Source organism: Flavobacterium sp. UBA7663 (genome assembly GCF_002483315.1).
GTDB lineage: Bacteria > Bacteroidota > Bacteroidia > Flavobacteriales > Flavobacteriaceae > Flavobacterium.
Genome location: NZ_DLHR01000019.1, coordinates 288,358 through 346,028, shown reverse-complemented (window position 1 = coordinate 346,028; position 57,671 = coordinate 288,358). Strand labels below are relative to the sequence as shown.

46 protein-coding genes (2 of these 46 only partly in view) are annotated in these 57,671 nt (G+C 33.6%); 14 read left to right on the top strand and 32 right to left on the bottom strand.

Annotation, left to right across the window (positions count from 1 at the left end; all coding sequences use genetic code 11):
* Positions 1 to 2,121: the 5' portion of a reprolysin-like metallopeptidase gene (locus tag B2741_RS08890; RefSeq protein WP_291137775.1), read on the bottom strand. It extends 1,944 nt beyond the left edge of the window; 2,121 of the gene's 4,065 nt are visible here — the first part of the coding sequence; it begins with the start codon at positions 2,119 to 2,121; the stop codon falls past the left edge of the window.
* Positions 2,122 to 2,234: 113 nt separating this feature from the next.
* Positions 2,235 to 6,593 (bottom strand): choice-of-anchor D domain-containing protein, encoded by a 4,359-nt coding sequence (locus tag B2741_RS08885; RefSeq protein ID WP_291137772.1) that lies wholly within the window; start codon positions 6,591 to 6,593, stop codon positions 2,235 to 2,237.
* Between the two features lie 171 nt (positions 6,594 to 6,764).
* Here B2741_RS08885 and B2741_RS08880 point away from each other — a divergent pair, with 171 nt between their 5' ends.
* Both B2741_RS08880 and thiL read left to right on the top strand, forming a co-directional pair.
* Positions 6,765 to 7,199 carry a regulatory protein RecX gene (locus tag B2741_RS08880; protein ID WP_291137769.1) on the top strand — a complete coding sequence of 145 codons (435 nt, stop codon included), beginning with the start codon at positions 6,765 to 6,767 and terminating at the stop codon, positions 7,197 to 7,199.
* Between the two features lie 210 nt (positions 7,200 to 7,409).
* Entirely contained in the window at positions 7,410 to 8,456 is a 1,047-nt protein-coding gene (thiL, locus tag B2741_RS08875; protein ID WP_291137766.1) for a thiamine-phosphate kinase, read from the top strand.
* Positions 8,457 to 8,534: 78 nt separating this feature from the next.
* Here the strand turns inward: thiL and B2741_RS08870 are convergent, their stop codons facing one another.
* Both B2741_RS08870 and B2741_RS08865 read right to left on the bottom strand, forming a co-directional pair.
* On the bottom strand, positions 8,535 to 10,076 hold the full coding sequence (locus B2741_RS08870; RefSeq protein WP_264367982.1) for a glycine--tRNA ligase: 1,542 nt from the start codon (positions 10,074 to 10,076) through the stop codon (positions 8,535 to 8,537).
* Between the two features lie 63 nt (positions 10,077 to 10,139).
* Positions 10,140 to 10,907: a hypothetical protein gene (locus B2741_RS08865; RefSeq protein WP_291137761.1), complete on the bottom strand. Its 768-nt coding sequence runs from the start codon at positions 10,905 to 10,907 to the stop codon at positions 10,140 to 10,142.
* 301 nt (positions 10,908 to 11,208) lie between these two features.
* On the opposite strand from B2741_RS08865, the gene B2741_RS13065 reads away from it, so the two are divergent.
* Together B2741_RS13065 and B2741_RS08855 are read left to right on the top strand one after the other, a co-directional pair.
* Positions 11,209 to 11,652: a ComF family protein gene (locus B2741_RS13065; protein WP_349680406.1), complete on the top strand. Its 444-nt coding sequence runs from the start codon at positions 11,209 to 11,211 to the stop codon at positions 11,650 to 11,652.
* Between the two features lie 67 nt (positions 11,653 to 11,719).
* Positions 11,720 to 13,321: an Ig-like domain-containing protein gene (locus B2741_RS08855; protein WP_291137759.1), complete on the top strand. Its 1,602-nt coding sequence runs from the start codon at positions 11,720 to 11,722 to the stop codon at positions 13,319 to 13,321.
* Here B2741_RS08855 and B2741_RS08850 read toward each other — a convergent pair.
* From B2741_RS08850 to B2741_RS08815, 8 genes are all read right to left on the bottom strand, one after another.
* On the bottom strand, positions 13,318 to 14,082 hold the full coding sequence (locus tag B2741_RS08850) for a nitrilase family protein (RefSeq protein ID WP_291137756.1): 765 nt from the start codon (positions 14,080 to 14,082) through the stop codon (positions 13,318 to 13,320). The two genes, B2741_RS08855 and B2741_RS08850, sit on opposite strands and share 4 nt — an antisense overlap.
* On the bottom strand, positions 14,083 to 14,535 hold the full coding sequence (locus B2741_RS08845) for a hypothetical protein (RefSeq protein WP_291137753.1): 453 nt from the start codon (positions 14,533 to 14,535) through the stop codon (positions 14,083 to 14,085). It lies immediately after the preceding gene.
* A 129-nt stretch (positions 14,536 to 14,664) separates the two neighbouring features.
* Positions 14,665 to 15,426 carry a succinate dehydrogenase/fumarate reductase iron-sulfur subunit gene (locus B2741_RS08840; RefSeq protein ID WP_291137750.1) on the bottom strand — a complete coding sequence of 254 codons (762 nt, stop codon included), beginning with the start codon at positions 15,424 to 15,426 and terminating at the stop codon, positions 14,665 to 14,667.
* 6 nt (positions 15,427 to 15,432) lie between these two features.
* Complete coding sequence (locus B2741_RS08835) at positions 15,433 to 17,442, bottom strand: fumarate reductase/succinate dehydrogenase flavoprotein subunit (RefSeq protein WP_291137748.1); 2,010 nt, start codon at positions 17,440 to 17,442, stop codon at positions 15,433 to 15,435.
* 18 nt (positions 17,443 to 17,460) lie between these two features.
* On the bottom strand, positions 17,461 to 18,345 hold the full coding sequence (locus tag B2741_RS08830) for a succinate dehydrogenase cytochrome b subunit (protein WP_291137746.1): 885 nt from the start codon (positions 18,343 to 18,345) through the stop codon (positions 17,461 to 17,463).
* A gap of 179 nt (positions 18,346 to 18,524) precedes the next feature.
* A complete protein-coding gene (locus B2741_RS08825) occupies positions 18,525 to 19,397 on the bottom strand; it encodes a hypothetical protein (protein ID WP_291137743.1) in 873 nt (290 codons plus the stop codon).
* Between the two features lie 122 nt (positions 19,398 to 19,519).
* Entirely contained in the window at positions 19,520 to 20,371 is an 852-nt protein-coding gene (locus B2741_RS08820; RefSeq protein ID WP_291137740.1) for a ChaN family lipoprotein, read from the bottom strand.
* Between the two features lie 3 nt (positions 20,372 to 20,374).
* Positions 20,375 to 23,152 carry a VPS10 domain-containing protein gene (locus tag B2741_RS08815; RefSeq protein ID WP_291137737.1) on the bottom strand — a complete coding sequence of 926 codons (2,778 nt, stop codon included), beginning with the start codon at positions 23,150 to 23,152 and terminating at the stop codon, positions 20,375 to 20,377.
* A gap of 118 nt (positions 23,153 to 23,270) precedes the next feature.
* On the opposite strand from B2741_RS08815, the gene B2741_RS08810 reads away from it, so the two are divergent.
* Entirely contained in the window at positions 23,271 to 24,563 is a 1,293-nt protein-coding gene (locus tag B2741_RS08810) for an aminopeptidase P family protein (RefSeq protein WP_291137734.1), read from the top strand.
* A gap of 148 nt (positions 24,564 to 24,711) precedes the next feature.
* On the opposite strand, the gene B2741_RS08805 is transcribed toward B2741_RS08810, so the two are convergent.
* Positions 24,712 to 25,104 carry a DUF1398 domain-containing protein gene (locus B2741_RS08805; RefSeq protein ID WP_291137731.1) on the bottom strand — a complete coding sequence of 131 codons (393 nt, stop codon included), beginning with the start codon at positions 25,102 to 25,104 and terminating at the stop codon, positions 24,712 to 24,714.
* 72 nt (positions 25,105 to 25,176) lie between these two features.
* Positions 25,177 to 26,388 (bottom strand): AbiH family protein, encoded by a 1,212-nt coding sequence (locus tag B2741_RS08800; protein WP_291137729.1) that lies wholly within the window; start codon positions 26,386 to 26,388, stop codon positions 25,177 to 25,179.
* A 111-nt stretch (positions 26,389 to 26,499) separates the two neighbouring features.
* Here B2741_RS08800 and B2741_RS08795 point away from each other — a divergent pair, with 111 nt between their 5' ends.
* On the top strand, positions 26,500 to 27,282 hold the full coding sequence (locus tag B2741_RS08795; RefSeq protein ID WP_291137727.1) for an alpha/beta fold hydrolase: 783 nt from the start codon (positions 26,500 to 26,502) through the stop codon (positions 27,280 to 27,282).
* A 34-nt stretch (positions 27,283 to 27,316) separates the two neighbouring features.
* Here the strand turns inward: B2741_RS08795 and B2741_RS08790 are convergent, their stop codons facing one another.
* The 4 genes from B2741_RS08790 to B2741_RS08775 form a co-directional block, all read right to left on the bottom strand.
* Positions 27,317 to 30,094 carry a PD-(D/E)XK nuclease family protein gene (locus B2741_RS08790; protein WP_291137725.1) on the bottom strand — a complete coding sequence of 926 codons (2,778 nt, stop codon included), beginning with the start codon at positions 30,092 to 30,094 and terminating at the stop codon, positions 27,317 to 27,319.
* Positions 30,095 to 30,157: 63 nt separating this feature from the next.
* Complete coding sequence (locus tag B2741_RS08785) at positions 30,158 to 31,561, bottom strand: OmpA family protein (RefSeq protein ID WP_291137722.1); 1,404 nt, start codon at positions 31,559 to 31,561, stop codon at positions 30,158 to 30,160.
* Positions 31,562 to 31,664: 103 nt separating this feature from the next.
* Complete coding sequence (kbl, locus tag B2741_RS08780; RefSeq protein ID WP_291137719.1) at positions 31,665 to 32,861, bottom strand: glycine C-acetyltransferase; 1,197 nt, start codon at positions 32,859 to 32,861, stop codon at positions 31,665 to 31,667.
* Positions 32,862 to 32,892: 31 nt separating this feature from the next.
* Entirely contained in the window at positions 32,893 to 36,066 is a 3,174-nt protein-coding gene (locus B2741_RS08775) for a UvrD-helicase domain-containing protein (RefSeq protein WP_291137716.1), read from the bottom strand.
* 107 nt (positions 36,067 to 36,173) lie between these two features.
* Between B2741_RS08775 and B2741_RS08770 the strand changes: the two genes are divergently transcribed.
* A complete protein-coding gene (locus B2741_RS08770; protein ID WP_291137714.1) occupies positions 36,174 to 36,782 on the top strand; it encodes a superoxide dismutase in 609 nt (202 codons plus the stop codon).
* Positions 36,783 to 37,415: 633 nt separating this feature from the next.
* On the opposite strand, the gene B2741_RS08765 is transcribed toward B2741_RS08770, so the two are convergent.
* The 4 genes from B2741_RS08765 to B2741_RS08750 form a co-directional block, all read right to left on the bottom strand.
* Complete coding sequence (locus tag B2741_RS08765; protein ID WP_291137711.1) at positions 37,416 to 39,314, bottom strand: amidophosphoribosyltransferase; 1,899 nt, start codon at positions 39,312 to 39,314, stop codon at positions 37,416 to 37,418.
* Between the two features lie 220 nt (positions 39,315 to 39,534).
* On the bottom strand, positions 39,535 to 40,464 hold the full coding sequence (locus B2741_RS08760) for a PfkB family carbohydrate kinase (RefSeq protein ID WP_133609279.1): 930 nt from the start codon (positions 40,462 to 40,464) through the stop codon (positions 39,535 to 39,537).
* Positions 40,465 to 40,547: 83 nt separating this feature from the next.
* Positions 40,548 to 41,027: a ribonuclease HI gene (gene rnhA / locus B2741_RS08755; protein ID WP_291137708.1), complete on the bottom strand. Its 480-nt coding sequence runs from the start codon at positions 41,025 to 41,027 to the stop codon at positions 40,548 to 40,550.
* 127 nt (positions 41,028 to 41,154) lie between these two features.
* Positions 41,155 to 41,721, bottom strand: a complete 567-nt coding sequence (locus B2741_RS08750) for a phosphoribosylglycinamide formyltransferase (RefSeq protein WP_291137706.1) — start codon at positions 41,719 to 41,721, stop codon at positions 41,155 to 41,157.
* Between the two features lie 173 nt (positions 41,722 to 41,894).
* Between B2741_RS08750 and B2741_RS08745 the strand changes: the two genes are divergently transcribed.
* The 5 genes from B2741_RS08745 to pyk all read left to right on the top strand — a co-directional run bounded on the left by B2741_RS08745 (position 41,895) and on the right by pyk (position 46,321).
* On the top strand, positions 41,895 to 42,131 hold the full coding sequence (locus B2741_RS08745) for an acyl carrier protein (RefSeq protein ID WP_007137004.1): 237 nt from the start codon (positions 41,895 to 41,897) through the stop codon (positions 42,129 to 42,131).
* 176 nt (positions 42,132 to 42,307) lie between these two features.
* Positions 42,308 to 43,561 (top strand): beta-ketoacyl-ACP synthase II, encoded by a 1,254-nt coding sequence (gene fabF / locus B2741_RS08740; protein ID WP_291137703.1) that lies wholly within the window; start codon positions 42,308 to 42,310, stop codon positions 43,559 to 43,561.
* Between the two features lie 4 nt (positions 43,562 to 43,565).
* Positions 43,566 to 44,309 carry a ribonuclease III gene (gene rnc / locus B2741_RS08735; protein ID WP_291137700.1) on the top strand — a complete coding sequence of 248 codons (744 nt, stop codon included), beginning with the start codon at positions 43,566 to 43,568 and terminating at the stop codon, positions 44,307 to 44,309.
* A 102-nt stretch (positions 44,310 to 44,411) separates the two neighbouring features.
* Positions 44,412 to 44,885, top strand: a complete 474-nt coding sequence (locus B2741_RS08730; RefSeq protein WP_291137697.1) for an IPExxxVDY family protein — start codon at positions 44,412 to 44,414, stop codon at positions 44,883 to 44,885.
* 5 nt (positions 44,886 to 44,890) lie between these two features.
* The gene (gene pyk / locus B2741_RS08725; RefSeq protein WP_290820299.1) at positions 44,891 to 46,321 is read left to right on the top strand and encodes a pyruvate kinase; all 1,431 of its coding nucleotides are present in this window, start codon (positions 44,891 to 44,893) and stop codon (positions 46,319 to 46,321) included.
* Positions 46,322 to 46,393: 72 nt separating this feature from the next.
* Here the strand turns inward: pyk and B2741_RS08720 are convergent, their stop codons facing one another.
* The 4 genes from B2741_RS08720 to B2741_RS08705 all read right to left on the bottom strand — a co-directional run bounded on the left by B2741_RS08720 (position 46,394) and on the right by B2741_RS08705 (position 51,708).
* Complete coding sequence (locus tag B2741_RS08720) at positions 46,394 to 46,909, bottom strand: PAS domain-containing protein (RefSeq protein WP_291137694.1); 516 nt, start codon at positions 46,907 to 46,909, stop codon at positions 46,394 to 46,396.
* A 472-nt stretch (positions 46,910 to 47,381) separates the two neighbouring features.
* Positions 47,382 to 48,059 carry a hypothetical protein gene (locus B2741_RS08715; RefSeq protein WP_291137692.1) on the bottom strand — a complete coding sequence of 226 codons (678 nt, stop codon included), beginning with the start codon at positions 48,057 to 48,059 and terminating at the stop codon, positions 47,382 to 47,384.
* 523 nt (positions 48,060 to 48,582) lie between these two features.
* Complete coding sequence (gene dinB, locus B2741_RS08710; protein ID WP_291137689.1) at positions 48,583 to 49,680, bottom strand: DNA polymerase IV; 1,098 nt, start codon at positions 49,678 to 49,680, stop codon at positions 48,583 to 48,585.
* Positions 49,681 to 49,683: 3 nt separating this feature from the next.
* Entirely contained in the window at positions 49,684 to 51,708 is a 2,025-nt protein-coding gene (locus B2741_RS08705) for a recombinase (protein ID WP_291137686.1), read from the bottom strand.
* 84 nt (positions 51,709 to 51,792) lie between these two features.
* Between B2741_RS08705 and B2741_RS08700 the strand changes: the two genes are divergently transcribed.
* Both B2741_RS08700 and B2741_RS08695 read left to right on the top strand, forming a co-directional pair.
* Positions 51,793 to 52,260, top strand: coding sequence for a CYTH domain-containing protein (locus B2741_RS08700; protein WP_291137683.1), 468 nt, complete (start codon positions 51,793 to 51,795; stop codon positions 52,258 to 52,260).
* A gap of 1 nt (position 52,261) precedes the next feature.
* Positions 52,262 to 52,693: a YciI family protein gene (locus B2741_RS08695; protein WP_291137680.1), complete on the top strand. Its 432-nt coding sequence runs from the start codon at positions 52,262 to 52,264 to the stop codon at positions 52,691 to 52,693.
* Here B2741_RS08695 and B2741_RS08690 read toward each other — a convergent pair whose 3' ends face one another.
* From B2741_RS08690 to B2741_RS08665, 6 genes are all read right to left on the bottom strand, one after another.
* Positions 52,694 to 53,194, bottom strand: a complete 501-nt coding sequence (locus B2741_RS08690) for a septal ring lytic transglycosylase RlpA family protein (protein WP_291137677.1) — start codon at positions 53,192 to 53,194, stop codon at positions 52,694 to 52,696.
* 45 nt (positions 53,195 to 53,239) lie between these two features.
* Positions 53,240 to 53,665 carry a hypothetical protein gene (locus tag B2741_RS08685; RefSeq protein WP_291137674.1) on the bottom strand — a complete coding sequence of 142 codons (426 nt, stop codon included), beginning with the start codon at positions 53,663 to 53,665 and terminating at the stop codon, positions 53,240 to 53,242.
* A 98-nt stretch (positions 53,666 to 53,763) separates the two neighbouring features.
* Positions 53,764 to 55,401, bottom strand: a complete 1,638-nt coding sequence (gene pgi, locus B2741_RS08680; protein ID WP_291137671.1) for a glucose-6-phosphate isomerase — start codon at positions 55,399 to 55,401, stop codon at positions 53,764 to 53,766.
* A complete protein-coding gene (locus B2741_RS08675; protein ID WP_291137668.1) occupies positions 55,401 to 56,639 on the bottom strand; it encodes a M23 family metallopeptidase in 1,239 nt (412 codons plus the stop codon). Before B2741_RS08675 ends, pgi begins: the two co-directional genes overlap by 1 nt.
* Before the next feature lie 26 nt (positions 56,640 to 56,665).
* Entirely contained in the window at positions 56,666 to 57,592 is a 927-nt protein-coding gene (locus tag B2741_RS08670) for a tryptophan 2,3-dioxygenase family protein (RefSeq protein WP_291137665.1), read from the bottom strand.
* A protein-coding gene (locus B2741_RS08665; RefSeq protein WP_291137663.1) for a DUF3108 domain-containing protein crosses the window boundary here: on the bottom strand, positions 57,592 to 57,671 show its final stretch. The gene runs 697 nt beyond the window's last position; the window shows 80 of its 777 coding nt (coding positions 698-777); its start codon lies off the right edge, out of view — the gene reads right to left on this strand; the stop codon is at positions 57,592 to 57,594. The genes B2741_RS08670 and B2741_RS08665 overlap by 1 nt, the downstream gene beginning before the upstream one ends.

The following is a 57,671-nucleotide window of genomic DNA, read 5'->3' as shown; positions in this document are numbered from 1 at the left end:
TAAGATATTTACGTCAGAAATAATTCCTGCATTTGGCACATTTACAGTAAAACCAACAACGGATTGATCATCAGGTATAGCTAAATTTGGAGTTAAAGAATACTGATTACAAGAAGTTGTAGTTGTAACCGTATAGCCTATTGCAAAATCTGATGTATTAATTGCGTAATAGTCATTTGCTGTTGGCTCTATTAATATTCTACAGTAAGGAGCAGAAACATTAGGGATTGTAACTGTTTGCGTTCCATCGTTTGGTGTATTTGCAACTAATGTTACTGGAAATGTTTGACCTCCATCAGTTGATAGTTTTATATTTACATTTGTTGAGCCAGCTAAAGCTGTTGTGTTATTTACTGACCAAGTAACTGTTTGTGTTGAACCTTGCGTATAACTTAAACCTGCTGTGTTTTGAGATGTAATTAAAAAGGGTCCGTAGGCTGTGTTAAAAGTGACAGCTGTATTTGTACTTTCGTTAGTTCCTCCTCCAGGTCTGTTATCTCTAACCGTCATTCTAAAATTTAATGTTCTATTAACCGTTGGAACAATCTCCCATTGATTACCAGCTACACCATTTGCCACATGATCTTCTAATCTTGGGAAAAATCTTGTTCCATTATTCTTAGGCATAAACGAACGGAAATTAGCACCATTTGTTTTTGTCCCTGAAGGGTATGATGCAGCGGCTCCAACAGCTGTTGCATCATCTACTTGTTCCCAACAATAAGATAAAATATCACCACTATTAGCATCTGTTGCTGTTCCAACTAACTTGAATGCAGTACCTATTGGCAGTGTTTTGGTTGCAGGCGCTGATGGAACTGGAACTGCATTACCAGTAGGTATATTTGTTTGACAAGTTTTTGATTTTATATTTGTTGTAATTTGTTGTATTGATCCTGCGTGAAATATTGCAATCGAATGTGCAGCAACATCTGTAGCGCCAGTAATTCCTGCATAACCCATAATGGCTACTCCTGAACCAGGTTCCATATTTACATCATTATTTTCTGCACTAAATGAAAAAGTATGATTACCTCCAAATTGATGACCAATTTCGTGTGCTACAAAATCAATATCGAAGAAATCACCTATAGGATTAGTACTCGTTGTATATCCACTTCCTTTTCCATTTCCTAAATAAGTCCAAGCTTGAGTAGCCGTACCGCAAATACATCCTATACATCCTGCATTACCATTGTTACCAATTGCTGACATAAGATGTCCTATATCATAGTTTGTTGATCCAATTTGTGCTGTAATTGCAGCTTGAACTTCGGTATTGTAATTGGCGTCTGTTGCCCCATATGGGTCTGTTCCTGCATTCAAATAAACAACGTTGTTATTATTAGCAACGATTACCATTGTAGCATTAAAATCCATCTCAAAGATACCATTAACACGAGTCATTGTAGCGTTTATAGCTGCGTTAACAGTAGCTAATGTTCCACCGTGATATGCTGCATATTCTCCAGTAGTGGACATTGCTAATCTAAATCTTCTTAATACACTGTCATCCGCGTTGTTTAAAATAACATTTCCATCAGATGGACGATTTAAAACTTGGCCAAATTGTTGTACGGCATCTTGTGTAGTACATGTAAAATCTGCATTCTTTTCAGAATGAATTCTGTCAAAAACAATCACAGTCTTATAATCTATTGAAATTGGATCAATAACATAAGTTGTCCCTTGTGAACCTGAACGAATTAAAGCACTTAATCCGTTGTATGGAGAAACGCTAAAACGAATTACATTAGAAGGGTCTTTTACACCTTGACCTGCAAATGATCTAATTTCAGGAAACTGTCTTTGCAGACTTTCTTCAAAAGTAGATGCCTCTATAATTCTAAAGTCTTCAATTGTTCCATTTGGCATTGGAAAAGAAACAATAACATCGGAAACTTCAGCAAACTCTCCTCTTAGAGGCACATTTACTAATTTTGAGGTGAATTTTTCATAATCAAAACTGAAGAGTTTGTATTGCAAAGGCAAAACTTCTTTTCTAAGTTTACTTTCAGTAAGGTTGAAAGAATTATTAACTTCTTTCCAAGCTTCTTTGTTTTGTGCGCTAACGAAAAAAGCGCAAAAAAGTAATGAAAAAATAAGTATTCTTTTTTTCATGATATCATAAATTGGGGTTATAGAACAAACTTAAAAAAAAATATCAAAACATCTTAATAAAAACAAAAAAACCAGCTATTAAATAGCTGGTTTCAAAATAAATATCTTAATGATTAATATAAAACTTTTCTAATCACTTGTTTTCCGCTCTCTAAAGTAACATAAATGATTAACGCACTATTTGTTTTAATTATGTTATTCAACGACAAGTTTAAAGAATTTACATTTTGCTTGTTAACAATTAATCTACCTAAAACGTCATAAACTTTAACCTCTTTTATTGTTTCTTTTAAAGATGTTACAGATAAGTCATTTCCGCTTGTTACAAGAACAGAATTATTAAGCGTTTCAAAATCTTCATTACCAAGAGTTTCATTAGTGTATCGTAATACAAATCTATCATTTAGGATTCCAGAAGTTGCGGTAAACGAATACGGATTTTGTCTTAAATTATGAATAAGACCTAGAGATTTATCTTCTAAATAAATAGTTTGACCACTTTCAAATAAACCGTCTACGGCTGCAATTGCTATTTTATAAATTCCATTTGAAGGTATTTTAACACCTAATGGAACTCTATCTTCTTGCTCAAATGGCAATCCTTTACCTTGAATAGCCATGACTTGATCATCTATTAAAGAATAGAAGTTTTGAGCTAATTTATAATCTGTAAAAGCATCAAACATTCTGTCTTTTCCTGCTGTTGCTCCTTCTACATAAGCCACTAACGTTCTAGTCACTTCATTTGTTGGACTTACTAAGTCTAACCAAATTCTATGACGTTCTACATCACCACTAGGGCCTGCATTGGTAGTATTTGCATTTCTATAAAAATGACTATTGGAATAATTTTTGCTTCGCATTGCATTGTTAAACAAAGCGGTTGATGTACTTGCTGCTCCTGGATTCATTAAAACAAAGAAACCTTGTCCAGCTCCAATAACACCCGGTGCTCCTGGTCCGCTTGTAGCTCCTGAACCATTAAGTGCAATATAATCTGCAGCGGTGTAATTTGAAACGAAGTTGTTATAAAAAGGATCTAGTATCGTTGTACTAGGTAAAGTGCTATGCGTCCAAAGTCTAATAAAACCATCAAGTTCTGTGTTCGCAGTTAAGAATGAATTAATGCTAATTGATGATGGATATGGATTTCCTAATAAATTCCAATTATCGTCAGTAGCCAATCGCATTACTCCATTTGGACCAGCAGTTCCAGCATTTAAATTAGTACCTCTTTCAATAGTTGGAGTATATACTCCATTATTCGGAACACCATTATTAAAAGTAGCTATCCAGTTTTGATTTGCAGTATTACTAAAACCGTTTGGTGCTCTTACAATATATCCTTTCCCACCTAACATAGTTGTTGAAGCATTTACCCAATTTCCTTCTCCTCCATTTGGATTTAAAATGGTTGGATTCCATTGCCAATGATAGTAGGCTGGCGTTGATGGCGAAATGCTATTCACATCAAAACCACTAACTGGTGACGACCAATACACATAATCTTGAAGTTTTACCGAAGCTATTCTTTGGTAAGAAATATTTCCAGTATTAACACCTAAATCGTTTACTTGAATTAATGAGCCGTTATTGAAAACATTTAATGTACCGTTATTTGTTAAATCATTTTGAATTAAAACGAAATCATCGGCTTGAATATTCAATGTAAAACCAAGGTTTACCAATAAACTACAACATTCAAAATCACCATGAGATATTGTATCATAGTTGCCGTTAATGATTGCTAATTTGGTTACATCTGGAGTTCCATTCGACCAAGTTGTACCATTCCAAATTGTTGTACTTGTATCTGTAATTTTTATAGCATTACTTGCCGTATAACAAGTAGCTGTATTCTCTCTAATTTGACAGTAATATTGGTAATTAATAACTCCTGTAATTGAAGAAATTGATAAAGAAGCAGTTGTTGCACCACTATAAATTCCTCCATTTGTAACAGCTGTCCACGTTGCGCTACCTGGTGCAACAAAAAACCATTGATAAGCTAAAGTATTTCCTCCTGCAAAACCTTCAGCTCCTGCTGTAGTTAATATAGCTGCTGTTGAAGTACAAGATGGTGTATATGTTGGATGTGTAGTTACACTTGGAGATGCTCCTCCTGTTGGAAGCGTTAATCCAGCACTTGGATAACATTCTCCAGCTACCAATGGTATAGTAATCCAGTCAGCAGCTACATAAGATGATCTTGCGCTTAATGCCCCAGTATTTCTCACCATATAATAACCTGGCACTGTTGGATAAGTATCAACATCATCAATAACCACACTTCCTACTGCATTTCTAAGTTGAATACCATCGTCTTCATTAAAACCTCCATCAATTGTACCATTTGTTGATGCTGGGCCGCAACTACCAACAGAAACTTTAAGTATTCCTAAAGCTCCAGGAGCAATTGTTCCTGTTAAATTAGCATAATCAACTTCGTTTCCATCATCATGGTTGGATGTTCTCCATATGCTGTAATTTGTTAAATCAATTGTTGCAGCTGTTCCATTGTATAGTGTTATAAATCCGCCTGAACCTGTTTTTTCGTCATGAATATCATAAATAATTAAATCAGAAGTAGCAGAAGCTCCTTCACATGAAGAATTATCAGAATCAATTAAAGTAAAAGTAGCTGTTGCATCACAAGGTTGACTATCTGTAATTGTTATTGTTCCATTTGGCGCTCCACTAGGAACTACTACTATCATCTCAGCACCATCGTTTGAAATAATGGTAGCGCTTGTTCCTCCAAAAAATACCGAAGACCCCGTTAAATCTCCAGATGAAGCGGTAATTGTTACCTCTGTACCCACTGGACCAGATGTTGGCGTAACCGTTACAACTGCTGGAGTACATGCTGTACCACAAAAAACCTCAATATTGTCTAATCTCCATGGAGATGTTGTAGATGAAGATTTTCTAAATCTGATATAAACTGTAGGAAATGAAGTATACGCTGATAAATCTACAGTACAGTTTGTAACTCCTCCTGAAATAGTATTTCCATGATTATAGGTTGTAACAGTTGTGAAACCCGCTACCTGACTTGTTGTTGAAACTTCTACAATCAAATCTTTTGCTGTAGTGTTTGTGGTTCTAGCCAAAGTAAAAGTCAATGAAGCTGGATTTGAAACCGAAAGAGTAGTTAATTCACTGTTATTTCCTCCAAATTCAGCATAACTAGAAGTAAATGTAATTGTGTTTTGAATCCATCCAGAAGGCAATGCATTAACTGCAAATAGTTCGCTCAAGCAAGGCCCTGTTCCTAAAGTCAAAACTAGCGTTTGATTATCAGAACCTATACCATTTGTTGCAGTAATTGTAATATTAAAACTTCCAGTAACCGTTGGTGTTCCTGAAATAATACCTGTTACCGTATCTATTGCTAAACCCGCTGGTAAACCTGTTGCATTATAACTTGTTGGCGAATTTGTTGCCGTAATTGTATAAGTAAAAGGCGAACCTTGATTACCTGAAGCCGTTAAACTACTTGTAATTACAGGTGCACTTATACCATTTCCTTGAATAGCGAAAGTATACGGATTTTCATTGCTATCATTATTTGCGATACTAATAGTTGCTGTTCTCAAACCATCTGCAGATGGGTTAAAAGTTACTTGAAAAGTTGTATTACCTGAAGCCACAATACTATTAGATGGAATTGCTGTAACTGTAAAATCAGCCGCATTAGCTCCTGAAATAGTAACATACGGACTCGCTCCTGTTAAACTTAAAGCTCCTGTTCCTGTATTTTGAATAGTAAACGTTCTTACAATTGTTCCTGAAGCAGTTGAAACAGTACCAAAATCCGTATGGTCAGCTGTATCAGGTGTTACGTCTCCTGAAACTATTGAAACACCATTTCCTTGAAGGTTGATTTCTGGAGTGGCTACTGTTGGTGTTACGGTTCCATTAACTATAATATCATTACCAGCTCCATCACCAGGACCTCCAGTACCACCCGTACTTTCAGCATACGAATACAACCTATAAGTAACCGCTGTAGAACTATTTGACTGAGCAAAAGTATAAGTAAAAGTTTGTGTAGAAGTATTATCAACTACATTCTTAACTGCATCTAAATTTGTTGCATACCCATCAACAGAACTTCGTAATGCAATTTGTGTATTTCCTGTTCCAGATCTCTGCCATTGAACAACAATAGAACTTACATCAAATTGATACCCAGCATTGGGAGTGATAGTAAACTCCATATAGTCATTTCCAGAAACTGCATTTGCAATAGAAGTAATTGCCCAGTTATCTGCATTAAATCTTCCACCATTAGCAGGAGCAGCTAATCCTGCTCCTCTCGAAATAGTTGATCCAGATAAATTTACATTATTAAAGTTTGATGCTGCAGTTGCTTCACTACCAGCCAATGCTGAAAACTCAAATGTTAATATCTGTCCCCAACTCGCAACCGAGCAAAATAACGCAACAATAAATAATTTTAATTTCATAACTTTGAATGAAAATATTAGACTTGGTTAAGTTTTACTTCTTTGGCTAAAAAAAAGCCTACAAAGATAAATCATAATTTTTTGATTGTGAAATATTTATTGCATTATTAAATTGTTAACGAATTGAAAACTAATAAATCAACTTTTTCCTTGAAAGAAATCTATTCTAAAATGGAGTATTATTGTGCCTATCAAGAACGCTGTTACAAGGAAGTGGAAGAAAAATTATATTCGTTTTCCGTTAATCAATCTGAAAAAGAAGAAATTATAACTTATCTCATTGAAAATAATTTTATTAACGAGGAACGTTTTGCACAAAGTTTTGTTCGTGGCAAACACAATTATAAATTTTGGGGTAGAAATCGCATAGTAAACGAGCTAAAATTTCGAAATATCTCATCTCGAAACATTCAAACCGCATTAAAGGAAATTCCAGAAGCTACTTATTTTCATAATTTTCACACATTAGCGGAAAAGAATTGGGAAACCATTAAAGAACCAAAAGGACAAAAAAGAAATAAAAAATTTGTCGATTTCTTACTTCGTAAGGGCTATGAAACTGGGTTAATATATGAGAAGTTGAATGAGTTGGAAGCTGGGAGTTAGAAGTTATTACACAAAGATTTACAGAGCAATTTAGAGACACGCTGAGCTTTAAAAAAAACTTTACAAGGTTCTTTGTAAAACTTAGCGAAACTTAGCGCCCCTTTAAACCGCAGATTCGCAGATGTAAAAATTTACTTTGTGCTACTTTGTGTAAAACTTTGCGCTACTTTGTGTAACAATAAAACCGTACTTTTGCAAAAAAAATAATTCATGTTAGAAAATAAAGACCAATCAAGAACCAGTTTATCGCAATTAGGCGAATTTGGCTTAATTGAACACTTAACTAAAAACTTTACCATTACTCACGAGTCTACTCTTAAAAGTATTGGAGATGATGCTGCCGTGTTGGATTTTGGCGATAAAAAAGCGGTAATTTCAACCGATTTATTAGTGGAAGGTGTTCATTTTGATTTGGCTTACATGCCGTTAAAACACTTAGGATACAAAGCGGTTGTAGCAAATGTATCTGACATTTGTGCGATGAATGCTACTCCAAAACATATTACAGTTTCGATAGCAGTTTCGAATCGTTTTCCTTTGGAAGCTTTGGAAGAGTTATTTGAAGGAATTACACTAGCCTCAAAAATCTACAATGTAGATGTTATTGGTGGAGACACAACTTCATCGCAAAAAGGATTAATTATAAGCATTACTGCTATTGGTGAAGCAAACTTAGAAGATATCGTTTACCGAAGTGGAGCAAAAGTAACCGATTTGTTAGTAGTTTCGGGTGATATTGGTGCGGCTTATATGGGACTACAAGTATTGGAACGCGAAAAACAAGTGTTTCAAGTGAATCCAAATAACCAACCGGTTTTAGATGATTACACCTATTTAATCGAGCGTCAGTTAAAACCAGAAGCTCGTAACGACATCAAAGAATTATTAGAGAAATTGGAAATCAAACCAACAGCTATGATTGATATTTCGGATGGTTTGTCTTCGGAGATTTTACATTTGTGCAAACAAAGTAATGTAGGTTGTAATTTATACGAAGAAAAAATTCCAGTTGACCCACAATTGATTAATGTTTGTGAGGAATTTAATTTGGATATCACAACGATAGCTTTAAGCGGCGGCGAAGATTACGAATTACTTTTCACAATTAAAATGGAAGATTTTGATAAAATTAAAGGAAATCCAAATTTTACCATTATTGGCCACATGGTAGATGCACAAGAAGGCACACATTTAATTACCAGAGCTAACACAAAAATTGAACTAAAAGCAAGAGGTTGGAATGCACTTGAAAGTTAGAAATTAGAATTCAGAAAAATAAAAAATCCCAAATTTCAATTAAGAAGTTTGGGATTTTTCTATTATTTAAACTTTCAATTACATTTTCATCAACCAGTTTCTCATGGAAACTTCGTTATTGATGATATCTCGTAATTCCGAAATCTTCACTCTGTCTTGTTGCATCGAATCTCTGTGACGAATGGTTACCGTTTCATCTTCTAACGTTTGATGATCCACGGTAATACAGAATGGAGTTCCAAGAGCATCTTGTCTTCTATAACGTCTTCCTACAGCGTCTTTTTCATCATAAGCAACATTGAAATCCCATTTTAAATCTTCGATTATTTTATTGGCAACTTCTGGCAAACCGTCTTTTTTAACTAATGGTAAAACAGCCGCTTTTGTTGGTGCTAAAACTGAAGGTAAACGTAAAACTGTTCTTGTTGAACCATCTTCTAACGTTTCTTCTTGTAAAGCTTTTGAAAAAACAGCTAAGAACATTCTATCTAGACCAACTGAAGTTTCCACAACATAAGGCGTGTAGTTTGAATTGGTATCGTTGTCAAAATATTGTAATTTTTTTCCTGAAAACTGTTCGTGCGCTTTCAAATCGAAATCCGTTCTTGAGTGAATTCCTTCTAATTCTTTAAATCCGAATGGGAAATTGAATTCGATATCAGCAGCTGCATTTGCATAATGCGCTAATTTTTCGTGGTCGTGGAAACGGTAATTTTCTTTACCTAAACCAAGCGATAAATGCCAATTTAAACGAGTGGTCTTCCAGTATTCGTACCATTTCATTTCTTCACCTGGTTTTACGAAAAACTGCATTTCCATTTGTTCAAACTCACGCATACGGAAAATAAATTGTCTTGCTACGATTTCGTTTCTAAATGCTTTACCGGTTTGAGCAATTCCGAAAGGAATTTTCATACGACCTGTTTTTTGAACGTTTAAGAAATTCACGAAAATACCTTGAGCCGTTTCAGGACGAAGGTATAAATCCATTGCATTTTCAGCAGAAGCTCCTAATTTTGTTCCGAACATTAAATTGAATTGCTTCACATCAGTCCAGTTTTTTGAACCACTATCTGGACAAGCAATTTCTAATTCTTCAATTAAGGCTTTCACATCAGCAAGGTTTTCTGTCTCTAAAGAACGTGCCATTCTTTCTAGAATTTCCTTCTTTTTAGACAAATATTCCATCACACGTGGATTAGTTGTTTTGTATTGCTCTTCATCAAAGGAAGCGCCAAAACGTTCACGTGCTTTGTCGATTTCTTTTTGTGCTTTCTGATTTAATTTTTCGGCATAATCCTCAATTAAAACATCGGCACGATATCTTTTTTTAGAATCTTTGTTATCAATTAATGGATCGTTAAAAGCATCAACGTGGCCTGAAGCTTTCCATGTGGTTGGATGCATTAAAATTGCAGCGTCTAAACCTACAATATTTTCATGCATTTGCACCATTGCTTTCCACCAATATTCACGGATGTTCTTTTTTAACTCCACACCATTTTGAGCGTAGTCGTATACTGCGCTTAAACCATCGTAAATTTCGCTTGACGGAAAAATAAATCCGTATTCTTTTGCGTGCGAAACTACATTTTTGAAAATATCATCTTGTTTTGCCATACTGCAAAAGTAAAAATAGGAATGAAATAAAGAAAAGAAATTGAAGAATAAAAATGAGAATTATTAATATTCAAAAATTGTGGTGCCAATTTTAACAAAATCGTGGTAAATATTGATTTTATATTTACCTTTTATCGTTTTCTTTTGTTCCAAATTAACATAAGTACAAACATCTGTGTCTAATTTCTTATAATTTGCGTTTACAGAAGCGCTATATTGTAGCTTAACATTAGTATCCGATTCAACAGAAGTATCTCCTAAAGAAATAATTTGATTTTTTGGGTTTACCACTTGCACATAAATAGTCTTGCTACCCGAATGCACCAATTGATTTTCTTCTAAAGTAAAACAAACCCTTAATTGTTGAATTTTAGCTTCACTCATTTTGTAAGCATCAGAATAAATTTTAACCCCTTTTGCATTAACATTCAAAGCTGTAAGTTGGGCTGTTTTACTTGCTCCTTTTGAATTTACAACAGTATTGATTTTTGAAACAATTTCTTTAGAATCTTGTTGTTGTTTAGCAAAAAACACTATAGAATCTTCTATTGAATTAAATCTCGAGGCTTGTTTTGATGATTTTCCTGACTGAACTAACTTGATTTCTTCATTAAATCTTAAACTGTCAATTTTATTTTTAACACTTAAAGAATCGTATTTGTGAAGAATTTCTGTAAGTTGACTTTCTAAAACTTTATTTTCTAATTCAGAGTTTTTTGTATAAGCTTCAAAATCATCTGATATTTTATAATATTTGACACTTAAAAACAATGCCAATAGCAGCAATACTAAGATGCTTATTTTGGTTATTTTGTTTTTTCTACGTGTCATTCTATAAACTTTTTTATAAATTTATTCAAAAATGTTAATGTTTGTACAATTAATCGATAAAATGCTAAAATATCTGATAAACTTACTTTTTCCAAAACTTTGCTTGGGTTGCAATGCTTTACTACTAAACAATGAAAAAATTATTTGTAGCGAATGCAATCACAAGTTACCGTTTACAAATCATCATTTTTTGGAGCACAATGATACAACAAAAAAATTTTATGGCATAATTCCTATAGAATTTAGTGCGTCAATGTTGTATTTTCATCACAAAGGTATTGTTCAAAATTTAATACATAACTTGAAATATAAAAACCATCAAGAAGTGGGTTCCTTACTTGGTAAATGGTATGCAAAAAATTTAGAAACTGTTCGCCAAATACAAACTATCACTGAAATTATTCCAGTTCCATTACATAAAAAAAGATTGGAAGAACGAGGTTATAATCAAGTTACTACTTTTTGCGAAGCTTTGTCAAAGGAACTTAAAATAACTTATAATCCGAACCTGTTATACAGAAGTCGCTATTCAAAAACACAAACCAAAAAAGACAAAGAAAACAGGAAAGATATCTCCAATGCTTTATTTGATGTAAATTTCAACGAAAATGATTACAACAAACATTTTTTACTTGTAGACGACGTAATGACATCAGGCGCTACTCTTGAAGCTTGTGCAAAAGCTTTATTAAAAATTCCAAACAGCAAAGTTAGTATCGTAACTATTGCCTACACGCTATCATAAAAATTACTAAAAATTGTATGTTTGTACTAATTATAGTCGTTATTTTGTAACCACATTATTTAAGAAAATGACAAAATTTAAATACATAGCTTTTTTATTAGCAAGTCTTTTACTATTAACCAATTGTGCTAAACGTGGAACCATTACTGGTGGTGACAAAGATACTATTGCACCCAAAATTGTCAGTAGTAATCCAGAAAATTTTAGTGCCAATTTCAAAGGAAACGAAATCAAAATTAGCTTTGACGAATTAATTAAGGTGAAAGACATTAACAAACAATTGATTATTTCGCCTCCAATGAAAAAACAACCTATTATTGTACCACAAGGAAGTGCGAGTAAATATATTTCAATAAAAATTTTAGATACTTTGGCGGCTAATACAACTTATAGTTTCAATTTTGGTCAAAGTATTACCGATAATAATGAAGGGAATCCTTATTCACAATTCAAATATGTTTTTTCTACAGGGAATTATGTGGATTCTTTAACTGTGGTTGGAAAAGTAAAAGATGCTTACGAACAAAAACCAGATAGTTTTGTTTCTATTATGCTTTACGATGCAAAAACATTTACAGATTCTACAGTTTATAAGGAAACACCTCTTTACATCACCAATACACTAGACAGTTTAAAAGTCTTTTCATTAGAAAACCTAAAGGAAGGCTCCTATAAAATTGTAGCCATGAAAGATAAAGCTGGTAATAACAAATACAATCCAGCAACTGATAAAATTGGATTTATTGACTATCCAATTACAGTTCCTACCTCAGATATGTTTGAATTAGAATTGTTTCAAGAAAAAAAACCATTTAAAGCAGAGAAACCAACACAGGAGAGCAACAACAAACTTTTTTTAGGTTATGAAGGTGATTTTAAAAACACTAAAATTACCGCTTCTTATAACAATACTGAAATACCAATCAAAATAGTAAAATTCCCTGAAAAAAACAAAGATTCTGTTCAAATTTTTTATCCAAATGTAAAAATGGATTCTTTACAAATTTCTGTTTCTAACAAAGACTATTCTAAAACTTTTAATGCAAAGCTAAAGGATTTAAAAGAATCAGATTCGTTAGATATTGAAAACAAAACAGGTGGTATTTTAGCATTTAGAGACGCATTCGTTCTTAAATCAAAAACACCAATAACTACTATTGACGAATCTAAAATTATATTACGAAGTAAAGATTCTACAACTGTAAAATTTACATCAAAATATATTGATTTTGAACAGGAAATTGTTTTTGATTTTGAGAAGAAAGAAGACGAAAAGTACACCATTGAATTACTTCCGGGCGCTATCAAAGACTTTTACGAAACCACAAACGATTCACTAAAGTATAATTTTAGCACTAAGCAACTTTCCGATTATGGAAATTTAAAAATCAACATCTCAAATATCAAACGCTTTCCATTTATTGTTGAATTGATGGATAAAAATGAGGTTTTGTATAAAATGAATTCAACAAAAGAAACAAGTGTTTATTTTGAAACCATTGAGCCAAAATTATATACGATAAGAATCATCTACGACGATAATTCCGACAATGAGTGGACAACAGGAAATTACCTGGCTAAAAAACAAGCCGAAGAAATTATCTATTTCCCAAAATTAATTGATGTTAGGGCAAACTGGGATGTAGAGCAAGATTTTATTTTGGATTAAATAATTGTAAAATCATCTTTGTCATTAAGAAAATTCAATTTTTGACGAGTTTCTTGTTGGGCATTTTTGTCTAATTCGAAGATAAAAACCCCTAATTCATCCTCACAATCCACAATTGTATTTCCTAAAAAGTCAGCAGCCTTAGAATGTCCAGGATATTCTAATTTATTGGCGTCTTCGCCTATTCTATTGACGCCAATTGTGTAACACATATTTTCTATGGCACGCGCTTTTAAAAGAGCGTCCCAAGCGTTAATTCGTGGTTTTGGCCAATTGGCAACGTACAACAACAAGTCGTAATTTTCAACATTTCGAACAAAAACAGGAAAACGCAAATCGTAGCAAATTTGTAGGCAAATATTCCAGTTATTATAGTTTACTATTACTTTTTCAGTTCCTTTTGTGTAGACTTTCTCTTCGCCAGCTAAGGTGAATAAATGTCTTTTGTTATAAAACTGCACTTCGCCAGATGGAAAAACAAACACCATTCGGTTATAGAAATTTCTGTTTTCTTTGATTACTAAACTTCCTGTTATGGCACATGTTTTCTTTTTAGCTAAATCTTTTAACCAAGCGATTGTTTCGCCTTCCATGGTTTCAGCAACAGTAGATGGATTCATGGTAAAACCTGAAGTGAACATTTCGGGCAAGACAAATAAATCAAATGATTCGTCTTCATTTAAGAAATATTCCTCAATAAATGTTCGATTGATTTCTGGATTTTCCCAAGCTAGTTTGGTTTGAAAAAGGGCTACTTTCATTTATCTTATTTTTATTGAATACTCCCATTTATCTGATGGGTGATTATTAGAAATTGACGGTATTAAAACCAATGGCACTCCTCCAATAATGAAGCTTCCTCCAATAATTGCACCCCAACCTCCGGTACCAACTGTTACCACACCAGCAATTATCGCAAAAGAACCATAAACAATGAAAATAGGATTTGCTATGGTTCCAAAAAGTGACTTTTTCTTCATTTTTATGATGTCTTCTAACAGTATAACTTTTTCTTCAATTATAATACTTATGGAATCCTTTATTGTGAATCTTCCATAAAGTTTTTGACCATCTTTTGTCCATACCTTAATACGCTTGTTCTCCTTAATTTCTTTGGTGAAATTAGAATTTAACTTTTGAATAACTAAAGTGTTACTTTGCGATATAACAGCAATTGAAAAAAGAAAGAAAAACAAAAGAAATAGCTGTTTCATATTGACTAATTTATCAGGTTAAAAATACCATTTTATTCTTTCATTTAAGAATGTTTAAGAAATATTTAAAAAACAAAAAACGCATCCAAATGAATGAATGCGTTTTTATTATTTTTAAGATTCTATGAATTACTTCACAGATGCTTTTAAAAATTCTCTGTTCATACGAGCAATGTTTTCTAATGAAATGCCTTTTGGACATTCAATTTCACATGCTCCAGTATTCGTACAATTTCCGAAACCTTCTTCGTCCATTTGACGTACCATGTTTAAAACACGTTGTGTAGCTTCAACTTTACCTTGTGGTAATAAAGCGTATTGAGATACTTTTGCTCCAACGAATAACATCGCAGAACCATTTTTACAAGTAGCCACACAAGCTCCACAACCAATACAAGCTGCTGCTTCAAACGCTTTGTCTGCATCAACTTTAGGAACTGGAATTGAGTTAGCGTCAATTGTATTTCCAGAAGTGTTTACTGATACGAAACCACCTGCTTGCTGAATTCTATCAAAAGCGGTTCTGTCAACAACTAAATCTTTAATTACTGGGAATGCTTTACTTCTCCAAGGTTCGATATAAATTGTATCTCCATCGTTGAACATTCTCATGTGTAACTGACAGGTTGTAATTCCAGTATCAGGTCCGTGAGCACGTCCGTTAATGTATAATGAACAAGAACCACAAATTCCTTCACGACAATCGTGATCAAAGGCAACTGGTTCTTTCTTTTCGTTAATTAATTGCTCGTTTAATTGGTCTAACATTTCCAAAAACGAACTTGCAGTAGAAACATTATCTAATTTATAAGTTTCTATGCTACCTTTAGAACTAGCATTCTTTTGACGCCAAATTTTAAGGTTTATATTGATATTTTTTGCTGCACTCATAATATTTTATTTGTAATTTCTAGCTGCAATTTTAATTTCTTCGTATTTCAATTCTTCTTTGTGAAGTTCTTCTTTGCTGATGTCATCACCTTTATATTCCCAAGCTCCAACAAATTTGAAGTTTTCGTCATCACGTAATGTTTCACCTTCAGCATCTTGATATTCTTCACGGAAGTGACCTCCACAAGATTCTTTACGTTGTAAAGCATCCATTGCCATCAACTGACCTAATTCGATGAAATCGGCAACTCTTAATACTTTTTCTAACTCAGGATTTAATTCGTCTGCGCTTCCAGGAACATAAACTTCTTTGTAGAAATCTTCTTTTAATTGAGCGATTTCAGCAATAGCTTCAGTTAATCCTTTTTCGTTACGACCCATTCCTACTTTATTCCACATAATCAAACCTAATTTTTTATGGAAATAATCAACCGATTTAGTACCGTTGTTGTTTAAGAATTTGCTAATTGAATCTTTAACTCTAGCTTCAGCTTCTAAGAATTCTGGAGAATCTGTTGAGATTTTTCCAGTTCTAATTTCGTCAGCTAAATAGTTAGAAATTGTGTAAGGTAAAACGAAATATCCATCTGCTAAACCTTGCATTAAAGCTGAAGCTCCTAAACGATTTGCTCCGTGGTCAGAGAAGTTAGCCTCACCTGCTACGAAACAACCTGGAATAGTAGATTGTAAGTTATAATCAACCCAAACGCCACCCATTGTATAGTGAACTGCTGGGTAAATTTTCATCGGAGTTTCATAAGGATTCTCATCCGTGATTTTTTGATACATCGTAAACAAGTTACCATATTTCTCTTCTAACCACTGTTTTCCTAAAGCTGTAATTTCTTCTGGAGTTGGATTGTGATTTCCTTTAGCGTAAGCCGATTGTTTTCCTTTAGTTTGAATTTCAGTTGAGAAATCTAAGTAAACTCCTTCGTTAGTGTCATTTGCTTCGATACCGTGTCCAGCATCACAAACTTCTTTTGCAGCTCTTGAAGCCACATCACGAGGAACTAAATTTCCAAAAGCTGGATATTTTCTCTCTAAATAATAATCTCTATCTTCTTCAGCAATTTGTGTTGGTTTTAATTTCCCAGCTCTAATTGCTTCCGCATCTTCTTTTTTCTTAGGAACCCAAATACGACCCGAGTTACGTAACGATTCAGACATCAAGGTTAATTTTGACTGATTGGTTCCGTGAACTGGAATACATGTTGGGTGAATTTGTACATAACATGGGTTTGCAAATAACGCTCCTTGTTTGTGGATTTTCCATCCAGCTGTTACGTTACTTCCCATTGCGTTTGTAGAAAGGAAATATACGTTTCCGTAACCTCCAGAAGCAATAACAACAGCATGTGCTGAATGTCTTTCGATTTCCCCTGTAATTAAGTTACGAGCGATAATTCCACGAGCTTTTCCATCTACTTTAACTAAATCTAACATTTCGTGACGATTGTACATTTTTACACGTCCTAATCCGATTTGTCTTGATAAAGCAGAATATGCTCCTAATAATAATTGTTGTCCTGTTTGTCCAGCAGCGTAGAAAGTACGTTGTACTTGTGTTCCACCAAACGAACGGTTGTCTAACATTCCACCATATTCGCGAGCGAAAGGAACTCCTTGCGCCACACATTGATCAATAATATTTCCCGAAACTTCTGCTAAACGGTGAACATTTGCTTCACGCGCACGGTAGTCACCACCTTTAATAGTATCATAGAAAAGACGGTAAATACTATCTCCATCATTTTGATAATTTTTTGCTGCATTGATACCTCCTTGAGCCGCAATTGAGTGCGCACGACGAGGAGAATCTTGAAAACAGAATGCTTTTACGTTGTAACCCATCTCTCCAAGAGAAGCGGCAGCAGAAGCACCTGCTAAACCAGTTCCTACCACAATAATATCGATTTTTGGTCTATTATTTGGAGCAACTAATTTCAAGTGATTTTTATGATCGGTCCATTTGTCTTTTAACGGACCTGCTGGTATTTTAGAATCTAACTTCATAATATATACTGATGTTGATTATTTTTTAAAGTGTAAGATAACTGGAATAATTGCAAATAATAGCGGAACTATAATTGCGAATGCTTTTCCGAAAAACTTAATAACAGGTGTTAATTTAGAACTATTAACCCCTAAAGATTGAAAAGCACTTTGAAAACCATGCCATAAGTGAAATGCCAAAGCTAACATTGCTAAAACATAACCGATTGTAAAAAACAATCCGTATTTAGCATCTTTAAAAAAGTCTACAGTTAATTTATACAAATCTTTGTAACCTTCAAAAACTACTTCACCTGTTTTTTTGTTTACGATTTTAGTCATGTCTTGTACTTCTAAATCGTATTGCCCTTGTGTTTGCATTTTGATTGTCTCAAAAAATTCTTTAGATAATTTTCCGCTTTGATCCAATTGCATGTAAGGCATTTGAGAATCTTTAGTTCCCACTAACTGAATTTGTTTTTGTCCCATACCATTGTCCATTTCTTTTTGAACTAACGGCATGTTTTTGTCAAAATGCATTTTAGCCCAAAAATTCACCATGTGTGTAGCGATAAAAACCATAATAACTGTTCCTAAAACCGCCATATTTCTTGAAGCTAAACTGCTTGAAGAACCATCTGTTTTAGCATAACCAACTGGTCTTGCCTTTTTGTTTTGGATTGTTAACATGATTCCATCAATAGCATGGAATAAAATTGAAATGTAAGTAAGATAAGAAAGTAACTTAACTGCTGGATTGGTGGTCATGAATAATGCATATTCATTAAATTGCTTACTGGTTCCAAAAATCAATTGAAGATTTCCTGCCAAATGCCCCGCCAAAAACAAGCATAAAAATAAACCTGTAAGAGCCATCCAGTATTTTTTAACAATAGATGACTTTAATAGTGCCGATTTTGCCATAATTTTTATTTGATTGTACTAGTTTAATAAAAAATCAAACAAAAATAAGGCTATTTGAAATTAACTACAACCTTTTCGAGCTAATTTATAATGATTTTAAAATGAATTTAACTATCGTTGAATATCAAGTGTTTAGGTACTTAAAATCATGGTAGTGTATAATATTTTAGCAAATATATTTATTTAACATAAGTAGGTATCAATCCTCTTAAGCCCATATCAACCACATTTTCACCTATTGAAGGCTCATATTTACCATCTGAAGTAACTTCTTGCCATTCAAAACTATTGTTAGAAGAAAGGGATAAAGTAATCACTACATCGCGCGTTTCATTACCATTAATAATAAGATTTTGAGCAAATTTTCCTGTTACTACACAAGAGCCCGCAGGTATTGGAGAAGTTGCTGCAATTGGGTTTGGAACTGTTGTGGCTCCGGCTGGTGTTTGACCTGAAGTAGCATAAGGAAAATCATTCAAAGCAAAAGCCCAGTAACCTTGTAGTCGATTTGCATTAACAGGAAAAGAGTTATTACCTATAGAATGTGTTGTGATGTACGAATTGTATCCAACAAAACTTGCTAATTTTCCTAGATAATCAGTTCCTGCATTTCTAACGGAAATAGTATATTCTTGGTAAGCCAAAGAAACGCGAACATATTCATAATTACCTTGTGCTACTTGACTTAATGGAATTCTCAAAAACGCTTCGCCTTCGCCAACCACGACAGCTTTGCTAAAATCGATAGCTACAGCTCCGCCTGCAGTTGTTTCATCTGCGTGATACAAAATAGCTCCATCTCCAAGTTGGGTATAAGCTGTGGGTGCCAACTCAAAATAATGAGCACTAATTTTACTAAAGTCAGGTGATTGTGCTGCGTGACCAGATGGAATAGTAGCAGGTTGACCTAAATTATTCAATCGCACTTGATTAGGATCAAATTGGAATTTGACTATTAAATGAGGCTCTTCTGATACACCATCTGAATCCTCACAAGAGAAAAAAGCAAATGCACCAACTAGTAAAATGAATAAAACTACTAATTTTTTCATACTATCGATTGTTTTCTAACCCTGATTGGAGTGATAGCTCCCGATAAAATCGGGACTATAACGGAAAGCAGGAATCCAACATTAAACAAAACCCTACGTTTGGTTTCAAAAATAAGACGATTTTAATACGTTTTTGTTACGTCTTCATCTATAACGAGAATAAAGTCGGCTTTATTGTAATGTTCGGCTTCTAATTTTGAAATATCTTTTTGTTCAACTGTGGCTATGGTAATGATTTTTATTTCTGAATCTAATTTTCTTAAATACCAATTAATCCCTTCGTAATTATCGGAATGATATGTTCCGTTGTAATGCACAAAAATGCTGTTCTCTTTTCTATTTTTATTGATAAAATAAGCCATTGTAGCGTCTTTAATGGCTTGGGCTTTCGGCATTTTTTCGCCTGCATGACCTCCTTGCATTCCCATCATGCTTTTATAACCTGGTAAATTAATATCAAATTCTATTGGCAACGGAGCAATCCACGATTTCTCTAGAGCAGAAAGCGAATCCAAAGCCACTAAATCTTTTTTAAATACTAACGAAGCGTATCTTCGAGGCACATTTGTAGCAATAAAATTAATTTTTTTCTCTTTTGCAAAATCGACTAAAGGTTTATAATCGGTTTTATAATTTTTCCAAAGACGAGCCGAAGAATCCAATTGTTTTTGATTGATTTCGTCTTTTAAATATTGGTCGAGTTGCTTTTGATTGTCTGCTTCGAGCATTTCAGCACCTAAAACCAATAGCTTCTTTTGATCCAAATCTTTAGTAAACTCCAATTGCAACCAATGTACAATTGAATTATCATGATATTCACCAAACAAAACCACTTCAGCCTTTTCTCCAGCTTTTAAGAGTTTTTCATAGGAAGTTCTTTTACCGTTCTTATCAAAAATTTGATAGGCTTTTTTGTCTTGTGCCACAGAAGACAAAGACCAAACAATCGCCATATACAGAATTAGATTTTTCATATTTTATTTTTTTGGAGCTGAAACTTCAAACGATTTGGTTTCTGTTACTTTATCTTTTGAAACTGCCATTTTATATTTCCCAACAGGCAAATAAAACTTCTTGTTTTCAGCTTCTTTAATTTTGATATTTTTGTCTTTCTTATTCCACTTTTCAGCAACTTCTTTTGAAAGCGAATAATCGTAGGTAAACGAATTCAAGCCTTTTTTTGCATCCACTTTTTGAAAATGAACTACCATTCCTGCTTCATTTGTAACAGAAACATTTACCATTTCATCACCGTTTGAATAAAACCAAATGTCTTGAGACGGCTCACTCGGTTTTCCCCATGCGTAATTTTGACTTCCCCAACGTTCTGATTTTGTTCTATCGTTTATTTTAAATAAATGAATGTTTTTAGCCAAAACGTCTTTAGTCAATTCCTGAACTTTAGAAATATCCATTTTATAAATCGAACGACCATGAGTTCCTACGATTAATTCTTTAGCTTTGGTTTGAATTACCGCATCATGAACCGCCACTTTTGGCATTCCGTTGGAGAAATCTTGCCAAGTTGTACCTTTGTCTAACGAAATAAACAAGCCATTATCGGTTCCAACATATAAAATATTCTCATTTGCTGAATCTTCCACAATTACGTTAACTGCTTCTGTTAATCCGTTTGAAATTGATGTCCAAGTCGCACCAAAATCTTCCGAAACATAAGCATAGCTTTCAAAAATATCGTTTCTATAACCGTTTAAAGTGGCATAAACTCTTTCTTTTTTGTAAGTTGAAGCGGCAACTCTTGAAACCCATAAATTTTGTGGTAAATTACCCGAAATCAATTGCCAAGAAACGCCTCCATCTTTTGAAACATGAATTTTTCCATCATCAGAACCTGCATAAAGCAATCCGAATTGGAATTTACTTTCTGAAATAGTTGTCAAAGTTCCAAAAGCTACATTTCCTTCTTTAGCTCCGTTTGTTAAATCACCTGAAATTCTTTCCCAAGTTTCACCTTGATTCATAGAACGATGTAAAAACTCCGAACCCATGTACAAAATATCTTGATTGTGTGATGATAACAAAATCGGTGTTTGCCAATTGAAACGATAAGGTTTTTCTCCTTTTGGAGCTTTTGGTGTAATGTAATCAAACTTTCCTTCTTTCTGATTGATTTTATAGTAATTTCCAAATTGATAACCTGTAAAAACTACATTTGGATTACGACTATCAATTTGTGTTTGCATACCATCGCCACCCATTAATTCTTGATACGGATATTTCCCTTCTTGATGCCAAGCAACATTATGCGAGTAATTATTCGGACCAAACCAAACGCCGTTATCTTGCATTCCTCCATAGACATTATAATTTTCTTGATAATCCACATTCACGGCATAAAACTGACTTACCGCTTCATTATTACACTTAATCCAATGTTCGCCATTATCATACGAAATATTCACACCACCATCGTTTCCGTTAATAATGTGATTTGGATTTTCAGGATTTACCCAAGTTACGTGATGATCGGCATGAACGTTTTCTTTAGAAATGGCAGTAAAAGTTTTTCCTCCATCTTCTGAAAACAATAACGGAACACCACCAATATAAACACGATTTTGATTTTTCTCATCAACCGAAATGTTCGCAAAGTAATAGCCGTAGGTATAAAACATATCGTCAATGTAATTCTGATTGGTTTTTTTCCAAGATTTTCCGCCATCTTCCGATTTGTAGACTTCACAACCAATTACTTCGGTTTCAAATAACGCTTTATTTGCATCAGACAAAACAGCCAAAACTTCTTTTGGTTCCATGTTGTTGTCAGTAACCCAATTTTTAATGTTTTCCGCACGATATTTATCTCTAAAACCGCTTTCTTTTAAAGCGATATTCAGTTCTTTGTTCGAAATTTCCATGAAATCAGCTCCAGGAGTTGACAACATCGTAGTCAATTTATTTTTTGAAGCTGTTTTTGGTCGTTTGTTCTGATTATCAACAACGGCATAAATCAAGTTTTCATTAAATAGTGCCAAACCAATTCTTCCCACACCTTCATTAGCAGGAAATCCGCTTTCTTTTGTGGTAACTAATTTCCAAGAAGTTCCGCCATCTTCACTTTTATAAATTCCTGATTTTTCTCCATCACCATCAAAATGCCACGCTTTTCTATCTTTTTGCCAAGACGCAGCAAACATGATTTTTGGATTATTTTTCGAAACCGCTAAATCAATAATTCCAGCATCTTCAGCAACGAACAATGTTTGTTTCCAAGATTTCCCACCATCAATTGATTTGTAAATACCACGTTCTTTGTTGGTCGTATACAAATGTCCGACAGCAGCTACTACAATTTCATTCAAATTGCTTGGGTTAACCCAAATTCTGCTGATATGATGCGAATCTTTTAATCCTAAATTTTCCCAAGTTTTACCTTTATCCGAAGATTTTAAAACCCCAACTCCAGCATAAGACGAACGCGAAGCATTCACTTCACCCGTTCCTACCCAAATAGTTCCCGAATTCCAATCTACCGTAACCGAACCACAATTAACAGTTTCTGCCGAATCCATCATTGGACTGAAAGAAGTTCCGTTATTATTAGTGTACCAAAGTCCGCCAGTAGCATAAGCGACATAAAATTCGGTTGGATTTTTTGGATTAACAGCTAAATCTACCACACGACCGCTCATGATGGTTGGTCCGATATTTTTAGCTTCTACTTGATTAAACAACGAATTTTGAGCGATTGTTGATTGCACAATCAATAAAAACAGTAGCGTAATTTGCTTCATCTTGAAAAATTTTGTTGAAAATTAGCCAAAACATTGCACTTCTACAAAATTTCTAAAGTATTTAACAACTTTTCATTTTTATCTTTTTATTTTTGGAAATCGAAAAAAATCATAAACCATGAAATACCATCAAATAGACCGCGATTTATACGTTAAAAACAGAGCGAAATTTACAGCTCAAATGAAACCTAACAGTGTTGCGGTATTCAATTCAAACGATATTTATCCAGTTTCTGCCGATTCTACTTTGCCTTTCGCACAACATAGAGATATTTTATATTTATCGGGAGTGGATCAAGAAGAAAGTGTTTTATTGCTTTTCCCTGATGCACCTTACGAACATTTGAAAGAAATTTTATTCTTAAAAGAAACCAACGAGCATATTGCGATTTGGGAAGGTGAAAAACTTACCAAAGAAAGAGCTTTTGAAGTTTCTGGAATTAAATCGGTGATTTGGTTACAGGATTTTCACAAAACGTTGAAAGAAATCATGGCATATGCTGATACGATTTACATCAACACAAACGAACATTATCGTGCCGTTATTGAAACAGAAACTCGTGAAGCCCGTTTTATCAAATGGTGGAAAGAAAATTATCCAGCACACAAAGTAGAAAAATCAAATCCTATTTTACAAAGATTGCGTTCGGTAAAGGAAAGCGAAGAATTGGATTTAATCCAAAAAGCATGTGATATTACTGAAAAAGGTTTTAGACGCGTGTTGCAATTCGTAAAACCAAACGTAATGGAATACGAAATTGAGGCTGAATTTGCGCATGAATTCTTAAGAAATCGTTCGAAAGGTTTTGCTTACACGCCAATTATCGCTTCGGGTAATAACGCGAATGTATTGCACTACATTGAAAACAACCAACAATGCAAAGCAGGCGATTTAATTTTATTAGACGTTGGTGCAGAATATGCGAATTATTCAAGTGATATGACGCGTATGGTTCCAGTTTCAGGTCGTTTTACAGATAGACAAAAAGCGGTTTACAATGCTGTTTTAAATGTGAAAAATGAAGCTACAAAAATGTTGGTTCCAGGAACGTTATGGAAACAATATCATGTAGAAGTGGGCAAAATCATGACTTCTGAATTGTTAGGTTTAGGATTAATCGACAAAGCCGATGTTCAAAACGAAAATCCAGATTGGCCAGCATACAAAAAATATTTCATGCACGGAACTTCGCACCACATGGGATTAGATACTCACGATTACGGTTTACTACACGAACCAATGCAAGCTAACATGGTCTTCACAGTTGAACCTGGAATTTACATTCCGAAAGAAGGTTTTGGTATTCGTTTAGAGGACGATATGGTGATTCAATCAACAGGAGCTGCGTTCAATTTAATGCGAAACATTCCAATTGAAATTGAGGAAATTGAGTCGATAATGAATGCTTAATTAGAGAAAAGATACAAGAAGAAAGAAAAAAGACGGTTTACGAAAGTGAGCCGTTTTTTTATGCTCAAAACTTGACTCAACGCAAACTTGTCATGCTGTAAAGCATCTCTTTATGAGATTCCTACGGAATGACAAGTTTGTGGTGAAACTAAACCGACGGAATTACTTCCACTACCATTTCATTCCCGGCTTTGTCGTAATAACTGCACGTCATTTTATCCATCACTACAATCCATTTTTCAACACCTGATTTGGCGCAATCATTTAAAAACGTCATGTAATCAGTGTTGCCTTGTTGGTGCGATTTTAAGTCTGATTTGAATTGCTCAACGTTACTTTCATCAGCAATAGTTAAGGTTTCTGAAAAACCTTCTGAAGCTATTCGAAAATCATTGGCACCATAATAATTAGTATGATTGTCAAATACAAACGTTTCAAAGGAAGTAACACCAAGCGCAATAATGTCTTGCATGTATTTTGGAAAATCGGCACCACTTTTTACTTTGGCGTGCGCTTCGTGAATTTGTTGGATGGTGAACATGAGAGAATAATTTTATAAGGCTAAAATAAGTTTTTTACGCGAATTTGTTATTTCGACAGAGAAAAAATCGCATTATTCCTTTGTTTCTTGAAACTTAATTAATGGTTTACAATGTCTTTTTTCAACCACTTTTTTTCTCAACATTTTTTTATCTTTAAAATGTCTTGAAATATTTTGAGTAATTTCCGTATAATTATCTTTTATTTTGTCTGTTTGTTTATCTAAATATTGATAATAAAAGACTTTCACAGAAAGACAATTTTCATTCTCAAAAATTGTGCTTAGTAATGTTCTATCAGACAATCCACACGAATGGCCCATAATAAAAACTTGAAATGGTCCAGATTCTATAAAATTATAAAGATTCTTATAATTTGAGTGTTCTAAATATTGAATTGATTTAAAATTTTTCAAGTATTCATTATCGTCAATATCTTCAATCAATTGATATTCTTTATCCATCTCATCTCCAAACCCAAATATAATTGGCAAATCTTTAGAATCAATTGCACCATGAATATAATTGTTGTAAATATCAAATTTTGATTTCAAGATTTCTTCAGAATAATCAAAAACGGTTTTTGTGTAATTAAAACTTAATAAGTTTGTTTCTTCTATACTAAAATTATCCAAATTATTGAAATACTCTTCTTGAGCTTTATCAAATAAAAAATCGTTATAACAAGGCACTTCAATTAAATGCTCAATAATTTCATTATTTTTAATTTTTTCCCAATTATAACTTTGTTCAAAAACACTATTTAAATAACTTTCAAACAAATTTTTAATTTCTTCAAAATCTTCATTTAGTTGTTTAATTCCCCATATATAATTTTGATTTTGTACTTCTCCTTTAGCTCTTTCTTTTAAGGTTTTATAATATAAATTTTCAATATCAACCCAATTCTCTATTGATTCAGAACTCATTAATTTAAAAAATTTATTTTTATAATTGATAAGTTGAATCCTATTATTTGCTAAAGCTATAGGATTATCTTTTATTTTATAAACTTCTATACCATCTCTTTTGTATATGTTTTTGATTTTGGCGATTTCATCTATCAATTCATCTAATTTTTCATGGTTTTTGAATTCAACAAAATTATCAAGATTAAAAGACACTAATCCATTATGATTACTGTCTTTTACATTTTTCCAATAATCATCTATAAAATCCCTATAACTCGTTGGCAAACCATGTGCTAAATCAAAACCGTTTCCAATAATCACTAATCTGTTCATAAATCTAAAAATGCTTTTCTCAAAAATACGTTTTTTATTCATAAAATGTGATTTCTCCTTAGGTCGAAATGACAAAGTGGTTAAAAATATTTTCCTAGCGCACTTCTCGAAAAAACTTTGCGCTCTTTGCGTTTAAACCCTAACTTTGCCCTCATGAAAACCACTAACTTCAAAAACACTAAAATCAGTTATACCGACCAAGGAAAAGGAACGGCTGTGGTTTTATTACATGGTTTTTTGGAAAATCAATCGATGTGGAAGGCGTTTGTTCCTGAATTGGTTAAAAAACACCGCATCATTACTATCGATTTATTAGGTCATGGTGAAACCGAATGTCTGGGTTATGTCCACACGATGGAAGACCAAGCCGATATGGTACATCATGTATTGCACGAATTAAAAATCAGGAAAGCGGTTTTGATTGGGCATTCGATGGGTGGTTATGTAGCGTTGGCTTTCGCTGAATTGTATCCCGATAATATCAAAGGAATTGTGTTACAAAACTCTACTTCAAGAGCTGATAGCGACGAACGAAAAGCAAATCGTGACCGTGCTATTGTGGCGGTGAAGCAAAATTATTCGGCATTCATTCGTATGAGTATTGCCAATTTATTTAGTGAAGACAATCGTGAACGTTTAGCAGATATTATCGAAGAAGTAAAATTAGAAGCTTTAAAAACGCCACTTCAAGGTATTGTTGCCGCATTGGAAGGCATGAAAATTAGAAAAGACCGCGAAGTTATTTTGCATTTTGCGCCATATCCAATTCAACTTATTTTAGGCAAAAAAGATCCCGTTTTAAATTACGATGAAAATATAGAACAAATCGAAGGTACACAAGTGCAACTTACCACTTTCGAAGACGGCCACATGAGTCATTTTGAGAATCAGGCGGAATTGTTGATAGTTTTGAGTGGATTTTTGAAAAGGGTTTAGTTTTTAACCGCAAAGTTCGCAAGGCTTTATTTAATTATACTTTCTCTTTAAAAGGAATTTCTGGGTTGAAAATTTCTACAATCAATTTTTCTAATTCCGATTTGAAATCCTCTAAAATATCATTTGAAATAACAAGTTCAGCATCTTTTCCTTTTCCCAATCCGAAAGGCAAAAAACCACTTTTCATGTTTTTAAACGAAATAATTCCCGCTGAAACTTCTCGGTTTTGTTTCAATTCGTGATTTTCAAACATCAACGCATAACACAACAACTGAATGATTTTTTCATTTTTTATATCAGTAGTTAAATCGGTAAAATCGTTAATTTTTAAACTATTGCCCAATACTTTTCCTGTTTTGTAATCGATGATTCTAATAGTTCCATCTCGCTCTTCGATTCGGTCGACTTTACCTGCAATTTTTAGTGGAAAGGGTAAAGATTTCACTTCGATTTCACAAGACAAACTTGCTTCTAACAACAATACTTTTATAGCTTGACCTTCTTCGATATCTTTCTTTTCTAATTGTAGAAAATTGTAGACATTTCGTTTCGCTACTTCAAACGCTAATAGATTTTTCCCTTTGGTAATTTCGCCTTCTTTGTAAATTTCTTTGAAATGTTTCAGAATAACCTCGTCAATTTTTGTTTCCATTACTTCAATATGATGCAATGCTAAAAACTGATTCAAATAGGGTGTATACAATTCTTCCAAAGCATTATGAATGATAGTTCCCAATGTATTTACCGCAATGTTTTCTTCCACTTCATCGGCTTCGTTGATTCGCAAAATACGTTGCATATAAAACTGTAACGGATTTCGAATATAATTGGTCAACGACGATGGCGAAAATCCTTTATCGGTTGCGATTTCGTGCAAACGCGTTAGAATTTTATCGGTTTTTGGAATGGTAACGGGTTCGTATGCCTTTTCGGGTAAAACGGCGTTATAAATCGTGCTTGAAATACTATGTTTTGGTTGTTTCTCGATTTCTAATTGGGTAATAAAACGACTTTTTTCACCAGCATCGATTCCTTCGTTATCGGTATTGTAAAGCAACCAAACGTTTTTCGCTCGCAACAACAAATGATAAAAGTGATAGCAATAAATCGCATCTTTTTCTTTGTACGTTGGTAAGCCTAATTCTTTCTTTACATCATATGGAATGAATGAATTCTGTGATTTTCCAGCGGGAAACTTACCTTCATTTACGGATGTGATAATCACATTTTCAAAATCCAATACACGGCTTTCTAAAACACCCATTACTTGAAGACCTGACAAAGGCTCACCTTCGAAAGAAACTTCCGCTAAATCGATGATTTGCTTATAAATCGCTTGTAACGACTGCAAACTTTCGATTTGATTATAGGTTTCGTGATAATTGGTTAATTTATTAATGGTTTTAAACACTGAATACACGAAAGCTTTCGTAACTTTTTCTTCGGCATTGTCGTTACTTAAATAGGATTTTATGGTTAGTAAAATCGAATTCAAGTTTGTTAAAATATCGGAAATAGAATCGTCCCAACGAGTGAATAATAATTCAAAGAATTTATTTTCTGTGTTTGGATATTTTTCTTCGAATAAACTGAATAATTTTTGATTGGAAAAGAAAGTGAAATTGTTGTTGTTAATCACTTTTACAACTTCTTCCACTTTGCAATACGGTTCCACCAAAGGATGATTTAAAATATCCAGAACTTCTTTATAGTAAAAAGTGTAGCTTTTCTCGTTTCGTTGTTTGGCATTGGTATGCAACTTGAACAACTTACTAATCAACAGTTGCGCCGGATTATTTTTACTTGGATAACCCATCGTAATATTCAACGCCTCAACTGATTCAGGTAAGCCGTATAAAACAGGAAGCAACAGATTTTCATCCCCTAGAACAACAGCTGTTTTCTCTAAATTTGGGTTTTCAGATTGAATTTTTTCAATAATGGTTCCCACAATTTTGGCTTGACCAATGCTTTTAGGCGTCCCAATAATTTCAATGTTTTTAGCTTCGCTGAAATGATTTACAACCCATTCAAAATCTTGATTTACAAAAGGTTTCCATTCTTTTTTAAACTTTCTAATGAACAAACCAGCATCGTGATAGGAATCATTTAGAAAAACTTCATCTATATCCCAATAAATTTTAGCTTTATTCTCGTTTGCTAAATGTTTAAATATTTTTTCTTCCGCTTGATTTAAGGCGTTAAACCCTGCAAAATAGATTTGATTGGTAATTGTTTCGGTAAAGGCAGCTAAATTTTTAACTGCTTCTCTATACAATAATCCTTGATAACCGATTCCTTTTTTTAATAAATGATTATAAAAAGATTCGTAATACAAAGGTAATTTAGCCCAAAATTCTAAATGTGTATCTATTAATTTGGTTGTATTTGACGGTTCTAAATTCCACCTTTTCAAAGCTTCAATATCTTTTAGATACGAAAACACGTGATTTGGATCTAACAAATAGCGGTCGATTTCATTAAAATCTTGAATAGCTGTTTTTGCCCAAGTTGCAAATTCTTCAAACGATTGCTGTTTTGCTTTTTCAGTAACGGAGAGATAGACTTCGTAGAATTCAAATAACAATTCAATAGGATCAATCGTGCGCAAAGCTGAAATTTCCTGAATAAAATCTTCAATACTAATTATATTAGGCGCAAAAGAAGTGGTTTCTAATTGATTTTTTAAACTCTCTAAAAGAAACACTTTGGCTCTTTTATTAGGTAAAACAATTAAACAATTTGATAATTGAATATCAGATTGTGATAAAATAGTTGCGCTTAACTTGTCTAAAAAAGTAGTTGGATTCATTTTATAAAAATAAAAAAACGCCCCGATAAATCGAGGCGTTTCTTAATATATTTTAGAAAGAAATTATTTAACTAATTTCACTTCTACTCTTCTGTTGTTAGCTTTACCTTTAGCAGTTTTGTTAGAATCTACTGGCATAGTTTCACCAAAACCTTTAGAAGATAATCTAGAAGCATCGATACCTTGCTCAATTAAGAAGTTCTTAACTGCTGCTGCTCTGTCTTCAGATAATTTTTGGTTCATTGCATCTTTACCATCAGAATCAGTGTGACCTTCTAATGAGAATTTAGCTGTTGGATACTCTTTTAAGATAGCAGCCATTGCTTGTAAAACTGGCATTGTTTGTTTTTGGAAAGAAGCTTTACCAGAGTTAAACAAGATAGTTTTACCGTAATCATTTAATTTTTTCATTGTTTCGTCTGAAACTTCTGGACAACCATTGTTAGCAACAGTACCAGCTACAGTAGGACATTTGTCATCTTTATCAGCAACACCGTCACCATCAGTATCAGGCCATGGACAACCAGCGTTATCTTTAGCACCAGCTACAGTAGGACATTTGTCATCTTTATCAGCAACACCGTCACCGTCAGCATCTGGACATCCGTTCATCATTTTAGTTCCTTTGTCATCTGGACAAGCATCTTCTGAATTGATGATTCCGTCACCGTCGTTATCAGGACAACCGTTTAATTCTTTAGTTCCAGCTTCTTCTGGACAAGCGTCTTCTGAATCTTGGATACCATCTTTATCTGTATCAGGACATCCTTTGAATTCTGGTAAACCAGCAACTTCAGGACATGCATCATCTTTGTCATAAATTCCATCACCGTCTGTATCTTTACCTCCAAATTTGAAAGTTATACCAGCGAAATGTTGGATATGTGTTGGGACATCAAGATCAGCAAATCTGTCGTCATCAAATGAGTGTTTGTAAACAGATTGCAACTGCAAACCAACATTTTCAGAAAACCAAAAAGTTAAACCCAAACCTCCATTAACAGTACCTGCAGAAGCGTCTCCAAAAAAGTTGTAACCTCCTCCAATGTTAAGAGATGGATCTAACCATTTAGATTTTAACATTTCCATAAAACTATACTTGATAGTAGCATCAATAGCATAGTAAGATAAATCGCCAGGGTTTACAACTACATCAGTCGACTCAGTCCCAGTAACTCTGTAAACCATTTTGTCAATTCTGTTCACAGAACCTGTTAAACCAAAAGAAAAACCATCACCTACGTATCTAGACACGTTTAAGTAGGATACTGAAGGTAAAATGTTCCAGTTTTCTTTAGCATTCAATAATTGGATGAATTTTGGACTGTCATTTCCAACAGCACTAACTTTAGTGTCAACTCCATTTACCCCAAAAGACACTGCCCATGGGTTGTTGCTATCTTGTGCTTGTGATGTTAAACCAGCAAACAACAAAGCTGCAGCAAATAATTTGTTAAGATGTTTCATACTTGTTTTATTTAATTACAATGCGTTATAATTAGAACAAAAGTAATACGTTTTTTTTAACTACAAAAAGTTTTGTTAAAAAAAATTACTTTTTTATAGGATTTTACTTGATTATAGCTAAATTTTTGGCAACTTCAGTAAAAGCTTCTATAGCTTTATCCAAATGTGCTTGTGTATGCGCAGCTGATAATTGCACTCTAATACGAGCTTTATCCTTTGGAACAACTGGAAAGAAAAACCCTATAACATAGATTCCTTTTTTTAACAGTTCTTCTGCCATTATTTGCGATAATTTAGCATCATATAGCATAACAGGCACAATTGCAGAGTCTCCATCGATGAAATCTATGCCTGCTTTTCTTAATCCAGCTTTGAAATAATTCGTATTCCACTCTAATTTATCTCTAAGTGTAGTGTCTTTTTCTAATAATTCAAAAACTTTTAAAGAAGCTCCTACAATAGAAGGTGCTAACGAGTTAGAAAATAAATATGGACGCGAACGTTGGCGTAAAATTTCAATCACTTCTTTTTTAGCGGTTGTATAACCACCCATTGCACCACCTAAAGCTTTCCCTAAAGTCCCTGTGATGATATCCACTCTTCCCATTACACCTTTAGCTTCTAATGTCCCTTTTCCTGTTGCTCCAATGAAACCCGCTGCGTGGCATTCATCAACCATTACTAAAGCATCATACTTATCGGCTAAATCGCAAATTTTGTCTAATGGCGCCACTAATCCGTCCATTGAAAAAACTCCATCAGTTACAATAAGCTTAAAACGATGACCAGCTTCAGTAGCTTTAATCAATTGTTGCTCTAAATCTTCCATATTGGAATTTTCATAACGATAACGTGCTGCTTTACATAAACGAACCCCGTCGATAATGGAAGCATGATTCAAAGAATCGGAAATAATACAATCTTCTTCTCCTAGTAAAGGTTCAAAAACTCCTCCGTTAGCATCAAAAGCGGCTGCATATAAAATAGTATCTTCTGTTCCGTAGAAATTAGCGATTTTTTGTTCTAATTCTTTGTGGATATCTTGAGTTCCACAAATAAAACGTACTGACGACATTCCGAAACCATGAGAATCCAAAGCATCTTTCGCTGCTTGAACCACTTCTGGATGGGAAGACAATCCTAAATAATTGTTCGCACAAAAATTTAAGACCGTTTCGCCAGTTGAAATTGTAATTTCTGCTCCTTGAGGTGAAGTAATAATGCGTTCTTTTTTAAATAATCCGTTTTCTTGAATCGTATTTAATTCGTTTTGTAGGTGTTGTTGGATTTTTCCGTACATATTATTGTTGTTTGTTGTTATTAGTTTATGGTTACAAAGTTACTATTTCTATACTTTCACCTATATATATTAATACTTTTTTTGCAACCGTATACTTCATTTCTTGCAAAGCAAACTCATATTCTTCTAATTGCGCTTTGTGTTTGTTGTTTTTTTCTCCAGTTTTATAATCTAATAAATACGCAATATTATCTTTAATTACAACTCTATCAGGTTTACTGTTTTTTGTGGCTTTTTTTATAATGTTTTGCTCATTGAATACTTTGGCATCCGCTTCAAAAAACGGAATCAATTCTTCATGAAGTACAATTTTCGTTATCGTTTCCTTGAAAATTTGATATTGAGAAAACGTGATCAATCCCAATTCAGTTGCTTTTTGAATCGCTAAATCCACCTCATCTTTAGTATGAATAAACGCCATTATTTCATGCAAAATATTTCCAAAATTAATCGCATCTTGTTGCACAGTTCCCCACATTAAAGCTTCGCGTTGTGCAATTTTGATGTTTTTTGGATTTAATTTATGCGTTACAATACCAATTTGATTGTTTTTACCTTCGTGCGCTTTGTTGGTTGAAATTCGGGATGGATTTCCGAATTCGTATTCCAATTTTGTGTCTTCAAATTTCCCAGAATTATGCAAAAATTCAATAAAATAGTACGATAAATTATTAGTAACCAAATCATCTTTTTTGGTCAATAATTTATTTGAAATTACATACAATTGCTCTTCAGCACGAGTTAATGCTACATACAAAACGTTTATGGTATCTAAAACTTCTTCTTGATTTTTGGTTTGAAAAATGGTTTTGGCTTCGTTTCCGTAACTTTCTACTTCTTTTTTGTTATTGATTAACGCTTTTGGTAAATCAATGTTCGAATCTTCAAGCGGAATCCATAATTTGTCTTTAATTTTTCTCGAAAAATCTTCTTCGGCAAACGGAAAAATGACCACAGGAAATTCCAATCCTTTTGATTTATGAATCGTCATGATACGAACCGCATTGGTGCCTTCTGGTGATGGAATACTTTTTTGGTAGCCAATTTTATCCCAATACTCCAAGAAATCAGCAATGCTCGATTGCACTTTTACATCTTTTTCCAATACCAAATCCAAGAAATATTGCAAATACGAAGTATTCACTTTGTCATTCAAAAAAGTTGCAATTAAAATTTCGACTGCTTCATACAGCGATTTTTTCTTGCAATTTTTGAACGAAATTTCAATTCCGATGGTTTTCAAAAACGTTTCTAATTCATCGGAGTTTTTATCTTTCGTGGCCAAAATGAAATCGTGAATTGCTACTTCCGATTGTAAATATTTCGCAATAAAATACAAGAAATAGACTTTCGATTCGTCGTCTTTTGGATTTTTCAAATAACGAAGCAACGCAATCAACAACTTTACTTCCGTAGCATTTTGAATCAATAAAGTTTCCGAAGACAAAATCGGAACGCTGTTTTCGGTTAAGAAATTCGCTAATTTAATTCCGGGTGCTTTGGTCCGCGTAAGTAAGACTATGTCTTTGTATTCAAATCCGTTGGCAATACATTTTTCAATGGTTCGCAACGTTTGATTCAAGTAAAATTTATCTTTTATTGTAATCGAATCGTTGTCCGAATCAAAACCTTCGACTTCGGTTTCATCTTCTGGCACTTCGATGAACGATAAATTCACATAACCGCCAATTTTGGAATTGATTTCTTGATGCGAAAGGTTTTCGTATAAATTTTTATAATCTGGATTTTCAAATTTATCAGATAATTGCTTGAAAAACGCATTATTAAACTGAATAACTTCACTAAAACTACGGTAATTAGTTCCTAAACGAAGCGTTTCTTTATCCTTATTGGAAAACGGATTGTGCTTTTTATCTTCTTTTGCTAAATCAATAAATTGTTCGGCTTTTCCACCACGCCAACGGTAAATGGCTTGTTTTGGATCACCTACCAACATCAACGTCCCTTGTTGGCCAAAATCGTCTTGACCTGATAAAGCGTTATCAATTAACGGAATTAAATTTTGCCATTGCATCACCGAAGTATCCTGAAATTCATCGATAAAATAATGACGGTATTTTTCACCCAAACGCTCGTAAATAAAAGGCGCTGGCTGATTTTGAATCTCATTGTGAATGATTTTATTAAAATCGGAAATCGAAACTAAATTTTGCTCCTCCTGAATTTGTTTGAACTCCTGATAAATGGTATTTAATAACGAAAGTGGATTTAAGTTTTGTAGAAAAGCTTCATACATTGAAATTTTTCCTAGTTTATCATAAATTGATTTTAATTGCGATACAATTTCATCAATAATCGACTCAATAATAGCAACATCTTTAGCCGATTTTAAAACCTTAATATCATCAGGAGAAAAATATTTTTTTTGTGAGTCTTTCAACTGATTGGACTCAATGTTATTCAAATGATCATTGAAATACTTTGGAAAAGAACTTAAACTCGCGCCATTTGATTCAATAAAATGCTTGATTTTTTTTCCATCTTCGCTAGTTTCGGCTTTTAATTGCTTGATTTCTTCCTGCAATTTCTTTTTGATTACCCCAAAATCATCCAAACTTTTATCGGACATTTCTTTGATTTCTTCCGAATTGTTTTCGTTGGTAATCAGTTGGGCAACCTTTAATAATTCAGCCGAAATGTCCCAGTTTTTATCGTCGTCTGTTTTCTCTTTAGAAAATTCGATTAATAATTTGGTCAAATTTACATCATCACCAGCTTTAGAAATCACCAAATCAATGGCTTCCTGCAAAAGCGAATCGGTTTCCAATGAAACTTCAAAATTGGGTGGTAAATTCAAATCTTGCGCAAATGTTCGAATAACTTTGTGTGTGAATTTATCAATCGTAGAAATATCAAAAGCAGCATAATTGTGAATGATATTTTTGATAATTGCTTTCGATTTATCTTTTAAAGTGGCGATGCTTAATTTGGTTTCCGAGGCTACATCTTTTAGCAATTCCATCGCTTTATCAGAAGTAGTATCAATGGAAAACTCGTACAAACTTGATACAATTCGGCTTTTCATTTCTTCTACCGCTTTGTTGGTAAACGTAATTGCGAGAATTTTTCGGTAGGCATCATCATTAGTGGCTAAGAAAAGAATTTTTAAATATTCTTTCGTTAGCGTGTATGTTTTTCCAGAGCCAGCCGAAGCGTCGTATATGGTAAAAGCAATTGTGTTCAAATGTTATATTTATCTTAATAATAGTGGTATAGAAACTATCTATTTTTGATTCCGAAGTTTAATTTGTAAATTTGGTGAAAATATTACTAATCTAAAAATAAAATATTATGGCTTTTGAATTACCACAATTACCTTATGCATACGATGCATTAGAACCACATATTGATGCAAGAACAATGGAAATTCACCATTCTAAGCACCACAATGCTTATACTACAAATTTGAACGCTGCTATCGCAGGAACTGATTTAGAAGGCATGACCATTGAGAACCTTTTAATTAACTTAGATCCAAACAATGCTGCGGTTAGAAATAATGGTGGTGGTTTTTACAATCACAATTTGTTTTGGACTGTTATGTCGCCAAACGGTGGTGGACTACCAACAGGTGATTTAGCTGAAGCAATTGAAAGAGATTTTAAATCGTTTGAAGAATTTAAAGCACAATTTGCTAAAGCTGCTGCAACGCGTTTTGGTTCAGGATGGGCTTGGTTGTGTGTACACAAAGGTGGAAAACTAGAAATTTGCAGTTCGGCTAATCAAGATAATCCATTAATGCCAGGAATTGGTTGTGGAGGAACACCTGTTTTAGCACTTGACGTTTGGGAACATGCTTATTATTTAAACTATCAAAATCGTCGTCCTGATTATGTTGAAGCATTTTTTAATGTAATTAACTGGACAGAAGTTGCAAGAAGATACGCAACTGAAAAATAAAATGTTTTTATATAAAAAAAGCCGAAGCGTTATGGCAACACTTCGGCTTTTTTATTTTACCAAGTTTATTAAAAATAAAAAAGGTGAAATTTCTTTCACCCTTTTTGCCCCAAATCTACCATAAAACTTAACCTACTAATTTTCTGGTAGAGCTAAAGTAGAACAGTAAATTGTATGTGACCAAAAAAATTGTTGAATAACACAAAAACTCGATGAAATGCAATTTTAAAAAACAAAACACTTGTTTTTTTAATTTTCTCTAACAAATGTCTAAGTTTTTGGGCAAAAAAAAGGTACGCATTGCGTACCCTTTTTGCCCCAAATCTACCATAAAACTTAACCTACTAATTTTTTGGTAGGACTAAAGTAATACAAGATACTATGCTTGCATAAAAAAATTGTTAAACGAATTAAAAAGCCGATGAAATGCATTTTTTATATAAAACAACACCTCAATTTTAGTTAAAACTCAATTTTTGGGCAAAAAAAAGGCACGCATTGCGTACCCTTTTTGCCCCAAATCTACCATAAAACTTAACCTACTAATTTTCTGGTAGAGCTAAAGTATAGCGAGATTTTGTATTACTATAAAAAAATTGTTAAACGAAATAAAAAGTCGATGAAACGCACTTTTTAATATGCACGAGCATCTTTTCCTTCATAAAAATTCATGAATGCTCGGTTTACTACACGATTTCCTCCATCAGTTGGATAATCTCCTGTAAAATACCAATCGCCTAAATTCTTTGGACAAGCAATATGTAAATCTTCTACCGTTTGATAAATAATTTTTACTTCTGCTTTTGTATCTTCTGGCGTAAGCATTTCGGCAATTTTATCTGAAATTTCTTGATCAGTGAATGGTGCATAAATTTCTTTTACATAATTCACCACATCAGCATCACTAAAATCTTCTTGTGCTTTCGATTTTTGGTACACTTCTTCTACTATATGATATAAATTACGTTCTTTCAATAAATCTAAAGCTGCTCTAAAAGCCACTAAACCTTCTAATTTTGCCATGTCAATTCCGTAACAATCTGGGTAACGAATTTGAGGTGCCGATGAAACTACTACAATTTTCTTTGGATGCAAACGATCCATCATTTTAATGATACTTTGCTTTAAAGTAGTTCCTCGCACAATACTATCATCAATAATTACCAAATTATCGGTTGGTTTTACCACGCCATACGTTACATCATATACGTGTGCTACTAAATCGTCACGACTGCTATCTTCAGTAATAAACGTTCTTAATTTGGCATCTTTAATTGCAATTTTTTCCGTTCTGATTTTAACTGAAAGTAATTCTTTCAAGGTCTCTTCTGTCAACGTATCTTTTTGCTCGATAATCATTTTGGCTTTTCGCTGATTTAAGAAATCTTGAGCCGCTTCAGACATTCCGTAAAAAGAAGTTTCTGCCGTATTTGGAATAAAAGAGAAAACGGTGTTGTCGGTATCGTTATCGATGGCTTTTAAAACACTTGGGAAAATTAATTTTCCTAATTCTTTACGTTCTCTGTAGATTTCGGCATCGCTTCCGCGAGAAAAATAAATGCGTTCAAATGAACAAGCTTTTTTAATCAACGGCGTTCTAACTTCTTGAATTGAAACATTTCCGTTTTTCTTGATGATGATAGCACTTCCTGGCGTTAATTCTTGTACTTTTTCGAAAGGCACATTGAAAACCGTTTGAATAACAGGACGTTCTGAAGCGACTACTACAATTTCATCATCTTCGTAGAAATACGCAGGACGAATTCCAGCTGGATCACGCAAAACAAACGAATCTCCATGACCAAAAAGTCCAGCCATTGCATAACCTCCGTCAAAATTACGGGAAGCACGTTCTAAAATGCGTTGCACATTTAATCGTTCTCCGATAATTGGTGAAGCTTCTTGTTTAGAAAAACCTTCTAATTTGCATTGTTTGTATAATTCGGTAACTTCATCATCTAAGAAATGCCCGATTTTTTCCATTACGGTAACAGTATCGGCCATTTGTTTTGGGTGTTGTCCTAAGTCAATTAAGTTTTGAAACAACTCCTTTACATTAGTCATATTGAAATTTCCCGCAACAATTAAATTACGATGCATCCAATTGTTTTGACGTAAAAAAGGGTGAACACTTTCGATGCTATTTTTACCGAAAGTTCCATAACGAACGTGACCTAAAAACACTTCTCCCAAATATGGAATATTCTGTTTTTGAAGTGCCACATTGTTTTGATATTCTGGATGTTCTTCTAACTCGCGACTGATTCTGTCGTTAATTTGAGCGAAGATATCCTTAATAGGTTGCGGGTCGTTTGAACGAATACGGCTGATGTATCTTTCACCTGGATTTACATCCAATTTAATACTTGCTAATCCCGCTCCGTCTTGACCGCGGTTGTGTTGCTTTTCCATAAGTAAGTACATTTTTTGTACCCCATAGAAAGCGGTTCCGTATTTTTCTTTATAGAATTCTAACGGTTTTTTTAATCGTAGTAATGCAATTCCACATTCGTGTTGTATAGCGTCACTCATAAGTTGTTGTGTTGTTGTAGGTTGTTGTATTTTCTTTTTTTAACACATAGATTCATAGTTAAACTTAATGTAAAAAGTCGCTTCGCTCAAAATAGATAACATAACTATGTGTGAAATTTATTTCTTGTAACCAACTAATTAATAAAACTTAAACTATGTGTCTATGTGTTTTATATTTATTTTTCAAACAAAAAATGCCCCGAAATTTCGAGGCACGTTTTTATTCTTCTAATTCTATTTCAAATTGTGTTAAGGCTTTGAATTGTTTCAAACGCGCATTCACTTCATTTTTATCTAAATTCTCCATTCGTTCTGTTCCAAATTTCTCCACACAGAAAGAAGCTAAATTTGAACCGTAAATAATAGCGTTTTTCAAATTGCTAAACGAAATGTTTTCTGATTGTGCAATGTAACCTGCAAAACCTCCTGCGAAAGTATCACCAGCTCCCGTTGGATCAAACACTTCTTCTAATGGTAATGCTGGAGCAAAGAATACGTCCTTGTTGTGGAACAATAACGCTCCGTGTTCTCCTTTTTTGATAACCACATATTTTGGTCCCATGGTATGAATTTTAGCAGCCGCTTTTACCAAAGAATATTCTCCTGATAACTGACGCGCTTCTTCATCGTTGATGGTGATTACATCTACACGCTTGATAACGTCTAATAATTCTGGTAAAGCACAATCCATCCAAAAGTTCATTGTATCTAAAACAACTAATTTTGGTCTTTCAGACATTTGGTTTAAAACGCCTGATTGTACAATTGGGTGTAAGTTTCCTAATAAAACTACATCCGAATTTTTATACGCTTGTGGCACAACTGGATTAAAATCGGCCAAAACGTTTAATTCGGTAACTAAAGTATCGCGAGAATTTAAGTCGTTGTGGTATTTTCCACTCCAAAAGAAGGTTTTCCCTCCTTTTACGATTTCGATTCCTTCGATATTTACTCCTTTATTTTCTAATAAATCTAAATATTCCTTTGGAAAATCTTCACCAACCACAGAAACTACTGCTGCATCTACATTAAAAAAGTTAGACGCTAAACCAATGTAAGTCGCGGCTCCACCTAAAATTTTGTCTGTTTTTCCGAAAGGTGTTTCAATAGCATCAAAAGCTACTGTTCCTACTATTAATAGTTTGTTCATTAAATTGAATTTGAAATAAGGTGCAAAGATAATCTTTTAGTTGCAGAGTTGCAAAAGGTTATATGCGGAAAGTTTCGGAAAACCTACAACAACTTCCCTTCTTCCCTCTCATAAAACTCATCAATCGATAAGTTGCCTTGTTGCGATGCCATAACCGCTAATTCATCGCAGCGTTCGTTTTGTGGATGACTGTTGTGGCCTTTTACCCATTGAAAATCAACTTGGTGTCGGCGGTAAATTTTTAAGAAACGCAACCATAAATCTGGATTTTTCTTGGCTTTGAAGTTTATTTTTTCCCACTGAAATACCCAACGCTTTTCTACCGAATCCACCACATATTTGGAATCTGAAACGACTAAGACTTTAGTTTTTGGGTTTTTTAATTTTTCTAAACCTACAATTACCGCTAATAATTCCATTCTATTATTGGTCGACAATCTAAAACCTTCGTAAAATTCTTTTTTATAAGGCGTTCCTACCATTTCCATCACCACGCCATAGCCAGCTGGACCAGGATTTCCCTTGGCAGCACCGTCTGTATATATGTGGACTTCGTGTGACAAAATTTAACTTTAAAATTTATTATCTTTTAAACATATAAGTCATATAAGCTTTTAAAGCAAAGCAATTTGAGAATATAAGTTCATAAAAGATTTTAATTAATTATTACGATTTCTTCAATCTGTGTTCCTAAAAATTTGAATTTAGAACTTCGGAAATTATTTCAGGAAAATATTGATGTTCCAATTCGTGAATTTTGTGTGCAATTTCTTCAGCCGATTTACAATCTTCAATATTTACAGCTTTTTGAAAAATAAATTCGCCTTCATCGTAATGTTCGTTTACATAATGAATGGTAATTCCGGTTTCTTTTTCATTATTTTCCAAAACGGCTTGATGCACATTCATACCATACATTCCTTTTCCGCCATATTTTGGCAATAACGCAGGATGAATATTAATCACTTTTGGATATTCTTTTAATATGGACTCAGGAAATTTTAATAGAAATCCAGCTAAAACAATTAAATCGGGTTGAAACTGATGTAATTTTTCGAGTACAAAACCTTCATTTAATTGTGCTTTGTTAAAAACCACTGAAAGAATGTTATGATTTTTTGCTCTATCTAACACTTTGGCATCTGGTTTGTTAGAGAAGATGGCGACTACAGTTCCTTGGTTATTTTTTTTAAAATACCTGATTATTTCTTCGGCATTTGAGCCATTTCCGGAAGCAAAAAGCACAATATTCTTCATTTCGTATTGATTTCTTCCCACAAAAAAAAGAATAAAAATTGGTAAAAAATAAAAAAAAGAGGCCTTTGTGAATTATTTTTTTTAAATTCGTGGTCACATTTAGTAACAAAAAGGTTGTTTTAAAATAAAGTTTTTTATTTTTGCCAACAAATTAAATTAAAAATTAAAAGATTATGTCAGACATTGCATCAAGAGTAAAAGCGATTATCGTAGACAAATTAGGTGTTGACGAAAACGAAGTTGTAACAGAAGCTAGCTTCACAAACGATTTAGGAGCTGATTCATTAGACACTGTTGAGCTTATTATGGAGTTCGAAAAAGAATTTGATATTCAAATTCCAGACGACCAAGCTGAAAACATTGCTACTGTAGGTCAAGCTATTTCTTACATCGAAGAAGCTAAAAAATAATAAATAAAACGCCCGTGTGCATTTTTTTGCATGCGGGTTTTTATTATTTTAAGAAATTAGACTATTTTTGATTGAATTTCAATCACATTATATTGAAATACCCTTGTCTCTTTACTATTATAAACTAAAGAAAACACGGGTATTATTTGTTTAAACGATATTTTAAAAATAAGGATATGCAATTAAAGCGTGTTGTTGTAACTGGCCTTGGAGCATTAACCCCAATTGGAAATTCCATTCAAGAATACTGGGATGGTTTAGTAAATGGGAAAAGTGGTGCTGCACCTATAACGTATTACGATACTGAAAAACATAAAACCAAATTTGCGTGTGAAGTAAAAAACTTCAACATCGAAGATTATATGGATCGTAAGGAATCGCGCCGATTGGATAAATTTGCTCAATATGCCATTGCTGCAAGTGACGAAGCTATTAAAGACGCTGGAATTACTTCAGACAATGTAAACAAACATAGAGTAGGTGTAATTTGGGGTGCTGGTATTGGAGGTTTAGAAACTTTCCAAGAAGAAGTAATGTATTATGCCAAAGGTGATGGAACTCCAAAGTTCAATCCTTTCTTTATTCCTAAAATGATTGCCGATATTGCTCCAGCTCATATTTCTATGAGAAATGGCTATATGGGTCCAAACTATACTACAGTTTCTGCTTGTGCTTCTTCGGCTAATGCCTTGATTGATGCCTTCAACTACATTCGTTTAGGAATGTGTGATGTTATCATTTCAGGTGGTTCTGAAGCAGCTGTAACCATTGCAGGAATGGGTGGATTTAATTCTATGCACGCCTTATCTACAAGAAACGAAAGTCCAGAAACAGCTTCAAGACCTTTTGATGCTACACGTGACGGTTTTGTTCTTGGCGAAGGTGCTGGTGCATTAGTATTAGAAGAATACGAACATGCAAAAGCGCGTGGTGCTAGAATTTACTGTGAAGTTGGTGGTGGAGGAATGTCTTCTGACGCTTACCATTTAACAGCTCCACATCCGGAAGGAATTGGAGTTATTGCAGTAATGGAAAACACTTTACGTGATGCTGGAATGACACCAGAAATGGTTGACCATATCAACACACACGGAACTTCAACTCCTTTAGGTGATGTTGCCGAATTAAAAGCAATTAGTCATGTTTTTGGCGCTCATGCAAAAAATATTAATATCAACTCTACCAAATCAATGACAGGACATTTACTTGGTGCTGCTGGTGCTATCGAAGCAATTGCTTCTATCTTAGCCATGCAACACAGTATCGTTCCTCCAACGATTAACCACACAGTTGTAGATGAAAACATTAACCCAGAATTGAATTTAACTTTAAATAAAGCGCAAAAACGCGAAATTAAAGTGGCGATGAGCAATACATTTGGTTTTGGTGGACACAATGCTTGTGTATTATTTAAAAAATTGGAAGACTAAACACATGCGTCGTTTATTAAATAAAATACGAAAAAACTCCCGTTCTCAAGAAGACGGGATTTTTTTTGAAAAAATTACCAAAATACTAGGTTTCGAACCTAAAGAGCTTAGATATTACAAAAAAGCATTCACGCACCGCTCTACCAATAAAGTAGACGAAAAAGGAAATCCGTTCAATTATGAGCGTTTAGAATTTTTGGGTGATGCTATGTTAGGTAGCGTAATTGCGGCTCATTTATACAACGAAGTACCGTCAGGAGATGAAGGGTATTTGACAAAAATGCGTTCGAAAATTGTGAGTAGAGAACATTTAAACGAACTTGGTCGTGATTTTAACTTGCTTCAATTTGTAGAAAGTAAAATAAATTCAAATCAGTTTGGTGAAAACATTCATGGTAATTTATTTGAAGCATTTATTGGTGCTATTTATTTGGATAGAGGTTTTACATATTGCGAAAAATTCATTCAAAATAAAATCATCAAACAATATGTAGATATTGCCAAATTAGAAGGAAAAGTTATCAGCTACAAAAGTTTAATCATCGAATGGTGTCAGAAAGAAAAAATGTCGTTCTTTTTTGATTTTGTAGAAGATAACGGCATCGAAGGTCAGAAATATTTTGGGGTAAAATTGCTTATCGACCAAAAAATTATTGCCCGAGCAAGAGCTACTTCTAAGAAAAAAGCAGAAGAAAAAGCATCACAACGCGCTTATTTTGCTTTGCAAGAAAAAATTTCAAAAAAATAACCCAGTACTAAAACGTTTTCGTTACTAAATTAACGTTAAGAACACGTAAATGGGTACTTTTTAATAGATTTTAGTCTTATCTTTACAACTTAAATTTTGGTAATGGCCATTCATAAAATTCAAATAAACGATTTTGTTTCAGATGATTATGAGCTTATTGCCGTGCATTCATCTTTAGATGATTACAAATTGGCTTATATGCTGAACAAGGAATTAGGCGTTCAATTAAGCAAAAATAATGCTTATGTAGAAATCGCCATTCCTGAAGGAAAAAGTGCTTTTAGTAATTACATTTTTGATGATGAAAAAAACGATGTTGTTTGGACGTTAATCGAAAACAAAACCACGATTATCAATTCCAACAAACAAACAACCTCATTATTTGAGCAAGTAGACATCACTGTTTTTTTACTACCCGAATTTAAAAAAGCCGATTACCTTATTAAAATTGAAAATATCGATTACGGATTTGACTCAGAATCCATAATTGAGAAAATTCAGGAAATTAAAAATGTAACTACGGCTTACGCGATTGATATCACGAACTTAAAATCTAAAAATAATTTAATTTTTTAATTAAAATGCCAACAAACAAAAAGACTAAAATTGTAGCTACACTAGGCCCAGCCTGTAGTACAAAAGAAGTAATAAAAAAAATGATTGATGCCGGAGTTAACGTATTTAGAGTTAACTTTTCGCACGCCGATTATACTGATGTTACCGAACGAATTCAAATGATTAGAGAGCTAAACGATGAGTTTGGCTATACAACTTCTATTTTAGGCGATTTACAAGGTCCAAAATTACGCGTAGGTGTAATGAAAGAAGATGTAGTAGTTAGCAAAGGCGATATTATTACGTTCACCACAGCAGAAGATATCTTAGGAACAGCTTCGAGAGTGTACATGAACTACAAAGAATTTCCAAAAGATGTAAATCCTGGAGAAAGAATTTTATTAGACGACGGAAAATTAATTTTTGAAGTTACTAAAACCGATAAAAACACCGAAGTTGAAGCGGTTGTAGTGCAAGGTGGTCCTTTGAGATCAAAAAAAGGAGTAAACTTACCTAACACTAAAGTTTCGTTACCTGCTTTAACCGAAAAAGACATTCGCGATGCGATTTTTGCGATTGAAAATAAAGTGGATTGGATTGCTTTATCGTTTGTGAGAACACCAAAAGACTTAGAAGATTTACAAGATTTAATTGCAAAACATTCCGATCATAAAATTCCAATTATTGCCAAAATTGAAAAACCAGAAGCGGTTGAAAACATTGACAAAATCGTAGCATTTTGTGATGGTTTGATGGTTGCTCGTGGCGATTTAGGAGTGGAAGTTCCGGCGGAAGAAGTGCCTTTGATTCAGAAAAAATTGATTCACAGAGCAAAAACAGCTCGTATACCGGTAATTGTGGCAACACAAATGATGGAAACGATGATTACCTCTTTAACTCCAACACGTGCCGAAGTAAACGACGTAGCCAACTCGGTTATGGACGGAGCTGATGCGGTAATGTTATCTGGTGAAACTTCGGTTGGAAATTATCCTGTGGAAGTTATTGAAACCATGACTCGTATTATTGAAAGCGTGGAAGATTCGCCACTTATTAAAGTGCCAATTTCGCAACCACAAATAAAAAACAGTCGTTATATTACCAAATCGATTTGTTATCACGCGGCTCAAATGGCTGATACCATTAATGCAAAAGCGATTACAACCTTAACAAATTCTGGTTATACGGCGTTTCAAATTTCGGCTTGGCGCCCAAAATCGCACATTTTAGTATTTACTTCTAACAGAAGAATCTTAACGCAATTGAACCTTTTATGGGGAGTTAGAGCGTATTTCTATGACAAATTAGTAAGTACAGATGACACGATTGAAGACATCAACACCATTTGCCAAGAAAAGAAATATGTGAAAAAAGGTGATATGGTCGTTAACTTAGCTGCAATGCCAATTGTTGCCAAAGGAATGGTAAACACATTAAGAGTTTCTGAAATAGAATAATCTCATTTCAACATAAAAAAACGAGTGCTAAAAATAATTTTAGCACTCGTTTTTGTTTTATATATGTTCGTTTTAAGCCGCTATTTTTTCAAATGCGATAAAATTAGTTACTTCTCCCTTATGATTGAAAATTGGAAATCCTTTGATGTGACAATTGTAAACCGAACCGTCTTTGCAATAATTGATTACGTTTTTCTCAAACGGCACTTTGTTTAAAATGGCTAGTCTGATTTCGTTACTAACTTGTAAATCGGTTTTGGCGCCTTGAAACATTTTTGGCGAGTTTCCAACGACTTCTTTTGCCTCGTAGCCGTTCATTTTTTCGATGTTTTTACTAGCAAAAACGATTTTTAAGTGCGCATCCGTAACTACAATTACGGTTTCGTCTTGTAAACTTTCTTTATAATCCCAAACCGACTTCCACTGATTTTTATTGGCTATTTGATGTAAAGAATTTACATCGTGAAGCAATACATTAGTTTGCAACAAATACTGAGAATAAATATCCCAAGACACTAGCGGCATTGCCTTTATAGTACCATTTTCATACTGTTTTGCAAACGCAGCATCGTAAACTTTGAACTCCATAACGATTGTAATTTGGGATAAAACTAAAAATAAAAACAAACCAATAGCTATTAAAAACGAACTTTAACGCTTGTTTAAGCGGGGAAATGGAATGAAAAAACCTCCATTTTGAATTGAAAATGGAGGTTTTGTTCATTATATATTACCACGCGAAGGATTCACGCGGGAGCGGGGGTTAACAAAATTTAATTATTAATAAGGTTAGTTTACTATGTATATTCTAAATAATATTAACACAATTAATGCTGCAATTACTAATAATATTCTTTGTTTAAATTTATTTGTATTATTTAATTTGTCGAATTTTAATAGTTTTTTTAATTCAAAAAAAGCTAAAACGATAATTGCGATAAAGCAAATAATGTCATACCATATGTTTTCAGTAAAACCTTTTATTTTTAACAACTTTGGTAAAAAATAAAATGATAAAACTATTATAGCATATATTTGAAATTTATTTTTCATGTTTATATTAATTATTTAAGCAAGTTTCATAATCTTCTTTGGCATCTTTCATGCAATCTGTATGGGTAGCACCAGCATATAATAAACCTACTCCGCATGCCCATGGACCTGCAAGACAACCTATTATTGCAAAAGTCCCATCTCTATTTAAATTTCTCTGGCAGCGATTTTTTGCTGTAGCATATTGACTGGCACAAGAGAAAGTAACGTAATTATTTTTATTGGTTTCGTCATTCAATCCCATTAAGTTTTCGTTTAATACTTCATCAACATATTTAGTCAACAGTTTATCTTGTTCTATTTTATCTAAATTATAAAAAGCTGGATTATTCGACTGGAATATTTTACTGTTTTGAACTTGAAGTGAAATTAACTCACTTAATTCATTAAATTCTATTATACCAGAATTTTGCAAAATACTTTTAAATTCATTTTCACTAGTACAATTTTCAGATGAATAATTAAATAAGATTTCATTATTTAAATTTGTTTCATTTTCTAAAATAGAAATAATTTTATCATTTAATTCTACATGTCTTTTTACAAAATTATATACATTCTCTTGATTTAAGTCTTGTGAAATTCTTTTATTATTAGAGTTTTCTTCAATTTCATTGTTATCTGAACAAGAAATAAAATTAAAAAGTGCTAATGTGGCAACTAAGCCGAAGATTATTTTCCTCATATTGGTAAATGTATTATGTTACTTTTCAATTTTATTAAGTAACAGATTTTTTAATTATTTTTCCTGATTACTAATTCTGAAAACCTCAGGTAATTTTCAAAATTCTACAAAATAATCTCAAAAAGTGTAGAACCATCTTGAAATAGTCGTTTCAAATTTTTTCTATTAGAATGCTAACCGTTTCATTAATTTCTTTAAATCAAAGTTTAATAAGTTATCTGCCGACAACGCTTTAAAGTTTACTTATAATTTGTATGGAGCAAAGCTAAAATAATGTTTCTGACAAGTTGTTACAGATTTTCTGTACATTTTCAATTTTATTTTCCAGTGTTTATTGGGTTTCTTATTTTAAAATGTCTTTTTCCTGTTTTTCAAGCATCAATTTTACACTCCAAATGTTATAAGGTTTCTTGCAACTAGTAAATAACATATAGTTCATACTATTTACAAGGCGCAATTTAAAAAGGTTCAATAAAACCATTGCTGTAGTTTTTCTGCAGTTTATGTTAAAATTTCAACTTTTCTAAAACTCAAACTTCAATTGCACCGAAACACTTTTTTGTGGCAACTCGGTTTTGGTCTTTTCTTCGTTGTTTAGGTTGTGGATAGAAATTCCTAGTAATCGTACGGAGTTCCTTAGGCGTTCTTGGTAAAGTAAATCTTTGGCAACGTCTAAAATGATGTTTTTATCATTTACAAAATACAGTAAAGTTTTGCTTCTGGTTTGTAAGGTGAAATCAGAATATTTTATTTTTAAGGTGATGGTTTTCCCTGAAATTTTGCTTTTTTGGAGGCGTTTTTCTAATTCTTTGGCAATACTTAGCAAGCGTTCTTCCATGAAAATTTCAGAAGATAAATTCTCACCAAAAGTGCGCTCCGCTCCTACTGATTTAATTTTTCGGTTGGGTTTTACCGCACTGTTGTGAATGCCTCGCACAATTTGGTAATAATGCAAACCACTATTGCCAAAGTGTTTTTCGAGATATTCTAACGATTTTTGCTTTAAATCATAACCTGTAAAAATACCTAATTGGTACATTTTTTCTGCCGTAACTTTGCCTACACCATAAAACTTTTTTACATCTAATTTTTCTAAAAAGGCTTCTACCTCATCTGGATTTACCGTTTTTTGTCCGTTGGGTTTGTTGTAATCGGAAGCAATTTTTGCTACAAATTTATTTACGGAAATTCCTGCCGAAGCTGTGAGTCCAACTTCTTCAAAAATGCGTTTTCTGATTTCTTGTGCAATTAAAGTCGCGCTGGGATTGCCTTTTTTGTTTTCAGTAACATCTAAATAGGCTTCATCGAGCGATAACGGTTCAACTAAATCGGTGTAATCGTGGAATATCTTTCTGATTTTCTTCGAAATTTCTTTGTAACGGTCAAATCGTGGTCGCACAAAAATTAAATCGGGACATAATTTCTTCGCTTGAATTCCGCTAATTGCACTTCGAACACCAAATTTTCTAGCTTCGTAACTTGCTGCTGAAACCACACCACGAACTTCGCTACCTCCAACAGCCAAAGGTTTTCCTTTAAGCTCAGGATTATCCATTTGCTCTACCGATGCATAAAACGCATCCATGTCAACGTGAATTATTTTTCGGTAGTGCTCACTCATAAATTACTCGGTAGGAAAAAAGAAACTCATTGGTTTTCTAAAAAAATGTTTCTTGATTGAGGTAATAATTGGTTTTAACTCCGTTAATGGAATGTTTCTCGAACGAAAAGCCAAACCTAAAGACAATCCAAAACTTACTAAAAAGTTCACAAAACCTATAATTCCGATTCCTAAAACACCCCAAAACAACATCACGTTACTCACCATATAATTGGCACCATAAACCGCTAAAGCTAAGTTCCCGCTGGCAAATGTAATATGTCGAATATCTAAATTTAATCCCAAAAACAAACCTATTGAAGCCGTACTTCCTAAGAAAACACCGAACCAAAAATTGGAAATGATTCCTGCCCAATAGCGTTCGTACCATTTTGAAATTTTTTCTGCTCTAGCTTTTCCGAAATTTAATTTTAACAACGGATGTTCTTGAATACGATAATACACATCAAAATGTTTATCACGATTCGCAATGCTTCCCGAAATAATTCCCGACAAGAACAAGAAAAATCCAGCAATAGCAGCATGAAAAATCGCCATAGAATGTATCGGACTTAAATCTGTAACCAATTTTTCCCATTTAGTTTCGGCAATATTGTAATTGAAACCCAAATCGATTAGCCAAATTCCCAACAACGCCACTGGAAACGCCATGACCACATTTCCTACAAACGCAATAAACTGCGAACGGAACAATCGAGCGAATAAAATGGCAAAACTACTGTGTTTTTCACCGTCGCCATTGGCTTGCTTTTTTAAACCATCTTCCAAAGCGCTAATTAACGCTGCGGCTGTCATGGCTGGCTGTTTGGTAGCCAAAGTAAATCCTAAAACATAAATCGCAATAAAACCAAACGAATAATTCATGCTATAGAAAAAAGCATGACCAAAATCAGAAGTTTCAATTTTGGACAACAATAATTTTATGATACACAAAATACCAACAATTAACCCGCCACCAATCGCCGCATATAACATTTTGAAATATTCGGTTTTCGATTCGGTAATATAATGTTCGCCTGTTTTTGCGGTATGTTGTGTGATTTCATAAGACAACAATTGCGTGCTTTCAGCAAATAGTTTTCTTACGTTGGTTTTTAAACAATTGTATTTAATTAGTTTGATAGCTAGTTCTATCGATTTTGATTTCTTTTCTTCAGGTTTATCGATTACTAAAAGCGGCATCAAAACACCAATGCGATACAAATGTTGTTTTATGCTTAATAGGTTTTGGTTCACGCGTAACGAAATTCCATATTTAGAAGAGTTTTGAAAGGCTTTCTCGACAAATTCGCTACATTGCTTATACAACACCAATAATTGCTTGAAATTGATGTCTGATGAAGTCGTATAAAATTCCGATTCCTTGTTTCGAATGGTTTTTTCAATAGCGTATAATTCTTTTTCAAAAGCCGCAAACGGACTTTCTAAACCAGAATATTCCGGAACCATTTTCATTACATCGGTCTCTAAAGCTTTTCCACTGGTACGTTGCGACAACAGATTTATGGCTTCCATTACTTCGTACAAAGGCGAATGAACTTCAACCGATTCATAAATGGTTTCAAATTGAAACAAATCGAAAAGAGTTTCTAATTCTGTTTTCGGAATTTTATTAATCCAAATTGGATCAGAATCAGCATAAAAAATCTGATTTAAAACGTATTGCAGTGAGTCTTTTGGTGCTTGATATGGAAGGATTTTGGCGAAAATTCGCTTTTTTACTTCGTAAAAGAAATCGATATCTTGTAGAATTCCAGCATCGGTTAAAATGGCGTCAAAATTTTTGTTTTGCAGCACGGTTTTTAAATAGACAACAAAATTTTCTCTTTCGGTTTGATGATTCGAAAAAAACTCAATTATTGGGAAAACACTAAATTTTTCAAGTTTCTTTGGGTTTTTTGGACGAATCGAATTCACAAATTGAACCAATATATCAATATCGTTCTCTTCGTTTTTCCAAAGCTGCAATTCATTAAAATAATTTTTAATGATGGTATCGGGTGTTGTATTCGTTTTTCTTCGTAGCATATTCCTGATTTAGGTCTAATATGGGTAAAGATACAAATTGAAAGGTTTTTTTCGTAATTTAGATGCCTAAATAAATATTAAATTTTGGTAGAAATAGAACGCAAATTCCTCGTTACCAATCGCGATTTCATCTCAGAAAGCAGCGTAAACTTTAGAATTGTGCAAGGTTATCTGAATTCAAATCCTGAAAGAACCGTTAGAGTTAGAATCAAAGGAGACAAAGGCTTTTTAACCATAAAAGGTAAAGGAAACGATTCAGGCATGAGCCGTTTTGAGTGGGAAAAAGAAATTGCAATTTCTGAAGCCGAAGCCTTATTGCCACTTTGCGAAAAAGGCGCTATTGATAAAATTCGATATAACGTGATGTATGAAAATCATCTTTTTGAAGTCGATGTTTTTTTTGGCGAAAACGAAGGTTTAATTGTTGCCGAAATTGAACTACAATCGGAAAATGAATCTTTTGAAAAACCCAATTGGTTAGGAGAAGAAGTCACCTCCGACGAACGTTATTACAATGCTTATTTGAGTAACAACCCTTTTAAATCTTGGTAAAATGAAAGCACTTTTTGGAATACTTGCACTAGTTTTATTGATTGCTTGCGGTTCTAACACCGTAATTTATCCAGATAAACCCAAAACCAATCACGAAACATTTAGCTACAAAGAAGGCGATACTACGTATGTGATGCAGAAATATTTCTTGGTAATGCTTAAAAAAGGGCCTAACCGCGAACATTCTAAAGAAGAAGCGGCGGAAATTCAGAAAAAGCACATGGAACACATCAATTGGTTAGCGAAAACCAATAAAATCAGTATTGCGGGTCCGTCTGACAAGCATGAAACTATTTCTGGGTTTTTACTTTTTAATACCGAAACTATGAAAGAAGCGGATAGTTTGGCTAATCTTGACCCAGCGGTTAAAGCAGGAAGATTGATTGTTGAAACTGTGCCTTGGTGGGCTTCTAAAGGAAGTAAATTAAAATAATTATTCTACGATTTCTAAACTCACACGTAAAAGAGAGCGTCCGTTATTGTGAGAAATATCTAAAAACGGTCGTTTTGCCAAGTCGATTTCTCTATTTCGGGTATGTGGTCCTCTATCATTGATGGTTACGATAACGCTTTTGTTATTGGCTAAATTGGTCACTTTAACTTTCGTTCCAAATTTTAGCGTTTTATGAGCGGCCGTGTATTTTTTATTACTAAAAACTTGTCCGCTTGCGGTTCTTCTTCCGTTTAATTTGTCAGAATAATGCGAAGCTTCTACGTTTTTCTTGTATAGTTTAGTTTTTAAATTGGCTATAGAATCGGCTACTCGAATTGAGTCTGATTTTTTTATCGAATCTGAAATTTGAAGCGAATCTTTTTTCTTAACCGTATCATATAAAGAAGCTTTTCTAACGAAACCAGATTTTGTTCCATTAGAAAAGCTTACTAATGCAGTAACAAGTAATACAAACGCTATTATTAGGATATTTTTCTTCATAATTTTATGATTTTGTAAACTTATTACCAAAGATTATACCAAAGACTAGTTGAACCAATTAGCCCAAGGAAGTCTTGATAAGATTAATACTAAACCTAATGTATAGAAAACGGCAATCTTTTTGAATTTTCCGTTGTTACTTTCTTCTTTTTTATGTTTCGACCATCCGATTGTGATTACTGCTAATGCAATAATGTTAATTAATGGATGTTCTAACGAAGTTAAACGCATAGCTGCGTCTTTCATGTTTCCTAATTGAGCAGAACCTAATGGAGAAACAAAATATAAAATCAAACCTACTAATAATTGAATGTGGCAGATAATTAAGGTGAATAAAGACAAACGTAAGTCTTTATCAGTAAATAATTTTTTAGACGTTAATCCAAAAATGGCATTAAATGAAGCCAATAACAATAAGCCTAAAGCGGCATACGCTAAAATAGAGTGAACAGATTGAATAGTTTCGTACATACCTAATTTTTTAAAAGTGAATTACAAATATAGGAAATTAAAAAACCTCTTACTCAAAAAAATGAATAAGAGGTTTTGTATTATAAATTTTGAAATTCTTATTTTAAGTACGCTTTTAATAAAAATGACGTTGAACTATCGTGGTTTTTAACCTCTTTTGTTACGATTTCGTCTAAAATAGAATTCGCTAATTGTTTGCCTAATTCCACGCCCCATTGGTCATAACTGAAGATGTTCCAAATGATGCCTTGCACGAAAATTTTGTGTTCATACATCGCTACCAAAGCGCCTAATGATTCAGGAGTTAGTTTGTTGATAAGGATGGTATTCGTAGGTTTATTTCCTGAAAAAACTTTAAAAGGTAATAGGAATTCGGATTTTTCACCTGAAATTCCTTGCTTTTCAAATTCTGCTTTTACTTGCACTTCGGTTTTACCCATTAATAAGGCTTCGGTTTGCGCAAAGAAATTCGACATTAACTTGTCGTGATGATCTTTGTTTCCGTAAAGTGGTTGTTTGAATCCGATGAAATCCGTTGGGATTAATTTGGTTCCTTGATGAATCAATTGGAAAAAAGCGTGTTGTGAATTCGTTCCTGGTTCTCCCCAAATAATGGTTCCGGTTTGATAATTTACTGGTTTTCCGTCTCTACCAATACTTTTTCCGTTACTTTCCATAATGCCTTGTTGCAAGTATGGCGCTAACTTCTGTAAATATTGGGTGTATGGAATTAAAGCTTCGCTTTCGGTACCAAAAAAGTTGTTGTACCAAATGCTCAATAAAGCTAAAACTACTGGAATATTTTTGTCGAAAGATTCGTTTTTGAAATGTTCGTCCATTTCGTTGGCACCTTTCAATAACTTATCAAAATTATCAAATCCAACTGCTAAACTTACCGATAAACCAACAGCGCTCCATAACGAAAAACGACCTCCTACCCAATCCCACATTGGGAAAACGTTGTCGGGATTAATTCCGAATTCGGTTACTTTTTGAATATTGGTTGAAACCGCTACGAAATGCTTCGCTACATCCTCTTGTGAAGCTGATTGCAAAAACCAACTTCTGATGGTTTCTGCATTGGATAAGGTTTCTTGTGTAGTGAAGGTTTTAGAAACTACAACAAATAAAGTCGTTTCTGGATTTAATTTCTTGATTACTTCGTTAACATGATCGCCATCTACATTGGAAACAAAATGAACGTTTAAATGATTTTTATAGAATTGCAAAGCTTCTACAATCATCGCTGGACCTAAATCAGAACCACCAATTCCAATATTTACGATATCGGTAAATGGTTTTCCTGTGAATCCTTTTTTATTTCCTGAGATAACTTCGCTTGAGAAGTTTTTGATTTTATTTTTTACCGAATATACTTCAGGCATTACGTTAACGCCTTCAACCAAAACATTGGCTGATTCTTTAGCGCGTAAAGCGGTGTGTAAAACGGCTCTGTTCTCGGTTTGATTGATTATATCGCCTTGAAAATAACTGGAAATGGCTTGTTTTAAATCAACTTCGTTAGCTAAATTCAATAACAAATCTAATGTTTCTTGATTGGCAATATTTTTAGAATAATCAACTAAAAAATCATTCCATTGAATGTGAAATTTTTCAGCTCTTTTCGCATCTGAAGCAAACAAATCTTTCATTGAAGTTGCTTGAATTTTTTCGTAATGCGATTGTATGTTTTGCCAAGCTTCAGTTTGTGACGGATTTACTTTCGATAGTGCCATTATTCTTTAAATTTTACTGCTGTTATACTATCCAATTCTTTCTTTAAAGGAGCAATATGCGCTAAATATTTTTGCTTGTGTGATTCATTCATAGGTTCGGCATTTGGTAATTTCAGCCTAAGCGGGTCAACTTGAACACCATTTTTCCAAAAACGATAACAAACGTGAGGTCCGGTTGCTAAACCTGTGCTTCCTACTTTTCCAATTACTTGTCCCTGAGATACACGTTGGCCGTTTCTCACCGATATCTTTGACATGTGTAAATATTGTGTAGAATAAGTCGAACTGTGACGAACTTTTACAAAATTTCCATTTCCTGCGGTATAACCTGTTCGTTCCACAACTCCTGATGCGGTAGTTTTGATTGGAGTTCCGTGAGGTGCTGCGTAATCAGTTCCATTATGAGCTTTGAAGCGCATTTGTACAGGATGAAAACGTCTGCCTGAAAAACGAGATGAGATTCTAAAATAATCCAAAGGGGCTTTCAAGAACATGCTTTTTAGACCTTTTCCGTTTTCATCATAAAAATCTTCATATTTTTGATTTTCAGACAATTTATATGGAAAAGCAAAAATCTTTTTTCCTTTGTGTTCAAAATAAGAAGCTTCAATACTTTCTACACCTACATAAATAGAATCGTCAATGTAACGTTCATTAATTGTAACCGCAAATTTATCGCCTTTTTGAATTTTAAAGAAATCGACCGTATAGGCATAAATATTGGCTAATTTATTCGCTAAACCAGCGCTAACTCCAGCATTGCTTAAAGTTTCAGATAATGAACCTTCTATTTCCGCTGCAACCACTCTTCTTTTCAAAGTAGTTGGTTTTTGTTTGTTTGATACTACAATTGAATCTCTAAAATCGACAACCGTAAAGTTAATTCGGTCTTCTATGTATACTAAAGCTTGAAGTGTATTAGGCTTTTTCTTGTCTAAAAATAAAATGTAAGGCTTCCCTGCTTTTATTCGTCTAACATTGAATGAATCTTTTACTTTTTCAGTAACGTCGTGAATTCGTAAACTATCTTTTAATGGGAATTTTTCTAGTAATTTTCCAAACGTATCACCTGAACGAATTGTATCTCTAACCACTTTATAGTCGTTAAACGTAAATCCGTATTCTTTTATGATAGGTTCTTTTTTTACTGTTGCTTTTTTAACTTTCTCTGCATCTTCTTTCGAATTACAAGCGGTAAAAAAAGTAACAAATAAAATGGCTAGTACTAAATATCTCAATGTTTTTTGTTTTGTGCGCTATGCGGTTATTCTCCCCAGTTATCTAATTCTTCTTTCGTCCATAATTCAGGGAAGAATATTCTTTTTTGGTATTTTGGTAACATGTATTTTTTCCAATCACTTCCACCAGTAGCTTCGTGATTTCCTGGAACACTCTCGATGTATTTTTTAGCTGCATTAAAGTGACCCATTACCCAAGTAATATTAACGGTTTTGTCGTAATGACGCATCGCAGCTACTAATTCTGGATTTTGTTGGTCAATTTCTGGCAATTGTTTGAATTTTCTCCACAAGTTAATTGTGTTGTATTCTTCCATCCAATCTAAGAACACTTTTTTGTATTTTCTTTCGAATTCTAAAATTAAATACGATTTTTCACCAGTGTGATAATCTTTTCCTGCTGCTTGCCAATATAAATGTTCAAACGCATGATTGTATGGTGTATTTCTATCGATGGTCGCTCTGAAACGGTTGTCGATTAAGTTAATTAAATCGGTAGAACTAAATTCTATTAAACGATATTGAGCCGATTGAAATCCACTCGCTGGTGTTAAAGTATTTCTGAATTTTAGATATTGTTCAGGCTCCATTCCATCTTTCATGATGTCGAAAGAAGTGGTTAACATATCAAAATAACGACTAATTCTTCCTAATTTTTCAGTGAAATAATCGGTTGTTGGTTTTTCGTTATGACACAATTGGTTCATTTCCCAAAGAATCATTTTGAATAACAATTCATTTACTTGATGATACATTACAAAAACCATTTCGTCTGGCAAAGTGGTTCGTTGTGTTTGAAGACTCAAAAGCGCATCGGTTTGGATATAATCCCAATACGTGATGGGTTTAGCCCAAAGCAAACCTTCCAAATGAGTGGAAGTATTTTGATTGATGGCTTCAAATTTATCATGAAGTTGATCTAATTGTTCTTGAATCTTAGGAGTTACTTCCATTATTTTTCTACTTTAACTTTAAATGAATGCTTTAAACCTTTAAAGGCTTCTAAATCAGCTTTGATAGAACCAACAGCCA

Bases quoted from the DNA above. Each gene is read 5' to 3' on its own strand.
- B2741_RS08865 (WP_291137761.1), bottom strand. From the start codon at position 10,907: ATGACACGTAGAAAAAACAAAATAACCAAAATAAGCATCTTAGTATTG.
- B2741_RS08685 (WP_291137674.1), bottom strand. From the start codon at position 53,665: ATGTACGAAACTATTCAATCTGTTCACTCTATTTTAGCGTATGCCGCT.
- B2741_RS08770 (WP_291137714.1), top strand. From the start codon at position 36,174: ATGGCTTTTGAATTACCACAATTACCTTATGCATACGATGCATTAGAA.
- B2741_RS08805 (WP_291137731.1), bottom strand. From the start codon at position 25,104: ATGTTCACCATCCAACAAATTCACGAAGCGCACGCCAAAGTAAAAAGT.
- B2741_RS08885 (WP_291137772.1), bottom strand. From the start codon at position 6,593: ATGAAATTAAAATTATTTATTGTTGCGTTATTTTGCTCGGTTGCGAGT.
- B2741_RS08835 (WP_291137748.1), bottom strand. From the start codon at position 17,442: ATGAAGTTAGATTCTAAAATACCAGCAGGTCCGTTAAAAGACAAATGG.
- B2741_RS08855 (WP_291137759.1), top strand. From the start codon at position 11,720: ATGACAAAATTTAAATACATAGCTTTTTTATTAGCAAGTCTTTTACTA.
- pgi (WP_291137671.1), bottom strand. From the start codon at position 55,401: ATGGCACTATCGAAAGTAAATCCGTCACAAACTGAAGCTTGGCAAAAC.
- B2741_RS08800 (WP_291137729.1), bottom strand. From the start codon at position 26,388: ATGAATAAAAAACGTATTTTTGAGAAAAGCATTTTTAGATTTATGAAC.
- rnc (WP_291137700.1), top strand. From the start codon at position 43,566: ATGCGTCGTTTATTAAATAAAATACGAAAAAACTCCCGTTCTCAAGAA.
- fabF (WP_291137703.1), top strand. From the start codon at position 42,308: ATGCAATTAAAGCGTGTTGTTGTAACTGGCCTTGGAGCATTAACCCCA.
- B2741_RS08715 (WP_291137692.1), bottom strand. From the start codon at position 48,059: ATGAGGAAAATAATCTTCGGCTTAGTTGCCACATTAGCACTTTTTAAT.
- B2741_RS08720 (WP_291137694.1), bottom strand. From the start codon at position 46,909: ATGGAGTTCAAAGTTTACGATGCTGCGTTTGCAAAACAGTATGAAAAT.
- B2741_RS08840 (WP_291137750.1), bottom strand. From the start codon at position 15,426: ATGAGTGCAGCAAAAAATATCAATATAAACCTTAAAATTTGGCGTCAA.
- B2741_RS08815 (WP_291137737.1), bottom strand. From the start codon at position 23,152: ATGAAGCAAATTACGCTACTGTTTTTATTGATTGTGCAATCAACAATC.
- dinB (WP_291137689.1), bottom strand. From the start codon at position 49,680: ATGAGTGAGCACTACCGAAAAATAATTCACGTTGACATGGATGCGTTT.
- B2741_RS08820 (WP_291137740.1), bottom strand. From the start codon at position 20,371: ATGAAAAATCTAATTCTGTATATGGCGATTGTTTGGTCTTTGTCTTCT.
- B2741_RS08870 (WP_264367982.1), bottom strand. From the start codon at position 10,076: ATGGCAAAACAAGATGATATTTTCAAAAATGTAGTTTCGCACGCAAAA.
- B2741_RS08670 (WP_291137665.1), bottom strand. From the start codon at position 57,592: ATGGAAGTAACTCCTAAGATTCAAGAACAATTAGATCAACTTCATGAT.
- B2741_RS08850 (WP_291137756.1), bottom strand. From the start codon at position 14,082: ATGAAAGTAGCCCTTTTTCAAACCAAACTAGCTTGGGAAAATCCAGAA.
- B2741_RS08795 (WP_291137727.1), top strand. From the start codon at position 26,500: ATGAAAACCACTAACTTCAAAAACACTAAAATCAGTTATACCGACCAA.
- B2741_RS08745 (WP_007137004.1), top strand. From the start codon at position 41,895: ATGTCAGACATTGCATCAAGAGTAAAAGCGATTATCGTAGACAAATTA.
- B2741_RS08750 (WP_291137706.1), bottom strand. From the start codon at position 41,721: ATGAAGAATATTGTGCTTTTTGCTTCCGGAAATGGCTCAAATGCCGAA.
- thiL (WP_291137766.1), top strand. From the start codon at position 7,410: ATGTTAGAAAATAAAGACCAATCAAGAACCAGTTTATCGCAATTAGGC.
- kbl (WP_291137719.1), bottom strand. From the start codon at position 32,861: ATGTACGGAAAAATCCAACAACACCTACAAAACGAATTAAATACGATT.
- pyk (WP_290820299.1), top strand. From the start codon at position 44,891: ATGCCAACAAACAAAAAGACTAAAATTGTAGCTACACTAGGCCCAGCC.
- B2741_RS08730 (WP_291137697.1), top strand. From the start codon at position 44,412: ATGGCCATTCATAAAATTCAAATAAACGATTTTGTTTCAGATGATTAT.
- B2741_RS08785 (WP_291137722.1), bottom strand. From the start codon at position 31,561: ATGAAACATCTTAACAAATTATTTGCTGCAGCTTTGTTGTTTGCTGGT.
- B2741_RS08790 (WP_291137725.1), bottom strand. From the start codon at position 30,094: ATGAATCCAACTACTTTTTTAGACAAGTTAAGCGCAACTATTTTATCA.
- B2741_RS08810 (WP_291137734.1), top strand. From the start codon at position 23,271: ATGAAATACCATCAAATAGACCGCGATTTATACGTTAAAAACAGAGCG.
- B2741_RS08830 (WP_291137746.1), bottom strand. From the start codon at position 18,345: ATGGCAAAATCGGCACTATTAAAGTCATCTATTGTTAAAAAATACTGG.
- B2741_RS08765 (WP_291137711.1), bottom strand. From the start codon at position 39,314: ATGAGTGACGCTATACAACACGAATGTGGAATTGCATTACTACGATTA.
- B2741_RS08880 (WP_291137769.1), top strand. From the start codon at position 6,765: ATGGAGTATTATTGTGCCTATCAAGAACGCTGTTACAAGGAAGTGGAA.
- B2741_RS08845 (WP_291137753.1), bottom strand. From the start codon at position 14,535: ATGAAACAGCTATTTCTTTTGTTTTTCTTTCTTTTTTCAATTGCTGTT.
- B2741_RS08695 (WP_291137680.1), top strand. From the start codon at position 52,262: ATGAAAGCACTTTTTGGAATACTTGCACTAGTTTTATTGATTGCTTGC.
- B2741_RS08690 (WP_291137677.1), bottom strand. From the start codon at position 53,194: ATGAAGAAAAATATCCTAATAATAGCGTTTGTATTACTTGTTACTGCA.
- B2741_RS08760 (WP_133609279.1), bottom strand. From the start codon at position 40,464: ATGAACAAACTATTAATAGTAGGAACAGTAGCTTTTGATGCTATTGAA.
- B2741_RS08705 (WP_291137686.1), bottom strand. From the start codon at position 51,708: ATGCTACGAAGAAAAACGAATACAACACCCGATACCATCATTAAAAAT.
- B2741_RS08825 (WP_291137743.1), bottom strand. From the start codon at position 19,397: ATGAAAAAATTAGTAGTTTTATTCATTTTACTAGTTGGTGCATTTGCT.